Genomic DNA, 56,376 nt, shown 5'->3' with positions numbered 1-56,376 from the left:
GACATGCCCAAGGGTGTGTTCAACATGATCTACGGTTCAGGCGTGGGCGAAACCCTGGTCAAACATCCGGCGATTCAGGCTGTCGGTTTCACGGGGTCACTCAAGGGTGGCCGCGCGCTGTGCGACATGGCCGCGGCACGAGCGCAGCCGATTCCCGTGTTCGCCGAAATGAGCAGCATCAATCCAGTGCTGGTATTGCCCGAAGCACTGCAACTGCGGGGCGAGAAAATTGCCAGCGAACTCGCCGCCTCCGTGGTGCTCGGCTGTGGCCAGTTCTGCACAAACCCGGGACTGGTGATCGGTATTCGCTCGCCAGCGTTCAGCGCCTTCACCCAATCGCTGAGCACCGTGATGGCGGGGCAACCGGGGCAGACCATGCTCAACTTCGGCACGCTCGACAGCTACGCCAACGGTGTGCAGGCGTTGCACGCGCACCCGAACATCACTCACCTGGCTGGTCGCGATCAACAGGGCACACAGGCGCAGCCGCAACTGTTCAAGGCTGACGTGAGTCTGTTGTTCGATGGCGACCCGCTGTTGCAAGAAGAAGTGTTCGGTCCGGCGACAGTGTTGGTGGAAGTGGCCGACAAAGCCGAACTGCAACGGGCACTTCAGCACTTGCACGGGCAACTCACGGCCACGCTGATTGCTGAAGCCGGCGACCTGCAAAATCACCCCGGGCTGTTACCGCTGCTGGAGCAAAAAGTTGGTCGGGTGTTGTTCAACGGTTACCCGACCGGCGTCGAAGTCTGCGATGCGATGGTGCATGGCGGGCCTTATCCGGCCACCTCAGATGCGCGCGGCACCTCGGTCGGCAGCCTCGCCATCGAGCGTTTCCTGCGGCCGGTGTGCTACCAGAACTGTCCCGACGCGCTTCTGCCCGACCCGCTGAAAAATGCCAACCCGCTAGGCATCGCTCGTCTGGTCGATGGCAGCAATCAACGCGCGCCCCTGTAAAAAAACGCCACCGGTTTACCGGTGGCGCACGCTCTCACTCATCCCAGCAGCGCTTTCAGATCGTTGTACAACGCCTCGGGAATCTCGACGCCCTCCACCAGGCTACGCGCTCGCGCCTCATAGCGCCGTTGCGAGGGCAACCGTGCACCTTGCCCTTCAATACTCTCAAACAAGACCTCGGCACGGGCCAGATGCTGTTCGGTGGCTTCACCGAGAAAGCGTCGTGGATCAAGGGCAATGATCAACTCGCCGTGGTACGGCGACGACTTGCTGCCGGCGTCGTAAGCCAGTGACTCGGCGCTGGTCAGGTCGCCGATCAACGGCCCGGCGATCAGTTCCACCATGGCCGCCAGCGCCGAGCCTTTGTGCCCACCGAACGTCAGCATCGCGCCCGCATCGAGCACCACGTTGGCATCGGTGCTTGGCTGCCCCTGCGCGTCCACACCCCAGCCCTCGGGCAGCGCTTTGCCGGCGCGCCGGTGCAACTCGATATCGCCACGGGCAATCGCGCTGGTGGCGAAGTCGAACACAAACGGGTCCTTGCCCGAGCGTGGCCAGCCGAACGCAATGGGATTGGTGCCAAACACTGGCTGGCTGCCGCCCGCGGGCGCCACCCAGGCATGACTGGGATTGCAGGCCAATGCCACGAGGCCGGCCGCCGTCAGTTGCTCGATCTCAACCCACAGCGCAGAGAAATGCACGCAGCGATTGATTGCCAGCGCAGCGATACCGTTTGCCCGGGCTTTCTGCGCCAACAACGGCAGCCCCGCCTGGAACGCCAATTGTGAAAAACCACCCGCCGCGTCCACGCGCACGATCGAAGGCGCTTGATCAATGACCTGCGGCTCGGCATCGGCCACCACTTTGCCTGCCCTGAGTGAGTTGACGCAGCCCAGGATCCGATACAAACCATGGGAGGCGCAGCCATCGCGCTCGCCGGCAATCACTGTGGCTGTCACCGCCTGAGCGTGGGCAAGGTTGAAACCGTTGTGCAGCAAGATCGATTCGGCCAGCTCGCGAGCTTCGGCCAGGGACAGACGGATCATAATCATCTCCTTGAACAGACCGTCCAGCCTGACCCGTTCCAGCCGTCACGGCTTGATCGCTTTAGGCCGACGCCATGACGAATTCGGCACATATGGATCATTGCGATGCGTCTTTGCATTGGTTCGCCAGCGTCGGCCATCATTCGCTGCAAAACCGCAAAAAAATCAAAAAAACCGCCCCTCAACGCGTTGTTTTACCGTAGCCTCGTCCCCCATCCTGAACGCCAATCATGAACCCTGCACACGGCCACTAACTGTTTTCCCATGCGCAAACTTCTGTACCTGACTTTCTCCATGGCATTGATTGCCGCCCTGACGACCTACGCCATGTGGGCCGCGGATCGTCCGGCGGGTCATTACCTGTCGGACTTGCGCATCGATCTCGCCATCGATCAGGGAACGCCTGCCGATCGTGGCAACCTGCTGGGTATCCAGCCCGAACTGTTTCCCACCGACTACCAAAGCACCGAACGCTTGCACCGCAAACTCGCGGCCTATTTGCAGAAAGCCCAGGAACAGGGGCTGCTGAATGAAAAAACCATCGTGGTGCTGCCCGAACATGTCGGCACCTGGCTGATGGTCAGCGGCGAGAAAGACGAGCTGTATCAAGCCACCACGCTCAAGGAAGCCATGAACTGGCTGGCGGTGAGCAACCCGTTGAAGTTCATCCGCGCGCTGATCAGCGCCAAGGGTGACAACCGCCTCGACGATGCGCACCTGCGCATGAAAGCCAAGAGTATGGCCAAGGATTACCAGGCCCTGTTTGGTGGGCTGGCAAAGGAATTTCACGTGACGCTCGTGGCGGGCTCCATCGTGCTGCCCGAGCCGAGCATCATCGACGGCACCCTGAAAATCGGTCGCGGTGCGCTGTACAACAGCAGCGTGGTGTTCGGCCGCGACGGGCTGCCGATTGGCCAGCCACAGCGCCAGATGCACCCGATCGTCGATGAAAGCGATGTGATCCAGGCCAATGGCGAACACACGCTCAACGTCGTCGACACCCCGGCCGGACGCCTGGGCGTGTTGATCGGCAGCGACAGCTGGTACCCGGACAACTACCGCCAACTCGACGATCAGGGCGCGCAGCTGGTCGCGGTCCCGGCGTTCGTCATCGGTCGCGGCGCCTGGGACAAGCCATGGCGCGGCTACAAGGGTCTGTCGACGCCCGATTCCGTCAGCCTCAAGGCTGGCGAACTGAGCGAGGGTCAAGCCTGGCACCGCCTGACGCTGACCGCACAACCGCCCGCCAGCCAGGCCATCGCCGGCATGAGCGTGTTCCTGCGCGGGCAGTTCTGGGATCAGGGCAGCGCCGGGCAAAGTTTTCTCAGCAGCAACGGGCAGCATTTCGCCGGTGGAAACTTCCGTGGCGCGCGCTTGCTGAACCTTTGGTTGTAAACCATGAAACCGTTGCCGATGCGTCTGGGCGATCTGTCGGTGGGCTTTGTTCACAGCCTGGCCGACGCGGTGCGCAGTCACGGCATCGATCCTCAGCCCCTGCTCGACCAGTATGGCCTGGACCCCGCCCGGCTTGGCGAAGCCTGCGCCCGGCTGTCGATCCCGCGCTACATGCGCCTGGGCCACGGCGCCATCCAACTGACCGCCGACCCGGCACTGGGTTTACGCATGGGCCAGCTCAGCCGCCTGAGCCAGGCCGGCCTCGCCGGGGTTACCGCCGCGCAGGCACCGACAGTACGCGAAGCGGCACGTTGCCTGATTCGCTTCGAAGCCTTGTACGGCTCCAACTATCGCGGTCAATCGAGTTTCCACGAAGATGCCCAAGGCGCGTGGCTGCGGTTCTATTCCATCAGCCCTTACAACGCCTATAACCGCTTCGTGGTGGATTCGATCATCGCCGGCTGGTTGCAACAATTGTCCAGCGTCAGCCCTGTTCCCCTGAGCGCTGAGCGCATCGAGATCGAGTTCGACGAGCCGGATTACCGGGACGCTTATGCGGTGCTGGGGGATTGCCCGATCCAGTTTGGCGCCGAGCAGAACCAACTGCGCCTGAGTCTGGCCAGCCTCGCTCAGCGCAACCCGCTGCACTGCCCGAGTACGTGGCGACACCTGCTGCAATTGTGTGAACGGGAACTGGAACAACTGACACGCACCCGCAGCCTGCGTGAACGCATCATTCAGTTACTGGGGCCGTTGCTCAATGGTGGCCGGGAACCCGACCTGGAAGAAGTGGCGGCACGCCTGAAGCTGCCTACCTGGACCTTGCGCCGCAAACTCACCGAGGAAGGCACGCAGTTTCGTGCAATTCTCAACGACACTCGTCGCGACCTGGCCATGACCTACATTCGTGACACTGAACTGGCGTTCGGTGAAATCGCCTACCTGCTGGGCTTTGCCTCAGCCGAAGCGTTTCAACGTGCTTTCAAACGCTGGAGCGGTCAAACACCCGGCGAGTTTCGCCGCAGTCACCGCCAGTCGGGCTGACGCTTACAGCTCGGTAGCGTCTTCGGCCGGTTCCAGCGGGTCCAGTTCAAAGGCCTGGAACTCGAGCAGCTCTTCTTGATAATCGTCCATTTTGAATCCCCCATCGCTCATTGAAAAAACGCTTGAATAAATGACCTGCACCTTGAGCATAAAGTGCCCGCGTGAAAGAAAAATGACGCAGGCACGACGCTTCGTCGCTACTGAATAAAACGTAGCAGGTGGTCAGGAATTTATCACAGGATTTTTCGATACAGGCCATCGGAATGTGGCCTGGGTTGACGCGGATCAAACTTGAACACGATTCCGGGATCGACAGGCTGCTAGCCGATCCCGGAGCGTCAGCCACCGATTATTGGCTGGTCACAGGCATGGCAGGAATCGGTTCGCTCGGAGGAGGCAAATTCGACTGCGCTGGTGGCGTGACATTTTCCGTCGACGGTGCCGCCGATTCAGCGTTCTCGGTCGGTGCAACCGGTGCGGGCTCAGGTGGCGGTGCAACCGGTTCCGCAGCAGGTGCCGGCGCAGGCTCGGCTGCCGGAGCAGGAGCTGGAGCTGATTGGGCGGCAGAGGCCGGCTCAGGCGCCGGAGCGGCCTTGGCTTCAGGCACGCCCAGATCGGTTTTCGGCTTTTCGACGATGTGCGCGGCTTTTTTCGCTTCCGGCGGCAGGAACAATTCGACCAGGGCGAAGAAACGCTCGTAGAACTTAGCCGACGAGACGGTTTCGCTGGCGACCTTGACCATCGAGTCGTCGGACGAGCCGATCGGCATCGATACCGAACCCAACACACCGACACCGAGGCTCGCGGAGTTGTTGGTCTTCTTCAGCGCATAGCGATCCTGCAAGGCGTTGGCGAACATGGTCGCGTGATGGCCTTCGCTGCCATCATCGGCACAGACCACACTGAAGCTGATCTCCATGTGGGTCTCGCCAGTCTGCTGGAAGCTCTTGTGACCACTGATCAGCTTCGGGTCGTTGCTGGTGATGATGTAACCCTGGCTGAGCAACGCGCGACGGGCGGCTTCGCAGGATTGCGCATCGGTAACCGGGTAATTGCGCGAAAAGGTTCCGGAGTCGTCGAAGTTCTCATGCTCATAGATCGGGGCTTTTTTCGAAGAGCAACCGGCCGCGACGGCCAGCACCAACGCCAGCCCGACAACCCGCACGGGAAATGATTTAAACATTGAACATCCTGAGAAAAACGGTCCGGGGCGTATTGTGCAACAGATCGATGCTTAGCGTCGCATCGATTAGTGTCTTGAAACAGTTACAAGTGTAATGACTGCCATTTACAGGAAAAAGTCGCCCGGAAAAAACTCAGCCGACGGACAGTCCCTGCCCGCTTTTTCTGTGCCCACAAAAAACCCCGGCGGTTTGGCCGGGGTTTTTGTGTCGCGGGAAACTCAGTCAGGCATCAGAAACGCTTGATGTCCGCTTCGGCTTCCAACTGCTTGCGGTAGGCCGCAAAGTCTTGCTGGCCAATGCGCGAGGCGAGGAAGCGACGGTATTGAGCCTTCTCTTCGTCGGTCGGCGCAGCGGCTTCGTTGACGCCGTTCAGACGCACGATCACCAGGCTACCATCGGCCAGGGTCACGCTGCTGAAGGTCGGCTTGTCTTTGGCAACCGGCTTCGGCATGCGGAACAACGCTTGCAGCACAGTCGGGTCAATCCCTTCCTGAGCGCGATTCGCCGCAGCGGTGACTTTCCAGCTCTGACCGTCAATCGCCTTGTCCAGCGGCGTCTTGCCTTCGCGCAGGTTGGCAATCAGCTCATCAGCCTTGGTCTTGGCGGCAGCACTGGCGTGCTCCTTGGCCAATTGCCCACGGATGGCGGCAGACACGCTTTCCAGCGGCAGTTGCGCAGGCTTCAGGTGTTCCTTGGCACGCAACACGATCACGGTTTCCGGATCGAGTTCGATGGCGGTGCTGTTGGCACCCTCATCCAGCACTTCAGGACTGAACGCGGCAGCGATCACCGCACGGTTGGCTGCAACGCCGTCGCCACCTTCCCGGCCGAACGGCTTGGAGGTGTGAACGGTCAGTTTCAGGTCCTGTGCCGGCTGGGCCAGATCGGAAGATTCGAACGACGAGTCTTCCAGTTGCTTGGTCGCCTCGACGAAACGCTGCTCGACCTGCTGGGTTTTCAGCTCGCGGGTCAGCTTGTCTTTCAGGCTGGCCAGGGTCGGAACTTCCGGCGCCTCGACACCCAACAGCTTGATCAGGTGGAAGCCGAAATCAGTACGAACCGGGGCCGAAACCTGGTCCTTGGCCAACGCATACAGCGCGGTTTCGAACGCTGGATCGTAGACGCCAGGGCCTGCGTAACCGAGGTCACCACCGTTGTTCGCCGAACCTGGATCCTGGGAGAATTCCTTGGCCAGGGCCTCGAACTTCTCGCCTTTGGCCAGACGGGCCTGAACTTCTTCGATCTTGGCCTTGGCTTGCGCCTCGGTCACCTTGCCGTTCACTTCGATCAGAATGTGCGCCGCCCGACGTTGCTCGGACAGGTTGGCGATTTCTTTCTGATACGCCGCTTGCAGGTCTTCGTCTTTCACCGCGACCTGATCAAAGAAGGAAGACTTCTTCAACTCGAGGTAATCGATGATCACCTGATCCGGCGTCATGAATTCCTTGGCGTGTTCGTCGTAGTAGGCCTTGACCTCATCGTCGGTCAGCTTCACAGCCGCCGGGTCAGCCTTGACGTTCAGGGTAGCGAAATCGCGGGTCTGTTTTTCCAGACGGGCGAAGGCCAGCACCTGTGCGTCGGTAACGAAACCGCTGCCAGCCAGGCCAGCGCGCAGTTGGCCGATCAGCATTTCCTGAGCCAGCATCTGGCGGAATTGCATGCGGCTGTAGCCGAGCTGACGAATAACCTGATCGAAACGCTCGGAGCTGAACTTGCCGTCCACCTGGAACTCAGGGGTTTGCAGGATCACTTGGTCCAAAGCCGCTTCGGAAAAAGCGAATTTCGAGTTTTCTGCGCCTTGCAGCAGCAGCTTGCGGTCGATCAAGCCTTTGAGGGCCGATTCGCGCAGCATTTTTTCGTCGAGCAAGGAAGCATCGAAATCCTTGCCCAGCTGTTGCATGAGTTGACGGCGTTGCATATCGACCGCCTGGCTCAGCTCGTTCTGGCTGATTTCTTCGCCGTTGACCTTGGCCGCATCGTTACGATGGGTGGTGGCCTGAAAAATGGCGTCGAAACCGGTCAAAGCCATCAGTGCAACGATGACCCCGATAATGGTCTTGGCAATCCAGCCTTGTGAATTGTCCCTGATATTCTGCAGCATGCGTCCCCCAGAAACGGTTGAACTTCAAAATTAGGCAACCGTGGAGCGTGGGTAGAATCCGGATAGAAGAAAGGCGCATCCGAGGATGCGCCTTCTCGTAACTGGCGGAGCGGACCAAGGGTTCGAACTTGCGACCCTCGGTGTCTCGGACCGGCAACTTGCCGACTGGACTACCGCTCCGCTGCCAGGTCAGGCATGACCCCGACCCGGATAGGCAAAAACCTGAATCGAACTTAGTTGACAGCTTCTTTCAGTGCTTTACCGGCTTTGAAACCTGGTTTTTTGGCTGCTGCGATTTCCAGTGTCTTACCGGTCTGTGGGTTACGACCAATGCGAGCTGGACGATCAGTCACGGAGAAAGTACCGAAACCAACCAGAACAACAGAGTCGCCAGCCTTGAGAGCGCCAGTGACGGATTCGATTACAGCGTCCAGCGCACGGCCAGCAGCAGCTTTCGGGATATCAGCGGATGCAGCGATAGCATCAATCAGTTCCGACTTGTTCACTCTAAGTCCCCTTATATCTATTTGAGTATGATTCTAAGTTTTTTGGTGAAAGCAAAAACGAGTGCTGAATGGCCTACAGACACTTAAGAGCCGCTTTATAACAAGGGCTCTAAAAAGCTGTCAACAAGCCCTCCAGGCAAATGCGTACTAATGCGTGCTAATTCTTTCCTTAGAGTCAGACTCGCGTTTTTCATCCTTTGCAACTATCTCCGGAGCTACATCGGGCAAGGGCTCCGGCGCGTATTGCAGCGCAATTTGCAGGACCTCGTCAATCCATTTAACCGGTTTAATCTGCAGATCTTGCTTGATATTGTCAGGAATTTCCTTCAGATCGCGTACGTTCTCTTCAGGAATGATCACCGTCTTGATCCCGCCACGGTGGGCAGCAAGCAGTTTTTCTTTCAGACCGCCAATCGCCAGCACTTGACCGCGCAAGGTGATTTCACCCGTCATGGCCACGTCAGCGCGCACCGGGATCCCGGTCAACGCCGACACCAGGGCCGTGCACATGCCTACACCGGCGCTAGGGCCGTCCTTCGGGGTCGCCCCTTCCGGCATGTGGATGTGCGTGTCGCGCTTCTCGTGGAAGTCCAGGGGAATGCCCAGGCTCTTCGCGCGGCTGCGGACAACGGTCAGGGCAGCGGTGATCGATTCGACCATCACGTCACCCAGCGAACCGGTCTTGATCAACTGGCCTTTGCCCGGTACGACAGCGGCTTCGATGGTCAGTAATTCGCCGCCCACCTGAGTCCATGCCAGGCCGGTCACCTGACCGATCTGATCCTGCGATTCAGCCAGGCCGTAGCGGAATTTACGCACGCCCAGGAAGTGCTCCAGCATGTCGGCAGTGACCTTCACCGAGAAGCGTTTTTCCAGTGCATGCTCTTTGACCGCCTTGCGGCAAACCTTGGCAATCTGGCGCTCCAGCCCACGTACACCGGCTTCGCGGGTGTAGTAGCGGATGATGTCGCGGATCGCTTCGGCGTCGAATTCCAGCTCGCCTTTCTTCAAACCGTTGGCAGTAATCTGCTTCGGCGAAAGGTATTTGACGGCGATGTTGATCTTCTCGTCTTCGGTGTAACCCGGCAGACGAATCACTTCCATCCGGTCGAGCAGCGCCGGTGGAATATTCATCGAGTTCGAGGTGCACAGGAACATCACATCGGACAGGTCGTAATCGACTTCCAGATAGTGATCGTTGAAGTTGTGGTTCTGCTCCGGATCGAGCACTTCCAGCAACGCCGATGCTGGATCGCCACGCATGTCGCTGCCCATTTTGTCGATTTCATCGAGCAGGAACAGCGGGTTGCGCACGCCCACTTTTGTCATCTTTTGAATCAATCTACCTGGCATCGAACCGATATAAGTCCGGCGATGACCACGAATTTCCGCTTCATCGCGCACACCACCGAGGGCCATGCGCACGAATTTACGGTTGGTGGCGTGAGCAATCGACTCCGCCAGCGAGGTTTTACCCACGCCAGGAGGACCGACCAGGCACAACACCGGGCCACGAATCTTCTTCACGCGCTTTTGCACGGCGAGGTATTCGAGGATGCGTTCTTTGACTTCTTCCAGACCGTAGTGGTCGGCGTCGAGGATGTCTTCGGCACGCGCCAGGTCCAGACGCACTTTGCTCTGAGCCTTCCACGGCACCTGAACCAGCCAGTCGATGTACGAACGCACCACGGTCGCTTCCGCGGACATTGGCGACATTTGTTTCAGCTTGTTCAGTTCAGCCTGGGCCTTGGCCAAGGCGTCTTTCGGCAGGCCGGCGGCATCGATGCGCTTTTTCAGCTCTTCGATTTCGTTATGGCCTTCGTCGCTGTCGCCGAGCTCTTTCTGAATGGCCTTCATCTGCTCATTCAGGTAGTACTCGCGCTGGCTGCGCTCCATTTGTTTTTTGACGCGACCGCGAATGCGTTTTTCGACTTGCAGCAGATCGATCTCGGCATCCAGCAACGCCAGGACGTGCTCGACCCGGGCCGACAAATCGATGATTTCGAGAATTTCCTGCTTCTGCTCGATCTTCAGGGCCATGTGCGCGGCCATGGTATCGACCAGGCGGCCTGGCTCGTCGATGCTGTTGAGCGACGACAGGACTTCAGCGGGGACTTTCTTGCCCAGCTGCACATATTGTTCGAACTGAGCCAGCAAGCTGCGGACAAACACTTCCGACTCGCGCTCAGGCGCATCGACTTCATCGATCAAGGAGACTTCGGCACGGCAATGGCCGTCCACTTCGCTGAAGCGCTCCACGGCGCCGCGCTGCTCACCTTCGACCAGAACCTTGACCGTGCCGTCAGGCAACTTGAGCAACTGCAGAACGGTAGCGATCGTGCCTACGCGATAAAGTGCTTCTTCACCGGGATCGTCGTCAGCAGGGTTTCTCTGGGCCAGCAGAAGGATCTGCTTGTCGCCCGTCATCGCTGCCTCGAGGGCTTCGATGGATTTCTCGCGCCCCACGAACAGCGGGATAACCATGTGCGGATAAACCACGACATCACGCAATGGCAGGAGAGGCAATTCGATGGTTGTCTTCATGATTTCGCCTCTACGGCGGCCATAAGGCCGTAAACAGATGGAAGTAAGCTTGAAACCAAGATGGGGGCTGCCTTGAAAAAAAACAAGCGCAAAGAGGACGTTAAAAATGCTTTAAAAGAAAAGGGGCCCGAAGGCCCCTTCTTTATTCCAGCTGCGTGACGCTTAAGCGTCTGGCGCGGCCTTGGCAGCCGGCTCACTGTTTTCGTAGATATACAGTGGCTTGGACTTGCCTTCTATAACGCTTTCATCGATCACTACTTTACTCACCTCGGACTGCGAGGGGATTTCATACATAGTGTCGAGCAATACGCCTTCGAGAATCGAGCGCAGTCCACGGGCACCGGTCTTGCGTTCCAGGGCACGTTTGGCGACCGATTTGAGTGCGTCGGCCCGGAATTCCAGGTCCACGCCTTCCATCTCGAACAGCTTGGCATACTGTTTGGTCAGAGCATTTTTCGGCTCGGTGAGGATCTGCATCAATGCAGCCTCATCAAGCTCGTCCAGCGTGGCAAGAACCGGCAGACGACCGACGAATTCCGGGATCAGACCGAACTTGACCAGATCGTCAGGCTCGACTTCACGCAGGGATTCACCGACTTTCTTGCCTTCTTCCTTGCTGCGCACTTCTGCGTTGAAACCGATGCCGCCCTTGGTGGAACGGTTTTGAATAACCTTTTCCAGACCAGAGAATGCACCGCCGCAGATGAACAGGATGTTACGGGTGTCAACCTGAAGGAATTCCTGCTGCGGATGCTTGCGACCACCTTGAGGCGGAACGGAAGCGACCGTACCTTCGATCAGCTTGAGCAGGGCCTGCTGCACGCCTTCACCGGAAACGTCCCGGGTGATCGACGGGTTGTCAGACTTGCGCGAGATCTTGTCGATCTCATCGATGTAGACAATGCCCATCTGGGCTTTTTCTACGTCGTAATCGCACTTCTGCAACAGCTTCTGAATGATGTTCTCGACATCTTCACCCACATAACCCGCCTCGGTGAGGGTGGTTGCGTCGGCGATGGTGAACGGAACGTTCAACAAGCGGGCCAGTGTTTCGGCAAGCAGGGTTTTACCCGAGCCTGTCGGGCCGATCAGCAAGATGTTGCTCTTGCCGAGTTCGACGTCGTCATTCTTTTTGTCACGCTGGTTCAGGCGTTTGTAGTGGTTGTACACCGCTACAGCCAGAACCTTTTTTGCACGCTCCTGACCAATCACGTACTGATCAAGGATGCCGCTGATTTCTTTAGGCGAAGGCAATTTATGCGCGCTGCTTTCCGCCTGGGCTTCCTGCACCTCCTCTCGGATGATGTCATTGCACAGGTCGACGCACTCGTCGCAGATAAAGACCGAGGGGCCGGCAATCAATTTGCGCACTTCATGCTGGCTTTTGCCACAGAAGGAGCAATAGAGCAGCTTGCCGTTGTCCTCGCCGTTGCGGGTGTCAGTCATTCGTTCGATCCAAATCCGATAGGCTTGCAACACAAGATGAAGGCTATTGCGGGCTTTTTCAAGCCCGCTGGTGATCGGACCAGCCGACCCGCCTTATTTTGAGCTGCTTATATTAAGCGGGGCGCTGGGTGATCACTTCATCGATCAACCCGTATTCACGCGCGGCTTCTGCACTCATGAAATTGTCGCGGTTGGTGTCGCGCTCGATCTCTTCAAGCGTGCGCCCGCTATGCTTGGCCATCAGCGTGTTGAGACGCTCACGAATGAAGAGGATTTCCTTGGCATGGATTTCGATATCCGAAGCCTGCCCCTGGAAACCGCCCAGTGGCTGGTGAATCATCACGCGTGAGTTCGGCAGGCAGTAACGCTTGCCAGGAGCACCGGCGGTCAGCAGGAATGCGCCCATGCTGCAGGCCTGACCGATACAGGTGGTCGACACGTTAGGCTTGATGAACTGCATGGTGTCGTAGATCGACATGCCCGCCGTCACCGAACCGCCCGGGGAGTTGATATAGAGATGGATGTCCTTGTCCGGGTTTTCCGCTTCAAGGAACAGCAGCTGCGCACAAATCAGGTTGGCCATGTAGTCCTCTACCGGCCCCACCAGAAAGATCACCCGCTCCTTGAGAAGACGCGAGTAAATGTCGTAGGCGCGCTCGCCACGAGCAGACTGCTCGACAACCATCGGGACCAGGCCGCCTGCGGCCTGGATATCAGAGTTCTGCTGAATATACGAATTACGGAACATGCTCTGCAGTCACTCCCAAATAGTTATGTCTTGAATACGCATAAGCCAGCACGAAGGCTGGCTTATGGTGTGTGCTTCTTACCGCAGAAAAGATCAGTCGGCTTGTGGAGCTTCTACCGGCTTGACCGCTTCTTCGTAAGAGACCGATTTGTCGGTCACGCTAGCTTTCTGCAGAACAGTATCCACAACTTGCTCTTCCAGCACAACCGAACGGACTTCGTTCAGTTGCTGCTCGTTCTTGTAGTACCAGGACACAACCTGCTCAGGCTCTTGGTAGGCCGAAGCCATTTCCTGGATCATTTCGCGAACGCGGGCTTCGTCAGGCTTGAGGTCGAATTGCTTGACCACTTCAGCCACGATCAGACCCAGAACAACGCGACGCTTGGCTTGCTCTTCGAACAGCTCGGCCGGCAGTTGGTCAGGCTTGATGTTGCCGCCGAACTGCTGAACAGCCTGCACGCGCAGACGGTCAACTTCGTTGGACAGCAGAGCCTTTGGCACTTCGATCGGGTTGGTGGCCAGCAGACCGTCCATTACCTGATTCTTGACCTTGGATTTGATTGCCTGACGCAGTTCACGCTCCATGTTCTTGCGAACTTCGGCGCGGAAGCCTTCCAGACCGGTTTCCTTGATGCCGAATTGAGCGAAGAACTCTTCGTTCAGCTCAGGCAGTTTTGGCTCGGAAACAGTGTTCACAGTCACGGTGAACTCAGCGGTTTTGCCCGCCAGGTCCAGGTTCTGATAGTCAGCTGGGAAGGTCAGGTTCAGAACGCGCTCTTCGCCGGCTTTAGCGCCAACCAGACCGTCTTCGAAACCCGGGATCATGCGGCCGGAACCCAGAACCAGCTGAGTGCCTTTGGCGGAACCGCCAGCGAACACTTCACCGTCAACCTTGCCGACGAAATCGATGTTCAGTTGGTCGTCGTTCTGAGCGGCGCGATCGGCCACTTCGAAACGGGTGTTCTGCTTGCGCAGCACGTCCAGCATTTTGTCCAGATCGGCGTCAGCCACGTCAGCGCTCAGGCGCTCAACGGTGATGCCTTCGAAACCGGCAACGGTGAACTCAGGGAACACTTCGAAAATCGCGACGTATTCCAGGTCTTTGCCAGCTTCCAGGGATTTCGGCTCGATCGAAGGAGCGCCAGCCGGGTTCAGCTTTTGCTCAACTACGGCTTCGTAGAAAGAGGACTGGATGACGTCGCCGACAGCTTCCTGACGTGCATCAGCACCAAAACGGCGCTTGATTTCGCTCATCGGCACTTTGCCTGGACGGAAACCAGCGATCTTGGCCTTTTGGGCGGTCTGCTGCAGACGCTTGTTGACCTGAGTCTCGATGCGCTCAGCCGGCACGGTGATGCTCATGCGGCGCTCAAGAGCAGAAGTATTTTCAACAGAAACTTGCATGGATATTCCTCGTTGCACAGACGTTGGCCGGCCGTTTCCGACCCCAGAATCAAGGGCATGCATTCTAGTAGGTCAAACTCAAGAAGTCACCCTACTGAAAACGGGTAACAACGCAGCAGGCAATTTATAGGTGCGAATGCATGAATGCATCTCGCCCCGGTGGCAAATACAGCCAATCATGCCAGGGCTCTGCGCCAACCCTTCTATATATAGAAGCGATTGCCAGGCATCTCCCTGACAGCCGATCTCGCGAGCAAGACCGGCGAGCAGCACGGCATCATCGAGAAACAAAAATACGACGAAACGCCCTGCGCCTGCGACCCAGAACCTGCGGTCGCGAAACACTCAAACCACTAAAACAAAAAAGGCGCCAGACTGTTAAATCTGGCGCCTTTCGGAATATGGGGTGGACGATGGGGATCGAACCCACGACAACGGGAGTCACAATCCCGTGCTCTACCAACTGAGCTACGCCCACCATATTGCGTAACAAAGAAGCCAAACAACTTCTTCGTTGAGCTCCAGCCAAGCCAGCGGCCTGAATGAAGCTTTATTTGGTGCGGATGAAGAGACTCGAACTCTTACGCCTCGCGGCGCTGGAACCTAAATCCAGTGTGTCTACCAATTCCACCACATCCGCATGTAGCCGTTAAAGCAAAGGCGCCAGACTGTTAATCTGGCGCCTTTCGAAATATGGGGTGGACGATGGGGATCGAACCCACGACAACGGGAGTCACAATCCCGTGCTCTACCAACTGAGCTACGCCCACCATATCGCGTTACTTGTGCCAAAGCTGCCTAATGGCGCACCCGGCAGGACTCGAACCTGCGACCATCCGCTTAGAAGGCGGATGCTCTATCCAGCTGAGCTACGGGCGCCTTGTTAATCTGTACCCTTGAAGGACTACAAACTAAGTGCTTTCCAGCCTTGCAGAATCGTAATTCCACTCGACCTTCTTAACCAGTGCTAGGCTGTGCCCGACAAGTGCGACGAATAGTATAGAGCCCCCCGTAGGGCGTCAAATCCTTTTTAAAAAAAATTCATTTAATTAAAGGGGTTAGAGGAATTTGCAGACCAAGCGCCTTTGCCCTCACCTCATGACATGCGAGAATGCGTTCTCTTTTTTTCCCCTCTCGATGGTTAATCACGCGCAATGACTGCACAACTAATCGACGGCAAATCGATCGCCGCCAGCCTGCGCCAGCAGATCGCCAAACGCGTCACCGAGCGTCGCCAGCAAGGCCTGCGCACTCCCGGTCTCGCGGTGATCCTGGTCGGCAGCGATCCTGCCTCTCAGGTTTATGTCTCGCACAAGCGTAAAGACTGTGAAGAGGTCGGCTTCATTTCCCAAGCCTACGACCTGCCTTCCGAAACCACTCAAGAAGCGCTGACCGCCCTGATCGATCGCCTGAACGACGACCCGGCAATCGACGGCGTTCTGCTTCAACTTCCGCTGCCTGAACACCTGGACGCGTCCAAATTGCTGGAACGCATTCGTCCGGACAAAGACGTCGACGGCTTCCATCCTTATAACGTCGGTCGTCTGGCCCAGCGCATTCCGCTGCTGCGCCCTTGCACGCCCAAAGGGATCATGACCCTGCTGGAAAGCACCGGGGCCGATCTTTACGGGATGGATGCAGTGGTCGTCGGCGCCTCCAACATTGTCGGGCGACCGATGGCGATGGAATTGCTGCTGGCCGGTTGCACCGTGACCGTCACCCACCGCTTCACCAAGGATCTGGCAGGCCACGTCGGTCGCGCCGATCTGGTGGTGGTCGCCGCCGGCAAGCCGGGCCTGGTCAAGGGTGAGTGGATCAAGGAAGGCGCGATCGTGATCGACGTCGGCATCAACCGTCAGGAAGACGGCAAACTGGTCGGCGACGTGATCTACGAAACCGCCCTGCCCCGCGCTGGCTGGATCACTCCAGTACCGGGCGGCGTCGGCCCGATGACCCGCGCCTGCCTGCTGGAAAATACGCTGTATGCAGCGGAAACGCTGCACAGCTGAGTTCACGCCTCGATCCAGGCAACGAACAAAAGAACCCCGCCAATGGCGGGGTTCTTTTTGCCCGCTGAACAGCCCCTACCACTCGCCGGAAACCTGCTGTTTTGTAGGGCTTTTCAAGGACTTTGACTTGTTGATTGAACAACCATCGACAGTTCTTCAGCCATACTCCTAAAATGCGTCGTTTTTTTAAGCAACAGCCCGTTACAAAACGGCTAATCCACACCTTATGAGTCTGCCAGCGTGAAAATCCGTCTTTCCATCCTGAGCCTATTTTTTGTATTTACAGGGACGTTCATCACGCCAACGGTCAATGCTGCTGAAACCACCGCGGCACCTCGAGATACGAAACAACTCAAGCTGGCTTCCGGCAGCTCTTTGCTGCTGGATATGCAGACCAACAAAGTCATCTATGCCAGCAACCCCGATGTGGTTGTCCCTATCGCCTCCGTCAGCAAATTGATGACTGGTCTTGTCGTGGTCGAAGCCAGGCAGAACATGGACGAGTACATCAATATCAACATCAGCGATACGCCAGAAATGAAAGGCGTGTATTCCCGGGTGAAACTCAAAAGCGAATTGCCGCGCAGGGAAATGCTGCTGATCGCGCTGATGTCCTCGGAAAACCGCGCAGCCGCGAGCCTGGCCCACCACTATCCAGGCGGCTATGTCGCATTCATTGCCGCGATGAACGCCAAGGCCAAGGCGTTGGGCATGACCAGCACCCACTTCGTCGAACCGACTGGCCTCTCCCCTCGTAACGTTTCTACCGCACGCGACCTGAGCAAATTGCTGATCGCGGCGCACAAGTACCCGTTATTGACCGAGTTGAGCACCACCAAGGAAAAAACCGTCTCGTTTCGCAAACCCAATTACAGCCTGGGTTTCCGCAACACCGACCATCTGGTCGGCAAGCCGAACTGGGACATCAAGTTGACCAAAACCGGCTTTACCAATGAAGCCGGCCACTGCCTGGTGCTGGTGACCAGCATGGGTAATCGTCCGGTGGCGCTGGTGATTCTCGATGCGTACGGCAAGTACACACACTTCGCCGATGCCAGTCGTATTCGCAACTGGGTCGAGACCGGCAAGGGCGCCAATGTTCCGTCTGAGGCCTTGCAGTACAAGTCGGAGAAGAACCTCAAGCACCGTCAGAGTGGTGTGGTTGAGGCTTCGAAGTAGTTGGGGATATATCCGTTTCTTCGGTAACGGCGGCTTATGGTTTCGCCCTTACGGCGAGTCACTTGGAAAAGCCCCAAGTAACCAAGGGCTCTTGCCCCTTTCGTTCGGTGCCTCGCCTAGGCTCGGCATGCCCTCGCTCCGGTCCTGCTCCGTGGGCCCGCCGCCATCGGCCATCCATGGCCGGGGGCGGCTAACCCGGCATCCATGCCGGGTTGCCCACTGCGCAGAACCTCCACTCGGCCTCTCGAGGGGGCGCTCAGATCAAAAGCTGAAGGCGAGCTAACGCTCGGCCTGATGAGTGGTGGAAATCAAAAGCGTATGCGATTTCCTGTAGGAGCCGGCTTGCCGGCGAAAAGCGTTTGAACAACGCGTTCATTCAGACAGCCCGCGTTATCGTTGGCGTCCATCGCTGCGATGCGGTGACCCGACAAGCCAGCTCCTACAATTTTGAATCGTGTGAACCCAATCCATTGTAGGAGCCGGCTTGCTGGCGATGGCGTCGATCCAGTTAATAAATATGTTGGATGACCCACCGCTATCGCCAGCAAGCCGGCTCCTACAGGGGGTTGGTGTGCATGTCCGGAATGAGTGAACGCATCAAAGAAGGGCAACACGGACGACTGAAGAGCCAGGTCGGCTTTCAGGCCGCCTCGGCGGCTGTGGCGGTAGTCGCCCCCTCGAGAGGCTGAGCGCAGGTTCTGCGCAGTGGGCAACCCGGCATGGATGCCGGGTTAGCCGCCCCCGGCCATGGATGGCCGATGGCGGCGGGCCCACGGAGCAGGACCGGAGCGAGGGCATGCCGAGCCTTAGCGAGGCACCGAACGAAAGGGGCAAAAGCGCTTGGTTACTTGGCGCTTCTCCAAGTGACTCGCCGTAAGGGCGAAACCAATAGCCGCCGTTACCGCAATAACGGATATACCCCCAATCCACTGAACGCCAAACCGAAAACCTCAATCATTCGGCAACGGCATCTGATCATCATCCGGAATACCATCCCCCGCACTCGGATCCCTTGGCCTCACCACCGGCCTGACCAATGGATCACGCATCGGACTGCCCGGATCCATCACCGGATCAATATCATCCTCCACAGTGGTTGGAACACTGTCCGGACGCTTGTCGTCAAAACTCGAATCAGTAGACATACGCACCTCACACAAAACGTCAGGGTTTCAAATTCGCGAGCGGGTCGTAAGGTTTGGCGGGAGCCTTGCCCGCCTCGCCCGGTTTTACATCCCTTGGCGCCCTGGCAGGTCCGATGGGGTCGACCTGAGGGTCGGCAAGGTCCGGTGAATCCGGATCGAAACCCAACTCATTGCCTGATGAATGCTCGGACGAGTGCGGGCCGGAGGGTGAAGTGGGATGTGTCATGGACGCCTCCTTGGAACGGACCCGGAAACATCCGGGCCCTTATCCTTTAGAGGCCAATCGCAAGTGGCAGTGCCGGGCAGATGACGAACGGGAAGCTTACTGCGAAGTCAGCGCCTTCTTCGCACGGGCAGCGGCCTGCTCCTGGCCGGCCTGAGCCAGGTCGCTCGCCGCTTTCAACCAACGCGACTGATCAACGTTGGCCGGAATCTGCTCCGGTTTCTGGATCAGCACCGCCCAGCCACCCGCATCCTTGAACGACGACTCAAACGAGCTGAAGCTCATCAACTCCCGACGATTCATTCCCGAGCGCAGCAACACAGTCCGCTTCTGACGGTTGTACCCGGCAAGAATGGCGTAACGCGGTTCAGCCCAGAACGCCGAGCCTTCAGTGAAGCGCACCATCACCGGGTAACCCGCCGCAACCTGGGTCAGCAGCGCAGGCAAATGGCTGTCGAGTGGGTAAACGACCATCCCGTACTCGCGGGCGAGGTTCTGCATGTTCTGCTGCAATTGCGCTTCGGCGCCCGGCAGGTGCAAAGGTTTTTCGAGCAACCCCGGAGTAATCACGATGCCCTGCTGGGCCAACAGACTGGCCAGCACCTGGGGCCCGCTTTGAAAGCTTTGCCCACGGTAGAACGTCCCGCTGAGTTCCACGCGTTCCGGCAGACGCTTGACCTCCGGCGCCACACTGCCCGCGCAGCCAGCCAGACCTGTAACACAGCCAGCAATCAGGGCTGCCGTTCGAATTCGCGAAAATACCCGCACCATCATCACTCTCTTGTTCAGACGCCAGGTGTCCGTGCTCCCGGCTTGGCCGTTGATCATAGGACGCCGCGCGACAGCGGTATAGCCTTAACCGGCAGTTGATTGCGTTCGATAGAGCGAACTGATTGGTCGGCACCGACCTTTGGTCAATAGCCTGCAACATGGCAGCGACTAGACTGTCACTTGCAAAGCGTGTGTGCCCGAAGCAGGGCGAAGAGGAGGCACTGATGAGCCTGACAATGACCATAGTGATGTTGATTTTCAGTTGGCTGGCTGTTGCCGCCGCCATGTTGTGGGGAGTCCTGCGAATTGCCCGCCGACACCATCACCACCCCGCCCAGCCGGCTCGGGTAACGAAAACCGAAAAACCAGGTGCACGTCACGCCACCGCGCACTGACGGGCACTTTTTACTACCCCGAATACAAACAGCCGCCTGGACTCTTGCGAGTGCAGGCGGCCGTTTTCGTTTCAGCCCAGGTTACGCTTCAGCGGCAATTCGCTTCTGCTTGGCCCGTCGCGACATCATGTTCAAGCCTTCAATCGTTGCCGAGAACGCCATGGCTGCGTAGACGTAGCCTTTCGGTACGTGGGCGCCGAAGCCTTCGGCGATCAGCGTCATGCCGATCATGATCAGGAAGCCCAGCGCCAGCATCACCACCGTCGGGTTGTCGTTGATGAACTTGGCCAATGGGTCAGCCGCCAACAACATCACCAGCACCGACACCACCACCGCGATGATCATGATCGGCAAATGCTCGGTCATGCCGACAGCGGTAATGATGCTGTCGATGGAGAACACCATGTCCAGCATCAGGATCTGACCGATCGCGGCGGCAAAGCCCAGGGTCACGGTCGAGGTCGCCGACTTCGGATCTTCCGGCGCCGGGTCCATGCTGTGATGGATCTCGGTGGTCGCCTTCCACAACAGGAACAGGCCGCCGGCGATCAGGATCATGTCCTTCCAGGAGAACGCGTGGCCGAGGATCTCGATCACCGGCTCAGTCAACTGGACGATGAACGCGATGGTGCTCAGCAGTGCCAGTCGCAGGATCAGCGCCATGCCGATACCGATGCGCCGCGCCTTCTGCCGATGCTGTTCCGGCAGTTTGTTGGTCAGGATCGAGATGAAGATCAGGTTATCGATGCCAAGCACGATTTCCATCACCACCAGCGTGGCCAGGGCGACCCAGGCGGTGGGGCTTGCAGCAAGTTCTAAAAGGTATTCCATGGGTCAGTCCTGACTCGTTTTAAGACGGTTTAGATTTCCTGGGACGACGATTCGGTTTTCTCTTTGTCGTCGCCCGATGATTCTTTCTTGCTGATCAACCCGCTGGTGGCATCGCTGAGCGCTTGCTCGGCGGCTTTGTGGGTGTCGTCAATCGCTTGCTTGGCGGATTCGGCAGCCTTGCCCATCAGTTGCTGAGCGCTTTTTTCGGCCTGGTCGCAACCGGCCAGCACCAGTAAAGACGCAATCAACAGTGCCGTGGTTTTAAGCTTCATGATGCTTTCCTCGATAGAACAAAACGGGCCGAAACGATGGCCCGTTGATAGCGAGGCATTCTAGGGAGGCAAACACTTCAGGAAAATTCGTATTTTTAGCGGTTATACTTCGGTTTTCACGAACTGTAGGTCGCCATGCTCAACTATCGACAACTGCATTACTTCTGGGTCGTGGCCAAGACCGGCAGCATCGTGCGCGCCTGCGAACAGCTGAACCTGACGCCGCAAACCATCAGCGGGCAGATTTCCTTGCTCGAACAAACGTATGGCATCGAGTTGTTTCGTCGGGTTGGCCGACAGCTGGAACTCACCGAAGCCGGCCGCCAGACCCTGCCCTACGCCGAGCAGATGTTTCAGCTCGGCGGTGAATTGGAGCTGATGCTGCGGGCGCAACCCAATGAGCAACAGATTCTGTTTCGGGTTGGCGTGGCTGATGTGGTGCCCAAATCCATCGTCTACCGCCTGATCGCGCCGACCATGGAGCTGAGCGAACCGCTGCGCATTACCTGTCGCGAAGACAAACTCGAACGCTTGCTCGCCGACCTGGCGATTCAGCGCCTCGATCTGGTGATTTCCGACAGCCCGATGCCATCGCACCTGGACATCAAGGGCTACAGCCAGAAACTCGGGGAATGCGGGATCAGCTTCTTCGCCACCGCCGAACTGGCGGCGCAGTACGGCCAGGATTTCCCGCGCAGCCTGCACGGCGCACCGCTACTGATTCCGGGGCCGGAAACCGTGGTGCGCAGTCGCTTGCAACGCTGGTTTGCCGAGCAGCAGATTCAGCCGCGCATCGTCGGTGAGTTCGACGACAGCGCGTTGATGCAGGCCTTCGGTCAGTCTGGCAGCGGGATTTTCATTGGCCCGAGCGTGATTGCCGATGAAGTGAAGCGTCAGTGCGGCGTGGAATTGATTGGCCAGACCGACGCCGTGACCGAGTCGTTCTACGCCATTTCGGTGGAGCGCAAGGTCAAGCACCCCGGCATCGTTGCGATTACCGAAGGTGCCCGACGCGAGCTGTTCACCGCGATGTGAGGGTCAGGCGCAGACTTCGCGGGGCTTGAAGGTCATCAGCGCCATGGCCAACAGGATCGAGATCAGAATAAAACCGGCCGCCGCAAAGCCCAGCCCACCCAGGCCAACGCTGTCGATCACCCGGCCACCGACCATCGCGCCCAGACCGATACCGAGGTTGGCGCCGGCAATGTTCAGCGACGCGGCAAAGGCCGGCGCTTCGGGCGCGGCTTTCATCAAACGCACATGGCTGACCAGGAACAACGCCGCTTGTGTCACGCCCCAAATGCCCATTGCCGCCGCCAGCCCCAGCGGCGAATGGATATTCGGCACCAGCGTCACCATGCCGGCGATCATGAACGCGCAGAACGTCACGGAAGCAATCAGCGGATGACGATCCACCGCGCGACCGCCCAACGAGTTGCCGATCAGGCCCACCGCGCCGAAGCCCATCAGGCACCAACCCACCACGGTGCCGTTGAAACCGGCCAGCCGCTCAAGAATGTCCGCCAGATAGGTGTAAGCGGTAAACATGCCGCTGAACACCAGGATCGACAGCAACACATGCCCGATCATCAACGGGCTGCGCAGGATCTTGAACTGTGAACGGAAGCTCACCTGGTGTTGATGCAGGCTGGTTTTCGGCAAGTAGATAAACAGCAGCAACGCCTTGGCAAACGCGATCACCGCCAGAATGCCGAAGGCACTGCGCCAGCCGAACGCATCGGAAATCAACGTACCCACCGGAATCCCGAACACGGTCGCGCAAACGATGCCGAAACCGATCTTGGCAATGGCGCGTCCGGCGTAATCCGGCCCAACGATGTCCACCGCCGTTTCACTGGCCAGGGCCCAGAACACCGGCAGCCCGAGCGCGGGGATCAACCGCGCAACGGCCATCACCCAGATGTTCGGCGCAAACGCCGCGAGGGTGTTGGCCAGGCCGAACATGATCAACACCGAGATGAACAGCTTGCGCCGTTCGAACCGGGCGAAGTACGCGGTCAGGAACGGCCCGAACGCGGCGACAGTGAAGGCGAACAACGTCACCAGCAAACCGGCCTGAGGGATGGTCACTTCAAGATCCCGGGCGATTGCCGGCAACAGGCCGACGATGATGAATTCCGTGGTCAGCACCGTGAAACCGGCGGCGGACAACAGAAGGATGGGCAACAGCATGCAGAACTCCAGAAAACGACAACACCAGCGATAGCCCGAAGGCTCACTGGCAGACATGAAAATGAGGATGCGCAATCTTAACAGAGTGTTTCCAAAGGCGGTTGCACGAACCTGCACATCGCGTTTAACAGGCGGGCGGCAGATCGTCACAGGTCTGAGGGATGCGGACGACGCTGTGATAAAGTCCGCGCCCTGCGATTCGTACACCCTGTTCATCCGCCCTTTAATGGCCGCGATGTCGCGACACCCCGCACCTAATAAAATCAGAGATGCCGTTTTATGACCGCTTCATCCCCTTCGCTATTGCAACGCTTGAAACGCTTGAGCCTAGTTACGCAAATCATCATCGGCCTGCTCGCCGGGATTGCCCTGGCGCTGGTTGCGCCGGACGTGGCGAAGTCCACCGCGTTCATTGGCAAAGTGTTCGTCTCGGCGCTGAAAGCCGTCGCGCCGATTCTGGTGTTCGTGCTGGTCATGGCGTCGATCGCCAACCACAAGCACGGCCAGGAAACCCACATTCGCCCAATTCTGTTTCTGTACTTGCTGGGCACGTTTGCGGCGGCCGTGGTCGCGGTCGTGGCCAGCATGATGTTCCCGTCGAGCCTGGTGCTGTCCACCCACGACGTCGCGGTGACGGCGCCGGGCGGTATCGGCGAAGTGCTGCAAAGTCTGCTGCTGAGCGTGGTGGATAACCCGGTCAGCGCGCTGATGAATGCCAATTTCATCGGCATTCTGGCGTGGGCCATCGGCATGGGCGTCGCCATTCGCCATGCCGGTGACACCACGCGTGAAGTGCTCGGCGACTTGTCCAACGGCGTGACCCTGATCGTGCGCCTGGTGATCCGTTTTGCGCCGCTGGGGATTTTCGGCCTGGTGGCGTCGACCCTCGCCACTTCCGGTTTCGGTGCCTTGATCGGCTACGCGCATCTGCTGGCGGTGTTGCTGGGTTGCATGCTGTTTGTGGCGCTGGTGATGAACCCGGTGATCGTGTTCTGGAAGCTGCGTCGCAACCCGTATCCGCTGGTGATCATGTGCTTGCGTGAAAGTGGCATCACGGCGTTTTTCACCCGCAGTTCGGCGGCGAATATTCCGGTCAATCTGGAACTGAGCAAGCGCCTGGGTCTGCATGAGGACACTTATTCGGTTTCGATTCCGCTGGGTGCGACGATCAACATGGCGGGGGCTGCGATCACCATTACTGTGCTGACCCTGGCGGCTGTGCATACGCTGGGTATTGCCGTGGATATTCCGACTGCCATCTTGCTGAGTGTCGTTGCGGCGATTTGTGCCTGTGGCGCTTCGGGTGTGGCGGGCGGTTCGTTGTTGCTGATTCCACTGGCGTGCAGTCTGTTCGGCATTCCGAGCGAGATCGCGATGCAGGTGGTGGCGGTTGGTTTCATTATTGGTGTGTTGCAGGATTCGGCGGAGACTGCGCTGAATTCTTCGACTGATGTGCTGTTTACGGCGGCGGCTTGTTTGGGTGAGGACGAGAAGGCTCAGCGTTTGGCGTGACGCGTGGTTTGGTTTGGTTTGGGGCATATCCGTTGCTGCGGTAACGGCCTCTATTGGTTTCGCCCTTACGGCGAGTCACTTGGAAAAGCCCCAAGTAACCAAGGGCTCTTGCCCCTTTCGTTCGGTGCCTCGCCTAGGCTCGGCATGCCCTCGCTCCGGTCCTGCTCCGTGGGCCCGCCGCCATCGGCCATCCATGGCCGGGGGCGGCTAACCCGGCATCCATGCCGGGTTGCCCACTACGCAGAACCTCCACTCGGCCTCTCGAGGGGGCGCTCAGATCAAAAGCGGAAGGCGAGCTAACGCTCGGCCTGATGAGTGGTGGAAATCAAAAGCGCACATCGCCCCCTGTAGGAGCCGGCTTGCCGGCGAAAAACATCGGGGCAACGCGTTCATTCAGACAGCCCGCGTTATCGTTGACGTCCATCGCTGGCAAGCCAGCTCCTACAATTTCAAACCGTGTGAACCCAATCCCGTGTAGGAGCCGGCTTGCTGGCGATAGCGGTGGGTCAGTCAACGCATTTATTGAATGAACGGACGCCATCGCCAGCAAGCCGGCTCCTACAGGGGATCGGTGTACATATCCGGAATGAGGGAACACGCGCACCAAAGAGCCAGGTCGGCTTTCAGGCCGCCTCGGCGGCTGTGGCGGTGGTCGCCCCCTCGAGAGGCCGAGTGGAGGTCCTGCGCAGTGGGCAACCCGGCATGGATGCCGGGTTAGCCGCCCCCGGCCATGGATGGCCGATGGCGGCGGGCCCACGGAGCAGGACCGGAGCGAGGGCATGCCGAGCCTTAGCGAGGCACCGAACGAAAGGGGCAAAAGCCCTTTGGTTACTTTGGGGCTTTTCCAAAGTGACTCGCCGTAAGGGCGAAACCAATAGCCGCCGCAACCGAAAAAACGGATATGTCCCCAGACAAAAAACCATAACCCCACTCCCCCAAGAACAATAAAAAGCCCGCCAAGGCGCAAACCTTGGCGGGCTTTTTTGTACCCGGGCGGTTTAGAACGCGCCCATGTAATCGCGCTTGCCCACTTCCACACCGTTATGACGCAGCAACGCGTAAGCGGTAGTGACGTGGAAGAAGAACTGCGGCAGACCGTAGCTCAGCAAGTAAGCCTGGCCACTGAAGCGCTTCTCTTTCGGCGTGCCCTGACGGGTGATGATCTCGATGCCTTCCTTGCCATTGATCTGCTCAGGCTTGATCTCGCCGATGTAGGCCAGAACCTTGGTCAGCAACGCTTGCAGCTCCGCGAAGGTGGTTTCAGTGTCGTCGTACTTCGGCACTTCGATCTCGGCCAGACGCGAAGAAACACCCTTGGCGAAATCAACGGCGATCTGCACCTGACGCACCAGCGGGAACATGTCCGGGTACAGACGGGCTTGCAGGAAAGCGTTCGGATCAATGTTCTTGGCGGTGGCGTGGGCTTCAGCCTTGTTCAGAACGTCGCTCAGGGCGTTGAGCATTTGTTTGAAAACCGGAACGGAAGCGTCGTACAGGGAAATGGTCATGGCAGTCTCGTGTGGTGACAGGAGTAAAACGTGGGGTCGATTATAGCGATGCACGGTCCCAGGTGAAGCGATAGATATGGGCCGGCGGACCAGGATGGCAATTGCCGTTGTCGGCGTCGGCACCGACGATCGACCATTGCGCCCGGGAGGTCTCGCCCAACTCGCGGGCAGCCTGCGGATTGAAGCACTGACCGAGCTGTTCATCCGGCACCAACGCGTACGCCTGCGGATGTTCACGCAACCACTGCGCCGCCTGCTCGACCGTTGAACCGATCATGCCGAAATGCACGATCGGCTGCCTTGCGAACAACCAATGGCCCTCGCGCCAGTGGACCAACACCAGGTCTGCGCCCCGAGTCATGGTCGCCGCCTGCACCATCAACGCCTCGTGGGGATTGGCGCCGTCCTTGACCGGCTCGATGAACCCTCGGGCGAACCACAGCGTGAACCAGACCACCGCCACCCCCTGAAAAATCCGCCACCCCAGTTGGCGTTGACGGAACCAGCGCCTGAACATCCACGGCATCAGCGGCGCGGCAACCAACACCAATCCCGGCAGCGCCGGATAAATGTACAACTTGCGCTTGCCGCTGCTCAGGCAGAAAAACAGCACCACCAGCACCACCCACCCCAGCAGCACCAACACGCGACCATCATGCTTGCGTAATTGCCGGCGCCAGGCGGGGATCAGCCACGGCAGCGCGAGCACCAGCGGCAACCAATATTGCGGAATGACGCTGACGAAGAAGTACCAGAACGGCTCCCGGTGATCCCAGGCGGCCGCATAACGCCCCGCCGTCTGGCGCAGCAGGATTTCCCGCACGTAGGCAATTTCCTCAGCACCGCCATTGAGCACGATCGACAGCGCCAAGGGCAGCAGCCAGATGCCCACGGCACCGAGCAGCACCACAACACCCAGGCACCATTTGCGCGCTTCGCCCGGCATCGCCACCACGCCGGACCAACCTTTGCGCACCGCGTAGGCATACGGGATCAGCATCAACGCCGGCACAAAGCCGACCCCTTTGGTGATCACGCCGATCCCCATCGCCGCACAGCCCACGTAAAACCAGCGCCAGGCCGGCCCCAGCAGCAGGTGTCGGGCCAGACCGTACAGGCCCAGCGAGGTGAACAGAATCAGAAAACTGTCGATCTGGCCGGTGCGCAAAATGCTGTAGGTCTGATAAGTCGCCAGGTACAGCAGCGCGGCCGTCCGACCGGCTCGTTGGTTCCAAAGCCTGCGACCCAAGTCGTAGAGCATCGCCGTGACCGAGGTGGCAGACAGCAGCCCCGGCACGTAAAGGGCAATGGCGGGCATCCCGGTGATCCAGGTGAAAAACGCCACGGTCCACATGAATATCGGTGGTTTATCGCCGTAAATCTCGGCGGCGCGATGGGGAATCAACCACGACCCGTTGTGCAGCATTTCCAGCGCCACGCCGAGGAACCGCTCCTCGTCCACATTCTGCGGCTGACGCAACCCTAGCCCCGCGCCGACCAGCAACAGAGCAAGCAGCATCAGCCCCAGGCATTCGACGCCGGGTGAAAGGGTTCGGCGCATGGGTCAGTCCTTCAAGGTTTTGCTGCGGGCAATCAATTGCAGGTTGCGCAAATAGACGATGGAACCGAACGCCTGGCCGATGATGAACACCGGGTCCTGTCGATAGATGGCGTACGCGAACAACAGCGCGCTGCCGATAATGCTCAGGTACCAGAAGCTCACCGGTATCACGCTGCGTTTTTTGTATTCGCTGTACAGCCACTGCAGGACAAAGCGCCCGGTGAAGGCGATCTGGCCGCTGAAACCGACCACCAGCCACAGGGTTTCGCGGGACAGATTCATCCTTCGATCTCCTGCGGCCGGGTGTTCAGGCGTGTGCGCCGGATCAGCCACCAGACGCCGATCAGGTCGAGAATCCCCACCAGCGCGCGGTCGATGTTGCCGTATTTGGAGACGCCGGCCGTGCGCGGTCGATGATTGACCGGGTGGGTGAGCATGCGGCCGTTGTGGCGCTGGATCAGCGCGGGGATGAAGCGGTGCATATGGTCGAAGTACGGCAAACGCAGGAACGCCGCACGCTGGATCAGTTTCAACCCGCAGCCGGTGTCCGGCGTCTGATCCTTGAGCATGCGTCGGCGCAACCCGTTGGCAAACCGCGAAGCCCAGCGTTTGCTGGCGGTGTCGCGACGGTTGACCCGGTGCCCGGCGACCAATTGCAGGTCGGCGGCTGCCGGCTCACGACGCACCAGCGCCAGCATGCCGGGGATGTCCGCAGGGTCGTTTTGCCCGTCACCATCGAGGGTTGCCAGCCATTGGCCACGGGCGGCGAGCGCGGCGTGATAGAGCGACGTGCTCTGCCCCAGCGAACGTTCATGTTGCAGGATGCGCAGCGTGTTCAGCCCGTTATGCCGGGTCTGTCGCAACGCCTGCAACGTGGTGTCAGTGCTGCCATCGTCGACGACGATGACTTCATACGCTTCATCCGCCAGCGCGACGCGGATTTCTTCCAGCAGCGCGGTGAGATTGCTCGCTTCGTTCTTTGCCGGAATCAGCACGGATACAAATAAGTCCTGGCTCATGGAGGCCCCTGTTTTCCTGAATTTTTATGTTCGAAGATCAACGCTTCAGCGCTGATAAAAGTGGCGATACCACTTCACGAATTGCCCGACGCCGGCCTCGACCGTCACGTGCGGACGAAAATCGACCCACTGCGCCAATGCCGACACATCCGCCCAGGTCCTGTGCACATCGCCCGCCTGCATCGGCATCAAGTTGCGCCGGGCAGGCCGGCCCAGCGCCGCCTCCAGGCATTCGACGAAATCCAGCAGCGCCACCGGCGTGCCGCGCCCGATGTTGAAAATCCGGTTGACGCCCTCCCCGGCGTTCTCCGGCAACGGCGGACGTGGACGCAGGCGGACGATGCTTTCGACGATGTCGTCGATGTAGGTGAAATCCCGCGACATCAAGCCCTGGTTGTAGAGGTCGATGGGGCGATCGTTGAGGATCGCCTCGGTGAACTTGAACAGCGCCATGTCAGGGCGGCCCCAAGGTCCGTACACGGTAAAAAACCGCAGGCCGCTGGCCCGGAGCCCGTAGAGATGGCAGTAGCTGTGGGCCATCAGCTCATTGGCGCGCTTGCTTGCCGCGTACAGCGAAACCGGGTGATCGACGGCGTCTTCGACGCTGAATGGCAACTTGCTGTTGGTGCCGTACACCGAACTGCTCGAGGCATAAATCAGATGGTCCGGGCGATGGTGTCGGCAGGCCTCCAGCACATTCAAAAACCCTGTCAGGTTCGACTGCGCGTACACGTCCGGGTTGTCCAGCGAGTAGCGAACACCCGCCTGGGCCGCCAGATGGATGACATCTGTGAAGCGGTGTTCCTTGAACAACGCCATCAAGGCAGGTTTGTCGACGATATCCAGCGTCTGGAAACGAAAGCCCGACAAGGCTCGCAGCTCCTTGAGCCGAGCGTGTTTGAGCGCCACGCTGTAGTAGTCGTTGAGGTTATCAATGCCGACCACTTCAAGGCCTTGCTCACACAGGCGCTTGACCGTGTGAAAACCGATGAAACCCGCGGCGCCGGTGACCAGTACAGTCATGGCAGGTGCGCGCCAATCAGCGCATTATTGCCAGTCGATTCCAACGTCAGCGTCATGCCTTGCTCCCGGTTGCAGTCAGTAAGGCCAGTGACGTCGTCGATACGCTCTGACGCCGCGCCCCTCAGGCGCGACCGTCATCGCGCGGCCATGCATACGGTGCCCGTCGAATTGTAAAAATCGCGTTATGGATTGATGTAGCTTTTATGACCATTGCCGGGGGACGCGACGAATTCAGTTGCCATTGGCGCCCGCCCATCTAAAGTGCATGCCAGCTGAAGAAGAATATGAATCAGGTAAGGACGCAGCATCATGAGCATTGAGCAAGAAACAACCTTCGACGAGCCACGGCTCAACAGCACGGAAATCCGCATTCTGGGTTCGCTGATCGAGAAACAGGCCACCAGCCCGGAAACCTATCCGCTGACCCTCAATGCCCTGGTGATTGCCTGCAACCAGAAAACCAGCCGTGAACCGGTGATGAACCTCACCCAGGGCCAGGTCGGCCAGAGCCTGCGCGCCCTCGAAGGTCGCGGCTTCGCCAAACTGGTGATGGGCAGTCGTGCCGACCGCTGGGAGCACAAGGTCGACAAGGCACTGGAACTGGTGCCGGCACAGGTGATTCTGACGGGACTGCTGTTTCTGCGTGGTCCGCAGACGGTCAACGAACTGCTGACCCGCAGCGGCCGCATGCATGAGTTCGAAGATGCCGAACAGGTTGTGCATCAGCTTGAACGGTTGATTGCGCGCGGTCTGGCGCTGCTGATTCCGCGCCAGGCGGGGCAGCGTGAAGACCGCTACATGCATGCGCTGGGTGATCCGGCGGACATCGAAGCGATCCTCGCGGCACGGCAGAATCCGGTGGAGCGTGGTGGTGGCAGCGGCGTGTCGGTAGAACGCATCGAAGAGCTTGAAGCGCGGATTGCTGCGCTGGAAGAGCGCCTGGCACGCCTCGAGTAACCGCCACGATCTCCCGTAGGAGCGAGGCTTGCCCGCGAAGGCGATTCAACGGCCAACATAATCGTCGAATCGGAAATCGCTTTCGCGAGCAAGTCGGATCGCCGCATCGCTCGCTCCCACAAAGGAAGTGCTACTCGCCGTCCCAGTAATCCACGCCGTCAGCCTGTCTGGCGATGGCAACGAAGCCCGAGGCATTGCCTTCGGCATCGACCTTGAAGTCGTCCATCACCGCGTACTTGCCGGAGTCCGGGTATTCGCAGATTTCCGGCGATTGCTGGGTGCTGACCGCCAAATAGCGCAGTTCAGCCTTGCTGGTGTTGATGATCTGGTGCGCCGCTTCCGGACCGCCCGGCGGGCAGGCGATCACGTCACCGGCGCGGATCGGAAAACGCTCGGCACCGAGCCGAATCTCCCCTTCCCCCGCGACGACGTAGAACATCTCCTCGTTGACCCGATGACTGTGAAACGGGCTGCCGCGCATGCCCGGTTCCAGCACGTACAAGCGATAACCGAGCTTTTGCGCACCCAGTTGCTGACCGACGCGAGCCATCCGCTGTTGATAACGGCCGGCGGTTTCACCGGTGGGCGCGAGGGCTTCGGGCAGCGGTTCGAGTTCGACCTGATGCAGGTTAAGGATGGGGGGATGCATGGGAAACCTCGGGCACGGTTTATGGGGTGGCAAGTCATTGCTTGATCGCGGGCAGTATAGTTATTCGTTGGCTGTGCCGGCCCTTTCGCGAGCAAGCCCGCTCCCACAGGGATCGGTATCGAACACGAGCTTTGTGATCGACGCAAAATCCTGTGGGAGCGGGCTTGCCCGCGAAAGGGCCAGCACAAGCACCGCACAATGCAACCTCAACTGCGGGCGAATTCCACCGCCTTCTGAAACTGCTCCTGCGTCGGACGCACGCCGGTGTACAACACGAACTGCTCCAGCGCCTGGATCGCGATCACTTCCAGTCCGGTGATCACCCGCTTGCCTTCGGCACGTCCCTGCACGATCAGCGGTGTTTCCGAGGGGATCGCCACCACATCGAAGACAGTCTCCGCTGCTGCGATCGTTTGCGCATCGAACGCCAGGTGATCGGCCTCAGGCCCGCCGGTCATGCCGATCGGTGTCACGTTGATCAACATTTGCGGGCGCTGGCTGCCCAGTTCGGCTTGCCATTCATAGCCCAGCGATTCAGCCAGGGCACGTCCGGCGTGCTCGTTGCGCGCCACAATCAGGCCGTTCTGGTAGCCACCATCGCGCAATGCACTGGCCACAGCCTTGGCCATGCCGCCGCTGCCGCGCAGGGCAAAAGTCGACGCCTTGGGCACCTGGTGGGTTTCCAGCAACTGAGCGATGGCGATGTAATCGGTGTTGTAAGCCTTGAGGTGGCCGTCGGTATTGACGATGGTGTTGATCGATTGAATCGCGGCAGCCGACGCGTCCAGTTCATCGACCAGCGCAATGCTGGCTTCCTTGAACGGCATCGACACGCCGCAGCCGCGAATCCCCAGGGCGCGGATGCCTGCGACGGCACCGGTCAGATCCTGGCTGCGGAACGCCTTGTAGTAGAAATTCAGGCCAAGTTGCTCGTACAGATGATTGTGAAATCGCAGGCCAAAGTTCCCGGGGCGGCCCGACAGGGACATGCACAGCTGGGTGTCTTTGTTGGGGTTCATCTGCATGAAAAATCTCCTTCAATTGCACTTTCAGATGGACGGGATTAGCCATGCCATCGCGTTCTGATCGATCATATCCGCGTACCTGCTCGTGGCAGCGAAGTTGGTAAGGAAGCCGGTACAGACCTTACACAAAATTTACCCAACGGCTGTGCTGATTTTCAGAAATACGCTGTCTTAGAAGTATCCCCGCGACAATCCTTGGGTCTATTGCAGACGCAAGCGCCGGGTCGATGAACCGAGGAACTATCATGATCCGTAAAATCCCCACAGTTGCCTTGCTGATCGGTGCTCTTGCTATCGCAGGGCAGGCAGAAGCGCATGGCGGTGGCGGGTGGCAAGGTCCAGCGGTATTTGGTGCGATCGTTGGCTCGGCCATCGTCGGTTCGGCCATCATCAATAGCGGCCGGCCGGTTTATGTGCAGCAACCGGTTTACGTGCAGCCACAGCCGGTTTACGTACAGCAGCCGCCACCGGTTTATTACCAGCCGGCACCGGTTTATGTGCAACAACCGGGTTATTACGGCCCGCCGCCGGTCTACTACGGTCCTCCCCGTGGTTATTACGGCCCGCCGCGCGGGTATTATGGGCCTGCGCATGGTTATGGCCGCTGGTAACAGGCTCGGGCGCTAACCGCAGGTTTTGACTGCGTGTATATCCATTATTTGGGTGATGGCTGATATTGGTTTCGCCCTTACGGCGAGTCACTTTCGAAAAGCGCGAAAGTAACCAAAGCGCTCTTGCCCCTTTCGTTCGGTGCCTCGCTGTGGCTCGGCATGCCCTCGCTCCGGTCCTGCTCCGTGGGCCCGCCGCCATCGGCCATCCATGGCCGGGGGCGGCTACCGCGGCATCCTTGCCGCGGTGCCCACTGCGCAGAACCTCCACTCGGCCTCTCGAGGGGGCGTGTACCTCAAGATCAAAAGCTGAAGGCGAGCTAACGCTCGGCCTGATGAGTGGTGGAAATCAAAAGCTAACGCGATTCTCTGTAGGAGCGAGGCTTGCCCGCGAAAAACGGCCGGACAACGCGTTCACTCAGACAGCCCGCGTTATCGTTGACGTCCATCGCCAGCAGGCTGGCTCCTACAAGGGAAATGCATATGTATTTGGATAAATACGATCAACTGTAGGAGCCGGCTTGCTGGCGATAGCGGTGAATCAGTCAACGTATGTATTGGCTGGACGGACGCCATCGCCAGCAAGCCGGCTCCTACAGGGGAATGTGCAAACATCCAACACTGGTGCGGTCACCACAGTGCAGGAGTGTGTACACGACCAAAGAGCCAGGTCGGCTTTCAGGCCGCCTCGGCTGCTGTGGCGGTAGTCGCCCCCTCGAGAGGCCGAGTGGAGGTTCTGCGCAGTGGGCAACCCGGCATGGATGCCGGGTTAGCCGCCCCCGGCCAGGGATGGCCGATGGCGGCGGGCCCACGGAGCAGGACCGGAGCGAGGGTATGCCGAGCATTAGCGAGGCACCGAACGAAAGGGGCAAGAGCCCTTTGGTTACTTTGGGGCTTTTCCAAAGTGACTCGCCGTAAGGGCGAAACCAATAGCCGCCGTTACCGCAGAAACGGATATGCCCCCCACCCAATCCCAAAAACCCCCTCAACATCACACTCGAACAGCAGTTTTAAGGCCCCACCCGTCGGCAAAAGTCTGGATAAATCGCATCAAGGTCGCTATCGGGACAGTGCTGACCGTTTAAGTTGGCAAGATTGACTCACCCACCCTCACCCCCACCTTGGGGGAACACGGTCATATTTATGTCATGTCAGGTCCGCAAGCTCGGACCTGTCCGCCAACAACAGGTTGATAACAACAAGGACGACCACATGCCCACACAAAATCCGCACCGCAACCTCGGTTTGTGCACCTCCAGCAAGGTCTACAACGCCCTGACCGAACTCAAGCACCTGGAAGGTCATCGCTGCGCCAAGTTTCTTTCGCTGCTGGCCGAAAACCTTGTGCGAAAAGGCCTGCTCAACGAACAGGAAGTGGTCCATATGCTGGACCTGGTGGTCGACTGACCGACAGACGGTCGTTTGCACCCGCTGCCGTCAATGTCGACTATCGAAAGCGATGATTGTTCGTTCGCGCAGCAGACCCGTAAGGTAGCTCCATAGATTGATGGAGGTACTTATGTCCCAGGTTCAAATCATGTCCGTTATTGGCAGCGCCGTTCCCGCCTCGCTCAGAGAGCTAGGATTGCTCGCCTGTTGGTATCTGGTCCAGGACGGTGAACAAATCAGCGGTCCACTCCCATCGCTGACCGCCGCCAAGGCACTGTCACAGAGCTTCGACGCCGGCCGACTCAGCGCTTAAGGCAACTGCACCCGCGGTTTGGTTTCCATGAAAATCGCCCAGCTCGACATAAACAGCGCGGCGATCAACGGTCCGATGACAAAGCCATTGAGCCCGAAAATCGCCAGGCCGCCGAGGGTCGAGATGAGGATCAGATAGTCCGGCATCTTCGTGTCCTTGCCCACCAGGATCGGGCGCAGCACGTTGTCCACCAGGCCAATCACGAACACCCCGAACAGCCCCAGCACCACGCCCTGCCAGATCGCCCCGCTGAACAGGAAAAACGCGGCCACCGGCGCCCAGACAATCCCTGCGCCAACCGCCGGCAACAGCGACAGAAACGCCATCAACACCGCCCAGAGCAACGAGCTCGGGATGTCCAGAAACCAGAAAATAAAACCGCCCAATGCGCCTTGAGTGATCGCCACAAAAAGGTTGCCCTTCACCGTGGCACGCACCACGCGGTTGAACTTGAGCTGCAAACGGCGTTTCTGGTGTTCTTCCAGCGGCACGGCGGCGCGCACTTTGCGCGCCAGTTCTGCACCGTCGCGCAAAAAGAAGAACAACAGGTACAGCATGATGAAAAACCCCACCACGAAATCAAACGTACCCTGACCGAAACTGAAGGCTTTGTTGGCGATGAACTCATTGCCCGTCACCGCACTCTTGATGATTTTCTCCCGCAGCCCCTCCAGCTCACCGATCCCGGCGCGATCGAGCAAGTGCTGGAAGTACGGAGGCAGGCTGTGTTTGAAATGCGTGATGTACCCCGCGATGTCCAGCTCGCCGCTTTCGATGCTCTTGTAAAGCGCCGCCCCTTCCTGGACCAGCAGAATACTGAGGATGATCACCGGCAGGATCGCAATGACCATGCAGATGCTCAACGTCAGCATTGACGTCAGGTTGCGCTCCCAGCCGAACTTCAGTTGCAGTCGCCGCTGCAACGGCGCGAAGAGAATGCCGAGGATCACCGCCCAGAACACCGCGCCGTAGAACGGCAGCAAAATCCAGATAAACGCGGCGGTCACCACCCCCAGCAAAATCACCAGTGATTTGTCTTGTACCTTCTCTTCGTTCATGTCCGATCCATGTCAGTCCGCAGGGCACAGGCCCTTGTAGCAAGAGCCGTCCTGATGCTTAGTCCGCCACGGTTCGCGCGAGTGCCATCCGTTTGTTCATCAAGCATAGATCCAGATCAATGAATGCCGCGGGCATGCCGATTATCCTCGCCGGCTTTTGCGATCGACCCGCCCATGACCCTTTTCACACCTGAGCTGCTCGCCCCCGCCGGCACCCTGAAAAACATGCGTTATGCCTTCGCCTATGGCGCCGACGCGGTGTACGCCGGCCAGCCTCGCTACAGCCTGCGGGTGCGCAACAACGAGTTCGATCACGCCAACTTGGCGCTTGGCATTCGCGAGGCCCAGGCCCAGGGCAAGCGCTTTTACGTGGTGGTGAACATCGCCCCGCACAACGCCAAACTCAAAACCTTCCTCAAGGACCTGGAGCCGGTGATTGCCATGGCACCGGACGCGCTGATCATGTCCGACCCGGGCCTGATCATGCTGGTGCGTCGGCACTTCCCGCAGATGCCGATCCACCTGTCGGTGCAAGCCAACACGGTCAACTGGGCGAGTGTCGAGTTCTGGCAACAACAAGGCTTGAGCCGGATCATCCTGTCGCGGGAACTGTCCCTGGAAGAAATCGCCGAAATCCGCCAGCAAGTGCCCGCCATGGAGCTGGAAGTGTTCGTCCACGGCGCGTTGTGCATGGCCTATTCCGGCCGCTGCCTGCTGTCGGGCTACATGAACAAACGCGATGCCAATCAGGGCAGTTGCACCAATGCCTGTCGCTGGAAGTACTCGGCGCAAGAAGCCACGGAAAATCTGCTCGGCGACATCGTGCAGACCTTCCAGCCCGAACCGACGCTAGGAATTGGCGCGCCCACCGATCAGGTATTCCTGTTGCAGGAAGCCAACCGCCCCGACGAACTGATGCCGGCCTTCGAAGACGAACACGGCACCTACATCATGAACGCCAAGGACCTGCGCGCCGTGCAGCACGTCGAGCGCCTGACGCAGATGGGGGTGCATTCGCTGAAAATCGAAGGGCGGACCAAATCTCACTTTTACTGCGCGCGCACCACTCAGGTTTACCGTCGGGCGATCGACGATGCGGTGGCCGGTCGCGACTTCGACCGGGGCCTGATGACCGATCTGGAATCCCTCGCCCAGCGCGGTTACACCGAAGGTTTTCTGCGTCGTCACGTGCATGACGAATATCAGAATTATCAAAACGGCAGCTCAGTGTCGGAGCGACAGCAATTTGTCGGCGAATTGACCGGCGAGCGGCGTGACCGGCTGGCGGAAGTCAAAGTGAAGAACCGCTTTGGCCTGGGCGATCACATGGAACTGATGACGCCCAAGGGCAACTTCCACTTCGATTTGCATCAGTTGCAGAACGTCAAAGGCCAACCCATCGATGTGGCGCCGGGGGATGGGCACACCGTGTACCTGCCGATTCCGGATGCGGTGGATTTGCGCTTCGGGTTGTTGATGCGGGATGTGCGCGAGATGTGATCTTCCAACCAATCCGCGAATCACCGCTATCTCGGGAAACGCCGCGCCCTCTGTAGGAGCCGGCTTGCTGGCGATCCAGGCGACGCGGTCTGTCAAATGAACGCGTCGCACGCATCGCCAGCAAGCCGGCTCCTACAGGGGGGCGCGGTGTTCTTACGTGAACTCCTCGCGCAACATCGCCACAAACGCTTCTCGCGCCGGGTGAACCCCGGCGTTTTCATGCCAGTAAAACAGGTTGTCGATGGCGGTCAGTTCAGGGAACTCATACCCCGCGCACCCCGCGCCTTTGGCGTACTGATCGAACACCCCTTTGGGCACCAGCGCGACCCCCGCCCCCGCACTGACGCACCCGACAATCGCGCCGTAACTCGCCAGGCTGACAATCGGCAGCGCCTGCCCCTGGCGCAACAACCAATGTTCCAGCGCCGCACGGTAAGGACACCCCTGGGGCCACATGAACACGGTCTTGTCCTGCAAATCGGCGATCTCGCGCACCGGCCCCAGCGACGTCGAGGCAATCAGCAGCAGCTCCTCGCGGTACATCGGCGTGCGCTTGAGTTGTGAGCGCTCGACATCCACCGCGACGATTGCGCCGTCGAGCCGGTGGTTGGCGGTGTCATCGAGCAATTGGCCCCAGGTGCCGGTGGTCAGCTCCAGCGCCACCGCCGGATAGCGCTTGTGGAACTTGGCGAGCAAACGCGGCAAGCGACCGGTGGCCGACGATTCGATGGCGCCGATGCGCAACGGGCCGGACGGCTCGGCGGCGGGGTCGACCGCCCGCTTGGCCTCAGCCGTCATGGCGAGAATCTTCGAGGCGTAGGCCAGAAAAGTCTGCCCCGACGGACTGATGCGCAACCCTCTGCCTTCGCGGATAAACAACGCGACGCCCAACTCCGCTTCCAGCGACTTGATCCGTGCCGTGATGTTCGACGGCACGCAATGCAACAGCTCGGCCGCCCGGGCGATGCTGCCGACGTCGGCCACGGTTTTGAACATGCGAATCTGTGCCAGCTCCATACATCACCCAAAGTGAATGGTCAGCGCAGTATAAGTCAGTTGTGGCGAACGGTCTGCGTTCTGATACTCGAAGCATCTGCCCACAGGTGCCCGACCATGCAAGCGCTCTCAACCGCCACCCCTCCCCTAAAAATCATCCTGGCCATGGCCTTCGTCGTCGCGTGCTGGGGCTATTCCCCGACCGGTATTCACATCGGCTTGCAAGCCTATGATCCCGGGCATCTGGCATTGCTGCGGTTTCTGCTGGCGTCGGTGTTCATGGCGCTGGTCGCGGTGTTCAAAGGCATCAGCCTGCCGACCCTTCGCGATTTGCCAATGCTGTTCGGCCTCGGCTTTTTTGCGGTGAGCCTGCATCACGTGGCGATCAATTTTGGTCAGCAAGGGGTCAGCGCCGGTGCGTCCAGCGTGCTCGCGCAATCGACGCCCTTGTTCAGCACGCTGCTGGCGCGCTTCGTGTTCAAAGACCAGGTGAGCGCGTGGCGCTGGGGCTGTGTTTTTCTGGGTTTGATCGGTGTGGTGATTGTGGTCGCGGGCGATCGTGGACTGGGCAGCATCGACGCCCATGGCCTGTTGATTCTGCTGGCGGCGGTGTCCTGGAGTTTCTACTTCGCGTTGCAGAAACATCACTCCGGGCGTTACGACGGGCTGACACTGGTCTGCTACACGGTGTGGTCGGGGACCGCGTTGTTACTGGTTTATCTGCCGGGGTTGGCGGCGCAAGCGGTCAACGCGCCGATGCAGGTGCAACTGGCAGTGCTGGCGCTGGGCATTTTTCCGAGCGCGCTCGCCTACCTGGCCTGGGCATTTGTGTTGACTCACGTTGATTTGAGCCGGGCGACGATGACGCTGTATCTGGTGCCGCCGACGGCCATGGCGATTGCCTCGTTTGGCTTGGGGGAACGGCCGACGGTGATGATCGTTGTCGGGGGGACGGTGGTGTTGGTCAGTGTGTTGGCGTTGAATCTGGAGCGGCGGTTTGTGGCGATTCGGGTGGCGGGTGTTTGATGGGTGTTTTGTGGTGATGGGGCTGGCGCCTTCGCCGGCAAGCCGGCTCCTACAGGGGATCGCGGTTCGGCTCTGCGCCAGCCGGATCCCGCGAAGGCGGTTAATCGCGATCCGCCAGAAACCGGTCCCGGCTGTTGGTCAGGTGCAGCCACATTGCCGCCCGCGCCGCGTCCGCATCCTGACGCTTGATCGCGTTGAGAATCGCCTCGTGTTCCAGATTGGCCAACTGCCCCAGCTTGCTCAAATCCGCCGCGCCACGTTCAGCCGCATTGACGCGGGTGCGGGGGATCATCGCGCTGCCCAGGTGCTGCATGATTTCCGTGAAGCAGACGTTGCCGGTGGCCTCGGCGATCAGCAGATGGAAACGCCTGTCGGCTTCGACGCAGCTGTCGTTGTTGGCGAGCAGGCTTTGATAATCGTCCAGCGCTTCGCGCATCTGTGCCAATTGCGGGTCCGTGCGCCGAATCGCCGCCAGCGCAGCGGCCTGGGTTTCGAGGCCCAGGCGCAATTCAAGAATGCTGCGCACGCCCAGCGCGGTATCGACATTCAGTCGTAGCCCCTGCTCCGGTGCGCGCTCGATAACAAACGTGCCGATGCCGTGCCGGGTTTCCACCAGCCCCGACGCCTGCAACTTCGAGATCGCCTCGCGCACCACGGTGCGACTGACCCCGTGCTCCTGAACGATGCTGTTCTCCGACGGCAGCTTGTCCCCCGGCAGCATCTGGCCGAGCAGGATGCTCTGGGTCAGTTTCGCGACCAGGTCATGGGCCAGGTTGTGAGTGCGCTTGCGGGCAGGCGCGTCGAGGTCATCTTGCATGGCAATCATCCGAAAGCAGGGCTAAGCGGATCGTAGCACTGCGGTCGAACGGTTTCTCAAGAAAACCGCCTCCAACTTGTATGACAACACTCAACAAAATAGACATCCAAGACAAAAACAAAGCATACAAGCGCCCCTAAACCGAATAAAAAATGACCTTAACCATACTATTTTGTTGAGCATTACCTCTTGCAGGATAAAAAAATGTAGTTGTATGATGTCTAGCAACAACGCCACACCTGCAACACCCCGCATAAAAATAATCAGTGGGAGAAAACCAAGTGAATACATCCGTATCCGGGATGCACGACGGTGCCGATTCGGTCCTGAAGTCCGCCATCTCGAAAGTGAAACGCCACGTTCTGCCGCTGTTCGTCATCATGTTCATCGTCAACTACATCGACCGCGTGAACATCGGCTTCGTCCGAGCCCACATGGAACATGACCTGGGCATTGGCGCTGCCGCCTACGGCCTCGGTGCCGGCCTGTTCTTCATCGGCTACGCGCTGTTCGAAGTCCCCTCCAACATCCTCCTGCAAAAAGTCGGCGCACGAATCTGGCTGACCCGCATCATGCTGACCTGGGGCCTGGTGGCCGCCTGCATGGCGTTCATCCAGAACGAAACCCACTTCTACATCCTGCGATTCCTGCTGGGCGTGGCTGAGGCCGGCTTCTTCCCCGGGGTGATTTATTACTTCACGCGCTGGCTGCCCGGAGTAGAACGCGGCAAGGCCATCGCGATCTTCCTCAGCGGCTCGGCCATTGCCTCGCTGATCTCCGGCCCGTTGTCCGGCCTGCTCCTGCAAATCAGCGGGTTCGGCATGCACGGCTGGCAATGGATGTATTTCATTGAAGGCATGTTCTCCGTCGGGCTGTGCGTATTCGTCTGGTTCTGGCTCGACTCCAAACCCCACGACGCCAAATGGCTGAGCCGCGATGAGCAAGACGCGCTGGTCAAAGCCATCGATGACGAGCAACTGGCCCGCGAAGCCGCGACGCCGATCAAACCGTCGCTGGGCACGCTGCTCAAGGATCGCCAGATCATCCTGTTCTGCCTGATCTACTTCTTCATCCAGCTGACCATTTATGCCGCGACCTTCTGGCTGCCGAGCATCATCAAGAAGATGGGCGACCTCAGCGACGTTCAGGTCGGGCTGTTCAACTCGATCCCGTGGTTGCTGTCGATTGTCGGCATGTACGCCTTCGCATCGCTCTCGACGAAATGGAAACACCAGCAAGCCTGGGTCGCCGCTGCCCTGCTGATCGCTGCGGCGGGGATGTTCATGTCCACCACCGGCGGGCCGGTCTTCGCTTTCGTGGCGATCTGCTTCGCGGCACTGGGGTTCAAATCGGCTTCTTCACTGTTCTGGCCAATTCCCCAGGCGTACCTGGATGCACGGATCGCCGCGGGTGTGATCGCGCTGATCAACTCGGTGGGCAACCTCGGCGGCTTCGTCGCGCCGACCACTTTCGGCCTGCTGGAACAACACACCGGCTCGATTCAAGGCGGGCTGTACGGCCTCGCCGCGACCTCGATCATCGCCGCGATCATCGTCTTCGCTGCACGCAACACACCGAAAACCGCACCGGCCGTTGCGCTGGGCAAACCAACGCCCAACCACGCCTGATCGCTGCTATTTAAGGACAAGAACATGAACCAACAAGACACCGCAAAAGCCCCGATCATCACCAGCATGCAAGTGGTTCCGGTGGCCGGTCACGATGGCATGCTGCTCAACCTGAGCGGCGCCCATGGCCCGTTTTTCACCCGCAACATCGTGATCCTCAAGGACAACGCCGGGCACACCGGCGTCGGCGAAGTGCCGGGCGGCGAGCGCATTCGCCAGACTCTGGAAGATGCGCGCAGCCTGGTGGTCGGCAGCCCGATCGGCACCTATCAGAGAATTCTCAACCAGGTGCGCCAGACCTTCGCCGACCGCGATGCCGGTGGCCGCGGCTTGCAGACGTTCGACCTGCGCATCACCATTCACGCGGTGACTGGCCTGGAAGCGGCGCTGCTCGATTTGCTCGGCCAACACCTGGACGTGCCCGTCGCAGCACTGCTCGGCGAAGGCCAGCAACGCGACGAAGTGAAGATGCTCGGTTATCTGTTTTATGTCGGTGATCGCAACGCTACCGATCTGGCTTACCGCAGCGAACCGGACGCCGACAACGACTGGTTCCGCGTACGCCACGAGAAAGCCATGACCGCCGATTCCGTGGTGCGCCTGGCGGAAGCCGCCCACGCCCGTTACGGGTTCAAGGACTTCAAGCTCAAGGGCGGCGTGCTCAGTGGCGACGAAGAAATCGAAGCGGTCACCGCGCTGGCCGAACGTTTTCCCGACGCACGCATCACCCTTGATCCGAATGGCGCCTGGTCGCTGAAAGAAGCGATCCGCTTGTGCCGCGATCAGCATCACGTCCTCGCTTATGCCGAAGACCCGTGCGGTGCAGAAAACGGTTATTCAGGCCGGGAAGTCATGGCCGAATTCCGCCGTGCCACCGGCCTGAAAACCGCGACCAACATGATCGCCACCGACTGGCGGGAAATGGGCCACGCGATCCAGTTGCAATCGGTGGACATCCCGCTGGCCGACCCGCATTTCTGGACGATGCAGGGTTCGGTTCGCGTGGCGCAGATGTGCCACGAATGGGGCCTGACCTGGGGCTCGCACTCCAACAACCACTTCGATATTTCCCTGGCGATGTTCACCCACGTCGCAGCCGCTGCACCGGGTGAAATCACCGCCATCGACACCCACTGGATCTGGCAGGACGGCCAGCGCCTGACCAAAGCGCCGCTGCAGATCGTCGACGGTTGCGTGCAAGTGCCGAAGAAACCGGGGCTCGGGGTTGAGCTGGACATGGATCAACTGGCCAAGGCCCATGAGCTGTACAAAGGCATGGGGCTGGGCGCGCGGGATGACAGCGTGGCGATGCAGTTTCTGATTCCGGGTTGGAAATTCGATAACAAGCGGCCAAGCCTGGTGCGTTAAAACCCTGGAGAACACCGCAACCCTTGTAGGAGCAGAGCTTGCTCGCGAAGGCGGCGGCAGATCTTGCATCGACGTGACTGAGAGACCGCCTTCGCGAGCAAGCTCTGCTCCTACAGGGGTTGCGGTGTTCAATCGTTCATCTGCGCGGCCTGTAACAACCACCCCTTGAACGCCGCCATCGCCGACGTTTCGGGCCGTGACTGCAAGCGGGTCAGCCAGTAGCTGCCGGTGGTGATGCCGATGGCGAACGGTTGCTCGATGACTCCCGCCGCCAGTTGCCGGGCGAACATCAACGGCGGCGCCAAGGCCACACCCGCACCTTGCAGTGCCGCCTCCATCATCGCCAGCGAAGAATCAAAGACGATGCTGCGAGGCGGCGCGACATGGGCAGGCAGGCCGGTAGCCTGAAACCACTCAGGCCACTCATCCGTGCGATAGGAGCGCAACAGCGTTTGCTGCAACAGATCGTCCGGCGTGTGCAGTTGCCGGGCAATCTCGGGCACGCACAACACCGACAACGGCGCCTCGATCAACCTGACCGCCTCAATCCCGTGCCACGCTCCCGCGCCAAAGCGAATCGCGTAATCCAGCCCTTCAGCCGCAACGTCCACTCGATTGTTGTGGGTCGACAGGCGCAAATCTATGAACGGATGTTTCGCCTGAAAGTCCGCCAGTCTCGGCAACAGCCAACCGACCGCAAACGTCCCCACTGCGCCCACCGTCAACACCTCACGAAAATGCCCGCCTTCGAAACGCTCCAGGGTTTCGGCGATTCGATCGAAGGACTCGCGCAACACCGGCAACAAGGTCTCCCCTTCACTGGTCAGCATCAGCCCGCGTGGCAGGCGTTTGAACAGGGTGACGTTGAGTTGGGCTTCCAGGCTTTTGACCTGATGACTCACCGCGGCTTGCGTGACGCACAACTCCACCGCCGCCCGTGTAAAACTCAGATGACGCGCCGAGGCCTCGAAGGCGCGCAGTGCGTTGAGCGGTAATTGCGGGCGGATCATGCCAACTCCCAAATTTTTCTAATGGCTAAGCCGAGATATTGTCGTTTGTCGAAGCACGGCATACTGAATAGATTTGGCACGCCCGGCGACGGCCCGATTCATAAACCGCTCGGAGTGTAGCGGGTTTAATCATCAAATCTCATGGACAGCAGCTCAATCATGCACAACTCAACATTCGGCAAGGTCTTATCCTGCAGCGCTTTCGGACTGCTCCTCAGTGCAGGTTACTGCATTGCCGGGAATCAGACTGACGCGCAGATCGAAGCGGCGGTGAATGCCGCGGTTGCCCCGGTCATGCAGCAACAGAACATTCCCGGCATGGCCGTCGCGATCACCGTAGATGGCAAGCAGCATTACTTTAACTACGGCGTGGCCTCGAAGGAAACCGGCACGCCTGTCACCGAAAGCACCCTGTTCGAGATCGGTTCGGTGAGCAAAACCTTCACCGCCACCCTCTCCGCCTACGCCCAGGCCAGCGGCAAACTGTCCCTGTCGGACAAGGCCAGCCATGTCCTGCCGGCATTGCGCGACAGCGCGTTCGATCACGTCAGCGTGCTGCAACTGGGCACCTACACCGCCGGCGGCCTGCCGCTGCAATTCCCCGACAATGCCGATGCAGCCGACAAGATGCTCGGCTATTTCAAACAGTGGAAACCGGCTTACACCGCCGGCAGCCATCGGCTGTATTCGAACCCGAGCCTGGGGTTGTTCGGGTATCTGGCGGCCAACAGCATGGGCCAGCCGTTTGACGAGCTGATGGAAAAGACCGTGCTGCCCAAGCTCGGCTTGAAGCACACCTTCCTCAAGGTGCCGCAGGATCAGATGGCGCTTTACGCTCAGGGTTACAACAAGGAAGACAAACCGGTGCGAGTCGAGCCGGGCGCGCTGGACTCAGAAGCGTATGGCGTAAAAACCAGCGCCTCGGACCTGCTTCGCTACGTCGAGGCGAACATCAAACCGTCTGGCCTTGAAGCGCCGATGCAGCAAGCCATCGCCACGACGCATGCCGGTTACTACACCGTCGGCGACATGACCCAGGGGCTGGGCTGGGAGTTTTACCACTACCCGATCACCCTCGATAAATTGCTCGCAGGCAACTCGTCGCAAATGACGATGGAGGCGCACAAAGTCCAGTGGCTGAACCCGCCGCAAGCTCAACCGGACAACGTGCTGATCAACAAGACCGGCTCCACCGGTGGCTTCGGCGCGTATGTGGCGTACGTGCCCTCGAAAGACATCGGCATCGTGATCCTGGCCAACAAAAACTACCCGAACCCGGAGCGAGTCAAAATCGCCCATGCAGTGTTGAGCACATTGACTCAATAACCTACGAACCAACCCCCTGTAGGAGCGAGCCTGCTCGCGATTGCGGTGTGTCAGGCGAAAGGGATTTCGAATGTTACGCCCTCATCGCGAGCAAGCTTGCTCCTACAAGGGTCGGCGCGGGCAAAAAAATGGGCGACCTGTTGAGGTCGCCCATTTTTGTTAGCGCGTGATCATCTACGCATTCAATCGTCAGGCATTTCCGGTGGCTTGGCCGGCTTCGCCGGTTTGCCCGGTTTCGTTCCCTTGGTGCCGTTAGGCGGTGCGGCCTCTGTGACGGGCGGCGGGGTGGGCACCGTGGCTTCTTTCTCGGTGGACGGCAACTGGTCGACCGTACTGAAAATCGTCTTCAGATCAACCGCGTCCGATTGCTCGAGTTTCTTTTCGCCGTCCTTGCCGACCAGAATCACCTTGGTCTTGGCCCCTGCCCCCAACTTGAGCGAACGGATCAAGGCTGCCGTGTCTTGTGGCCCGAGGTCTTTGCCTTCGCGCTGGCCCATCAGGTTGAGCACGGTGTACAGGACCATGTTCCGGTCGGTGAATTCCTTGCGATTGGCCGGCTCATCCAGTGACTTTTTCAGGCTGACCCACGCCGGGTCGACCGTGCTCGGCGCAATGACAATCAGCGGCCGGGACCTGCCCTTGTCCATGTCCAGCGGTGAGTCGCCATCGGCGGCGAGCAAGGGGCCGGCGAAAGCCAGCAGGGTTGTCAGGGTCAATGACCTGATGAGCATGCGCATCTCCTTTTGATATCCACGCTCTAATGATTGCGCATCGCGGCGTTCGTTCCGGGGGTCGCACCGCAATTGTGTTTCGCCTTGACCCAAGCTTAGGTCAGGGCGGTCATTGCGCAACAGGCTGAGCTAATCTCAAGACTCGATATACACCTGAACCGCCGTGAGGATCCCGCCATGAGCGCTCAGCTGAATCACACCATCGTCTGGTGCCGAAACAAACAGATATCCGCGTCGTTTCTGGTCGAGATTCTCGGCTTGCCCGCCCCCGAACCCTTCGGGCCGATGTTGATCGTGAAACTCGAAAACGGCGTGTCGCTGGACTACTACAACAATGACCCGCCGATTGCCTCTCAGCATTATGCGTTTCTGGTCAGCGACGACGATTTCGATGCGGCGTTCGCTCGCCTGCAAGCCAGGCAGCAAACGTGGTGGGCTGATCCCTGCAAACAGCAACCGCAACAGATCAACGATTATGGCGGTGGCAGGCGCGTGTATTTCGATGACCCGGACGGGCATCTGCTGGAGATTTTCACCCGGGAATGACAAACAATGCTGCCGGGCATCTTAAGGATCTTCTTGCACCACAAAGGACGTTAGCCGCCTTATCAGCGGCGTCGCAAGTAACACGAATGGCACAATGGTCATCCAGGCAACCAGCCAGGCTTTTAATCCATACGACAGTAACTGGCTGGCCGAAAGGCTTGAAGGACTGGCTATGGCCGTAGCAATAGCGCAGGTGATTGCGGACTGGATCACCGCAGAAGTTCGCTGGCGAAATCGCCGATGGAGCTTGGGCATTTCCGGTACTCCCAGACGGCTGCGTCGCAAGTTGCGAGCAGCCGGCTTGCATGGACCTTACTTGGCTTGGAGCAATTCAACAGTCTGCGCAGTCGTCAACAGAGCGTTGGCGATGTAACGGAAGTTGATCAGCGCGGCCAGGTAACCGTCCCCTTCCGGGGTGGTCGGGCCGGCGGTAGCGTCACGCACCACGGCCACCTCGAAACCTTGCTCCAGCAATTCACGCAGGTGCGACTCGACGCAAAGGTTGGCCGCCATACCCGCCAGAATAATTTGCGATACACCGTGCTTGCGCAGTTGCAGCGCCAAGTCATTGGTTTCCGGGCCGTAGACCTTGTGTGGCGAAGCGATGATGGTTTTGCCGTCGAGAATGTACGGCTTGAACTCGGGCATGAAGTCCGCACCGGAGTTCTCGAAACCGTCGAGGGTCAGCGGGCCCTTGCGATCGAACATGCAGATGGTGTGCATGACCTTTTCCAGCGGCCCGCCGAATTTCCACTCGTGGTCGCACGGATAGTAGTAGTGCGGGGAGACAGCGACCGTGATGCCCGCACCTTTGGCGGCAGCGAACAACTGACCGAGGTGATTGACCACATCGTGCTCGACGATGCTCTTGCCAAACACATCCCAACTCACACCCTCAGGGCTGAGGAAATCTATTTGGGGGTCGATGACGACCAGAGCAGTGCGGGAGAGGTCAATTTTCATCCCTGGATCTGGCAGCGCAGGGCTGGCTGGATCTGCATAATGTGCGAGGCGTGTTGTGTCGTTGCTCATGCCAATAGACTCCGATCGTGGGTAACAAAGTTGCTCTATGCCATGGCGCCCCTGCGGGCCGTTGCTTACCATCGGCGAGAACTTCATCCTATCCCCACCTTCTGATCCGACTTTGTCAGCACGTACAGAGTCTTTATCTGGTCGTCGCTATCATGGATATCCTGTCCGAATTCTTCGAACGCACGAACCTTCAGGGCAGGCTTTTCTTCTCTGGTCGGGTCGATGGCACTCTTGTCCTCGATAAGCCGCCAGGCATGGCGTTCATCCACGTCATCAGTCAGGGCGGTATCGACATGGTTCAGCCTGGCTTACCAAAGATTTCCATTGCCGAGCCCAGCGTGCTGTTCTGTCCGAGCAGTTGCCGGTATCAACTGCGCTCCAATACGATCGAGGGGGCAGAACTGATTTGCGCCTCATTTCAATTTGGGCGAAACACACAACACCCCTTCCCTCTCGGGCTCAAAGAAACCCTGATCTTCCCATTCAGAGAGCTGGAGAATCTCGGCCCGGTTATTGGCGCGTTACTCGCCGAGTTTCGGGATCAGGGAGCTGGAAGGACCAAAGCGCTGAATCTGCTGCTGGAATACATTTTTGTCCTGATCGTGCGACGCGCCGTTGCAGACGGACTGATATCCAGTGGATTGCTCTATGCCCTGCAGGATGGGCGCCTCGGTGCGGTGTTCAACAGCATCCATTCAGTGCCGGATGAGCTTTGGACCGTCGAGAAACTGGCGAGCCTGGCGAACATGTCCAGGTCGAAATTTTCTGCCTGCTTCGCTCAGATAATGGGGCAGTCGCCTATGGGGTACGTCACCGCATGGAGGATGAAGGTGGCTCAGGACATGCTTCGTGATGGTGTTCAGATCAAGGTGATCGCCGAGTCGGTCGGTTACAGCTCGCAGGCGTCTTTTTCGAAAAGCTTTCTGAACGTCATTGGTTGTCCTCCAGCCGAGTGGCTGAAACGCGATGCCAGTGCAGAAGCACCCTTGGTGACCGCACACGTGCAGCCTGCACAGGATTTTATGGTTTCACAGGCGTAACAGAGCAAGGATCGCCGAACCCAAATGGAGTCTTTATGACTACTCATCAAGTCATATTGACTCTTTCCAGCCGTTGTATATATGACAACACGCAATCCTATCTTGTTGATATATAACAACAAATAAAATGGCACGATTCATGAATTGGTTTTGGAAATGCCTCCAAAGCAGGAAATCATCATGTCTCGATCCATGCCCCTCAGCTTTACGCTTTGCCTGTTGCTCTCACCCGTGTGCATGGCCGATCAAGTCGTCCGTGAGGTGCCTGATACCACCGCCGGCAAGGGTGCCGGTGCCGTGACCGGATTGATGGTCGGCGCCGTGGGTGGCCCGATTGGAGCGCTGATCGGTGCCGGCGTCGGATTCTTTGCCGGCAGCGCAGCTCAGGAAGCGGCCGGTCTCACGGAAACCGCTTATGAAGTGAAGGACGCCCAGGGCGAAATCAGCACTGTTCGCTCGCCCAATGCCCGCTTCGAACCAGGTCAGCAAGTGACGCGCAAAGGTCCGCGTCTGGTGCGTCAGGACAGTTAATCCAGCCATCACCACGAACTTCTTCTTGGGATCCGGCCATGGGTCGGTTCCTCTTTTTTTCTCGTTTTCGAGGGTGGACGAGCCGCATCTCGTCTGCCCTTTTTTCTTACACCGCGCTTTATCCTTAAAGGCTGCGAAACACCGTAAACAGCCTCTTGATGATAATCATTGCAATGAATACTCATCGATCTAACGATAGGTATCAGCCGCAAAAGTCGCTTCATCTAAGGCAATGCAAAAAACAGCAACTTTATAGCCGGTTGTCAGACAAATATGGATAAGCATCTAACACACAAGCACTTTTATTTACTTTCCTGACCATTCGGCCAACAAAGACAGCAAAAATTATCCTCGTCGTCACGTTTAAGCATTTCAATTCAACACTACTTTCTTATAAAATTCCCCGCCTTAATGGCCCCTGGCCAGCAACCTCGGAAAAGCGGCTCTCTCTCCCTTGAAAAGAAAAGCCCGGCGACACCTTGTTGCGACTTTTCCTGACATCATCCGGTACAGCTCCGAACACTGAATTCCTTTCGTACAATCATGAACTGCCAGCCAGGCACTTTCTGCCTGGATGCTCCCTTTACTAACGTTTCCCTATCTGTCCGAGACAGAGGAGGATTATTTGCTTCGCAAGCTTGCACTGCCTTATGGTTTGAGGACGATCCTGACGACTGCGCTGGTATTCCAGTGTGCAACTTTAGTCCTCAGCTTATGGTTAGTGAGCAGCAACCAATCGAGCATTGGAACCCTATCAAGTGTCGCTGTCGATCAAGTCGACGCAGTGGCAGAAACTGTTCAACACTTGATGGAGGCACGCCTCTCCCTGTCGCGAGCCAACACCCGCATCGTACTGTTTAATAAAATTCCGCATGAAATGGTGCAACACGCCCGCACGGAATTGACACTGGCGAATAAATCGTTTGACCGCTTCCTCACACACACAAAGGTTGATGAAGAAAACCATATCCGAGTCCAGGCTTTAAAAGACGTGTATTCACGTTATGTGGAGGTGCTCAATCAACTGGTCAAGTACACGGGCGCTGGCGACGTCCAATGGGCACTCGCTCAGCCGGTACAGGACATTCAAGAGCAACTCCTTCTGGAACAAAAAAACTTCATCAAATACGGAAACAGCATCAGCCAGACTTCTCTTCAGTCCATGGGCGATCGATTTAAAATATACATCGCCGCCGCTGCAATGATACTTCTAATGGTATTAGCAACAACATTCTTCCTGTTGTACATCATAAAGAAAGTAGAGAAGAGTCGACTTCTAAAAATTGCCGTCAATCGAACTGATAGTGCAATTATCGTCACCAACCCGGACAGCATAATTACTTATGTAAATGAGGGTTTTGTGCGCATGCTGGGTTATGAAATATCAGACCTGGTGGGGAAAAAACCGGACGAGGTATTTTATGGCCGCCATACGGATCAGGAAGCCGTCCTTTCTTTCAGAAACAGTATCCAGAAAGGACAAAGCCATACCACTGAATTACTGGTCTACAACAAATCAAAGAATCCATTATGGGTACGCGTGGTCGCCAATCCGGTGCTCGACCCACAGGGTGTTCAGCAGGACGTCGTGGCTATTGTGACTGACATCACCGAGGCCAAGATGAACGACGAGTTGCAGTTCAAGGTCCTCAGTGCCATGGCCCGCGAAGAACCACTTCCCGACATCATGAAGTTGATTTGCCTGGAGATAGGTCGTATCGCTCCTGAAATCGGCGTTTCAATAAGGCAATTTGATGAGCAGGGCTGCCTTCCACTGGTGGCGGAATTCAACCTGCCGGCCGGGTTGATTCAGTCACTGGAAAGCCTTGCCGAAAGGTCCATCCTGAAAAAAATGGACGTGAAAGAAAGCATGATGCTGAACTTCACTGACCCTGCATCGGACCAGGGCGATTGCATCGATCACAAGCTCTCGCAATCGTTCGGTTTCACGGCCGGCTGGGTTAACACCATTCGCTCCAACAACGGACGTTGTTTAGGCACATTTACCCTTTACTACCGTGAAAATCACCTCCCAGCGGTCCAACATCACAGGCTGCTTGAAACCAGCCTGAAGCTGTGCGCACTCGCCCTCGAGAGGGACAGCTTTATCAACGATATTGAACGACTGGCCTATTATGACAGCCTGACGATGTTGCCCAATCGGCGACTGTTGATGATGAAAGCAAACTCAATGATTGCCAATGCTCAGCGCTCGCAATCATCAATGGCCGTGTTGTTCATCGACATTAATAAGTTCAAGCAAATCAATGACTCACTTGGGCACGCCGCCGGGGATTTGCTTCTGTCTGAAATAGCCAGGAGGCTTCAGGGTTCTGTGAGGGGCAACGACTTTGTCAGCCGGCTTTCAGGAGATGAATTCGTCATTATTCTGTCCCCCTCCAGCGCTGAACAGGCGATTGCCTTTTCAGAAAGAATGCTCGGCAAACTATCGGAACCCATGATGTTGGCCGATGTAAAAATTGCGCCCTCGGCCAGCATTGGTATTGGTATTTATCCAGACCACGGTAACGACATTCACTCGTTGCTTTTGCATGCCGATCAGGCGATGTACAAAGCCAAGTCCGCAGGCCGCCAGGCAATTGAAGTGTTCGACCAAGTGATCAACGATTCAACCAATGACGAACTGACACTGAGCCTGGCCCTCGAGAATGCCCTGGAGTCCAATCAGCTGACGCTGCATTACCAGCCCCAGATAGCGCTCGACGACAACCAACTCTTTGGTGTCGAGGCACTTGCCCGCTGGTGTCATCCGGAGCTTGGAAATATCCCTCCAAATCGATTCATCCCTTTGGTGCGCGAGGCAGGATTGATGCCCAAGCTCAATCAATGGGTACTCACCGAAGCCTGCCGGCAGATGGCTCAATGGCGCGACTCGGGACTTGCCGTGCCTCGTATGTCGGTAAACATCTTCCCCGTCGCCTTTCGCGACAGAGCCATAATTGATCTCATCCAGTCTCTGCTGACAAAGCATGGGCTCTTACCCTCCTGCTTGACGCTGGAGGTCACGGAAGACTTCATACTGGACGCCACCGACAACGTCATATCGGTCATTACCGAGGTCCGTCAACTAGGCGTCAGCTTATCCATTGACGATTTTGGCACCGGTTACTCCAGCCTGAGCTACCTGCTGCGACTGCCCGTGGATACCATCAAGCTGGACAAGAGTTTTATCGACGATATCGAAAAAAGCGAAAGCGCCCGAACACTGGCGCAGTCGATTGCCGGGATCTGCAAGAGCTTGCAATTGAACATTGTCGCCGAAGGTGTTGAAACCGATGCGCAGCTTGAAATCCTTCGAGGCCAGGGATACCAGATAGCGCAAGGTTATTGTTTCTCGCGCCCTTTGACCCCACAGGATTTGGCTCAATGGATCCGTGAGAGATTCCTTTCCATCGATGATAGCGAACGCTACCGAATCTCGGCTCCCAAGAGCCTGCTGTGAGATTTCAAGGGATGTCGTACAGAACCTAGAACGCCAGTTTGTAGCCGATCAGCACCAGCATCGTCGCCAGGCACGGGCGCAACACCTCATCCGAGATGCGGCCGGTCAGGTGGCTGCCCAGGTAAATCCCCGGCAGCGAACCGACCAGCAAGTAGCCCAGCACATGCCAATCCATGTTGCCCATGCTCGCATGGCCGAGACCGGCGACCAGGGTCAGCGGTACGGCGTGGGCGATTTCCGTGCCGACGAGGCGGCGGGTAGGCAACAGCGGATACAGGATAAACAGCGCCACGGTGCCCAGGGCGCCCGCGCCGATGGAGGTCAGGGCGACCATGGTGCCGAGGATCAGGCCGGTGATCACGGTCAGCCCATTCAAGCGTTTGCCGCTTGGGTTGTAGGTGCCACCGGCGCGTTTGTGGGCGAAGTCGAGCAGGCGTTTCTTGAAGAAAATCGCCAGTGCCGTGGCAAACAGGACAAAGCCCAGCGCCTGTTTGATGATGGCGTTCATCGCGTCGGGGGACGTTTGCAAACTGCTCAGGAACCACAACGTCAGCGCCACGGCCGGCACGCTGCCGAGCGTCAGCCAACCGGTAATGGCCCAGTCAATGTTCTTGTTCTTGCGATGTACCAGCACACCACTGGATTTGGTAATCGCGGCGTACAGCAGGTCCGTACCCACCGCAGTCGCCGGATTAATGCCGAACCAAAGCAGGATCGGCGTCATCAGCGAGCCGCCGCCCACGCCGGTCATGCCGACAATGAACCCCACCACCAAACCTGCCACAACCAAACCGAAGTTAACGAAATCCATTAACACGCCCACAAAAACGCATGAAAAAACTGGCCCGCAGCATAGCGATTTTTCTTATAACTACTTATATCGATGCGGTCTATCGTTATTCCTGCACGCGCATTCCTTGTAGGAGCCGGCTTGCCGGCGATGGCGGAATTTCTGCAACATTGATTTGACTGACACACCGCAATCGCCGGCAAGCCGGCTCCTACAAGTCGGGGTTTACTGGACGGGGAGGAAATTGAGGAACAACAGGCTCTGTGCGTAGTTCAGGCCGATCCGCCGGTAGCGCTCGTCCAGCATCTGGGTCAACAGGTCCAGGCGCGCGACGATCTTGCCGAACTCCACGGCAAAACTCAGGTTGCTGCCCTCCTCCGAGATCTCGTTGGAAAACAGCAAGGGCTCGCCGTTTTTGTTTTGCCGCTGGCTGAGGATCCAGGTGGCTTTCTCGATGTTGCGCGCAGCGTTGCTGACGAAGACCGGGTTGATCGCATCGGTCATGTAAAACTCCAGCCGATTGCCGTGAGCGGTGACCAGCATGCTGCCGATGGCGTAGATGAAAGCGCCGACCCGGTCGCCGAGGAACTCCGGGCTCATGGCGTAATTCAGCGCTGCCAGATCCTTCTTGCCCCCCAGCGTCGGCAGCGGTTGTTGCTGTTCGATGGCCAGGCGCACCTGTTTGCCGGCGGTGCGGGCGTCGAGAAATCCGGACTTCTTCAGCTCCTGCGGGTTGCGCAGGTAGAGCTTGCCCATCAGCAGGTAAAGGCTGTCGAGGTTGTCGCGCATCGCCAGGGTGGCCATGCGGTCGACGCTGGTCTGGAGGAATTCCTGGGGCCTGCCTTCACGAAACTGGCTGACGATGTCCCGGCCCTGCTGCTGACTGCAACCGGTCGTGAAGAGCATCGACAGCACGGCGAGCAGCAGGCAATGGCGGCGGATGTGCACAGCGGTGAGGGGTAAAACTCGGGCCATGGGTGCTTGAACTTGGGCATGGGCCGGCGGAGGGGATCGCCGCAGGCTGACCAAGGGTAGAGCCGTGGATTGCGAAAAAGTGCAGAACCTGCAGTCCGCCCTTTCCCAACAAAGTGAAGGGGACAACTAATTAGTCATACTTTTTAATTGCAACGTCGCACGATTCAGCTATAAATCCTTCCATTTCGAATTAATAATCGACATTTAGTATGACTACTTTTAAAAAACAATAAAAAGGAAGGTAACCCATGCTTCACTCCAGATACCCGCACTACGCCCTTGGGCTGTCCCTGATGATCGCCACCCTCACCGCCCAGGCCAATGGTCTGTCCAGCGAACATAAAGCCTTCGGCAAAACCAATGACGGCACAGCCGTCGAACAATACGTGTTGCGTAACAGCCACGGCATGCAGGCCACCGTGATCACCTACGGAGCGACGCTGCAGTCGCTTGCCGTGCCGGACAAAAACGGCAAGCTCGAAGACGTGGTGCTCGGCTTCGACAACGTACAGGGCTATCAGAGCGGCAAGGCCTACTTCGGCGCGACCATCGGGCGCTTCGGTAATCGCCTGGCCAACGGTGCGTTCGAAATCGATGGCAAGCGCTTTCAGGTGCCGCAAAATGACGGCTCGAATTCACTGCACGGCGGCCCGCAGGGTTTTGACAAACATGTCTGGAAAGCCAAACCGGCGAAGGGCAAGGATTCAGTGGGCGTGACGCTGACATACCTGTCGGCGGACGGCGAAATGGGTTTTCCTGGCAACCTGACAACCGAGGTCACCTACAGCCTCAACGAAAACAACGAGCTGCGCATTGAGTACAAGGCCTCCACCGACAAACCGACGGTGCTGAACCTGACCAATCACAGCTACTTCAACCTGGCCGGCGCGGGTAACGGCGACGTGTTGCAACAGGTCGCAACCTTGCACGCCAGTCACTACACGCCGGTCAACGGTAAGTTGATTCCTACCGGCGAGCTGGCTCCGGTGACCGGTACGCCGATGGACTTCACCCAACCCACCGCCATTGGCAAACACATCAAGGCGGATCATCCGCAGCTGAAATTCGCTGAGCCAAAACAGGGTGGCTTCGATTTCAACTGGGTGCTGGATGCCAAGGGGGACCTCGGCAAACTGGCTGCCGATGTCAGCGACCCGCAGTCCGGGCGTCGTTTGCAGCTCTATACCACTGAGCCTGGCGTGCAGTTCTATACCAGCAACTTCCTTGATGGCTCGGTCAAGGGCAAGGCCGGCAAGACTTACGCACACTGGAGCGCGTTCACTCTGGAAACCCAGCATTACCCGGACGCGCCCAATCAGCCGAACTTCCCGTCTACGCGACTGGATCCGGGCAAGACGTATACCCAGAGTACTGTGTTGAAGTTTTCTGCTCGGTAAGACGTTGGGGGGCATCAGCGCTTGGGTGAATATCCATTATTTCGGTGATGGCTGATCGTGGTTTCGCCCTTACGGCGAGTCACTTGGAAGAGCCCCAAGTAACCAAGGGCTCTTGCCCCTTTCGTTCGGTGGCTCGCTAATGCTCGCCATGCCCTCGCTCCGGTCCTGCTCCGTGGGCCCGCCGC

52 protein-coding genes and 5 tRNA genes (1 of these 57 only partly in view) are annotated in these 56,376 nt (G+C 58.5%); 22 read left to right on the top strand and 35 right to left on the bottom strand.

Features of this window, described 5'->3' with window-relative positions; all coding sequences use genetic code 11:
• On the top strand, positions 1–957 hold the 3' portion of the coding sequence (locus IB245_RS26740) for an aldehyde dehydrogenase (NADP(+)) (RefSeq protein ID WP_192229183.1). The gene continues 624 nt to the left of window position 1, outside the view; only the last 957 of its 1,581 coding nucleotides appear in the window; the start codon falls outside the window, past its left edge; its stop codon occupies positions 955–957.
• 38 nt (positions 958–995) lie between these two features.
• Here IB245_RS26740 and IB245_RS26735 read toward each other — a convergent pair whose 3' ends face one another.
• Positions 996–2,003, bottom strand: a complete 1,008-nt coding sequence (locus tag IB245_RS26735) for an Ldh family oxidoreductase (protein WP_192229182.1) — start codon at positions 2,001–2,003, stop codon at positions 996–998.
• Positions 2,004–2,267: 264 nt separating this feature from the next.
• On the opposite strand from IB245_RS26735, the gene IB245_RS26730 reads away from it, so the two are divergent.
• Both IB245_RS26730 and IB245_RS26725 read left to right on the top strand, forming a co-directional pair.
• Positions 2,268–3,398, top strand: coding sequence for a carbon-nitrogen hydrolase family protein (locus tag IB245_RS26730; RefSeq protein ID WP_192229181.1), 1,131 nt, complete (start codon positions 2,268–2,270; stop codon positions 3,396–3,398).
• Between the two features lie 3 nt (positions 3,399–3,401).
• Positions 3,402–4,442: an AraC family transcriptional regulator gene (locus IB245_RS26725; RefSeq protein ID WP_192229180.1), complete on the top strand. Its 1,041-nt coding sequence runs from the start codon at positions 3,402–3,404 to the stop codon at positions 4,440–4,442.
• Positions 4,443–4,791: 349 nt separating this feature from the next.
• Here IB245_RS26725 and IB245_RS26720 read toward each other — a convergent pair whose 3' ends face one another.
• From IB245_RS26720 to IB245_RS26665, 12 genes are all read right to left on the bottom strand, one after another.
• Positions 4,792–5,625 (bottom strand): DUF2242 domain-containing protein, encoded by an 834-nt coding sequence (locus tag IB245_RS26720; RefSeq protein ID WP_192229179.1) that lies wholly within the window; start codon positions 5,623–5,625, stop codon positions 4,792–4,794.
• Positions 5,626–5,855: 230 nt separating this feature from the next.
• The gene (locus IB245_RS26715) at positions 5,856–7,727 is read right to left on the bottom strand and encodes a SurA N-terminal domain-containing protein (RefSeq protein WP_192229178.1); all 1,872 of its coding nucleotides are present in this window, start codon (positions 7,725–7,727) and stop codon (positions 5,856–5,858) included.
• A gap of 102 nt (positions 7,728–7,829) precedes the next feature.
• A tRNA-Leu gene (locus IB245_RS26710) sits at positions 7,830–7,907 on the bottom strand.
• A gap of 53 nt (positions 7,908–7,960) precedes the next feature.
• A complete protein-coding gene (locus IB245_RS26705; protein ID WP_002552737.1) occupies positions 7,961–8,233 on the bottom strand; it encodes an HU family DNA-binding protein in 273 nt (90 codons plus the stop codon).
• Between the two features lie 147 nt (positions 8,234–8,380).
• Entirely contained in the window at positions 8,381–10,777 is a 2,397-nt protein-coding gene (lon, locus tag IB245_RS26700) for an endopeptidase La (RefSeq protein ID WP_008034103.1), read from the bottom strand.
• A 162-nt stretch (positions 10,778–10,939) separates the two neighbouring features.
• Positions 10,940–12,223 carry an ATP-dependent Clp protease ATP-binding subunit ClpX gene (gene clpX, locus IB245_RS26695; protein ID WP_007946893.1) on the bottom strand — a complete coding sequence of 428 codons (1,284 nt, stop codon included), beginning with the start codon at positions 12,221–12,223 and terminating at the stop codon, positions 10,940–10,942.
• 112 nt (positions 12,224–12,335) lie between these two features.
• The gene (clpP, locus tag IB245_RS26690) at positions 12,336–12,971 is read right to left on the bottom strand and encodes an ATP-dependent Clp endopeptidase proteolytic subunit ClpP (protein WP_008034105.1); all 636 of its coding nucleotides are present in this window, start codon (positions 12,969–12,971) and stop codon (positions 12,336–12,338) included.
• 93 nt (positions 12,972–13,064) lie between these two features.
• Positions 13,065–14,375 (bottom strand): trigger factor, encoded by a 1,311-nt coding sequence (gene tig, locus IB245_RS26685; RefSeq protein ID WP_032832734.1) that lies wholly within the window; start codon positions 14,373–14,375, stop codon positions 13,065–13,067.
• A gap of 402 nt (positions 14,376–14,777) precedes the next feature.
• A tRNA-His gene (locus tag IB245_RS26680) sits at positions 14,778–14,853 on the bottom strand.
• Between the two features lie 77 nt (positions 14,854–14,930).
• Positions 14,931–15,015, bottom strand: a tRNA-Leu gene (locus tag IB245_RS26675).
• A 54-nt stretch (positions 15,016–15,069) separates the two neighbouring features.
• Positions 15,070–15,145, bottom strand: a tRNA-His gene (locus IB245_RS26670).
• 32 nt (positions 15,146–15,177) lie between these two features.
• Positions 15,178–15,254: transfer RNA gene (locus tag IB245_RS26665), tRNA-Arg, on the bottom strand.
• A 275-nt stretch (positions 15,255–15,529) separates the two neighbouring features.
• Between IB245_RS26665 and folD the strand changes: the two genes are divergently transcribed.
• Both folD and pbpG read left to right on the top strand, forming a co-directional pair.
• Complete coding sequence (gene folD, locus IB245_RS26660) at positions 15,530–16,384, top strand: bifunctional methylenetetrahydrofolate dehydrogenase/methenyltetrahydrofolate cyclohydrolase FolD (protein WP_008034109.1); 855 nt, start codon at positions 15,530–15,532, stop codon at positions 16,382–16,384.
• A 240-nt stretch (positions 16,385–16,624) separates the two neighbouring features.
• Complete coding sequence (gene pbpG / locus IB245_RS26655) at positions 16,625–17,563, top strand: D-alanyl-D-alanine endopeptidase (protein ID WP_192229177.1); 939 nt, start codon at positions 16,625–16,627, stop codon at positions 17,561–17,563.
• Between the two features lie 950 nt (positions 17,564–18,513).
• On the opposite strand, the gene IB245_RS26650 is transcribed toward pbpG, so the two are convergent.
• The 3 genes from IB245_RS26650 to IB245_RS26645 form a co-directional block, all read right to left on the bottom strand.
• Positions 18,514–18,708: a hypothetical protein gene (locus IB245_RS26650; RefSeq protein WP_008044165.1), complete on the bottom strand. Its 195-nt coding sequence runs from the start codon at positions 18,706–18,708 to the stop codon at positions 18,514–18,516.
• Positions 18,709–18,727: 19 nt separating this feature from the next.
• Complete coding sequence (locus tag IB245_RS29150; RefSeq protein WP_008033692.1) at positions 18,728–18,934, bottom strand: DUF6021 family protein; 207 nt, start codon at positions 18,932–18,934, stop codon at positions 18,728–18,730.
• 96 nt (positions 18,935–19,030) lie between these two features.
• On the bottom strand, positions 19,031–19,759 hold the full coding sequence (locus tag IB245_RS26645; RefSeq protein WP_192229176.1) for a peptidase C39 family protein: 729 nt from the start codon (positions 19,757–19,759) through the stop codon (positions 19,031–19,033).
• Positions 19,760–19,926: 167 nt separating this feature from the next.
• On the opposite strand from IB245_RS26645, the gene IB245_RS26640 reads away from it, so the two are divergent.
• Entirely contained in the window at positions 19,927–20,097 is a 171-nt protein-coding gene (locus tag IB245_RS26640; RefSeq protein WP_192229175.1) for a hypothetical protein, read from the top strand.
• An 81-nt stretch (positions 20,098–20,178) separates the two neighbouring features.
• Here the strand turns inward: IB245_RS26640 and IB245_RS26635 are convergent, their stop codons facing one another.
• Positions 20,179–20,928: a TerC family protein gene (locus IB245_RS26635; protein WP_008044163.1), complete on the bottom strand. Its 750-nt coding sequence runs from the start codon at positions 20,926–20,928 to the stop codon at positions 20,179–20,181.
• 29 nt (positions 20,929–20,957) lie between these two features.
• Positions 20,958–21,200 (bottom strand): hypothetical protein, encoded by a 243-nt coding sequence (locus tag IB245_RS26630; RefSeq protein WP_008044162.1) that lies wholly within the window; start codon positions 21,198–21,200, stop codon positions 20,958–20,960.
• Between the two features lie 135 nt (positions 21,201–21,335).
• Here IB245_RS26630 and nhaR point away from each other — a divergent pair, with 135 nt between their 5' ends.
• The gene (gene nhaR, locus IB245_RS26625; RefSeq protein ID WP_192229174.1) at positions 21,336–22,235 is read left to right on the top strand and encodes a transcriptional activator NhaR; all 900 of its coding nucleotides are present in this window, start codon (positions 21,336–21,338) and stop codon (positions 22,233–22,235) included.
• A 3-nt stretch (positions 22,236–22,238) separates the two neighbouring features.
• Here nhaR and IB245_RS26620 read toward each other — a convergent pair whose 3' ends face one another.
• Positions 22,239–23,393 (bottom strand): MFS transporter, encoded by a 1,155-nt coding sequence (locus tag IB245_RS26620; protein WP_008033699.1) that lies wholly within the window; start codon positions 23,391–23,393, stop codon positions 22,239–22,241.
• 279 nt (positions 23,394–23,672) lie between these two features.
• Here IB245_RS26620 and sstT point away from each other — a divergent pair, with 279 nt between their 5' ends.
• Positions 23,673–24,905 carry a serine/threonine transporter SstT gene (gene sstT / locus IB245_RS26615; protein WP_008033700.1) on the top strand — a complete coding sequence of 411 codons (1,233 nt, stop codon included), beginning with the start codon at positions 23,673–23,675 and terminating at the stop codon, positions 24,903–24,905.
• A gap of 998 nt (positions 24,906–25,903) precedes the next feature.
• Here sstT and IB245_RS26610 read toward each other — a convergent pair.
• From IB245_RS26610 to IB245_RS26590, 5 genes are read right to left on the bottom strand one after another with little or no spacing between them, the layout of a single operon-like run.
• A complete protein-coding gene (locus IB245_RS26610; RefSeq protein ID WP_008030762.1) occupies positions 25,904–26,413 on the bottom strand; it encodes a DUF1993 family protein in 510 nt (169 codons plus the stop codon).
• Between the two features lie 40 nt (positions 26,414–26,453).
• Positions 26,454–27,974: an ArnT family glycosyltransferase gene (locus IB245_RS26605; protein WP_192229173.1), complete on the bottom strand. Its 1,521-nt coding sequence runs from the start codon at positions 27,972–27,974 to the stop codon at positions 26,454–26,456.
• A gap of 3 nt (positions 27,975–27,977) precedes the next feature.
• Entirely contained in the window at positions 27,978–28,256 is a 279-nt protein-coding gene (locus IB245_RS26600; protein WP_008030764.1) for a lipid-A-disaccharide synthase N-terminal domain-containing protein, read from the bottom strand.
• The gene (locus tag IB245_RS26595; RefSeq protein ID WP_008030766.1) at positions 28,253–28,993 is read right to left on the bottom strand and encodes a glycosyltransferase family 2 protein; all 741 of its coding nucleotides are present in this window, start codon (positions 28,991–28,993) and stop codon (positions 28,253–28,255) included. Before IB245_RS26595 ends, IB245_RS26600 begins: the two co-directional genes overlap by 4 nt.
• Before the next feature lie 45 nt (positions 28,994–29,038).
• Entirely contained in the window at positions 29,039–30,016 is a 978-nt protein-coding gene (locus tag IB245_RS26590; protein ID WP_192229172.1) for an NAD-dependent epimerase, read from the bottom strand.
• 309 nt (positions 30,017–30,325) lie between these two features.
• Between IB245_RS26590 and IB245_RS26585 the strand changes: the two genes are divergently transcribed.
• Entirely contained in the window at positions 30,326–30,973 is a 648-nt protein-coding gene (locus IB245_RS26585) for a YceH family protein (RefSeq protein ID WP_008030770.1), read from the top strand.
• Positions 30,974–31,103: 130 nt separating this feature from the next.
• On the opposite strand, the gene IB245_RS26580 is transcribed toward IB245_RS26585, so the two are convergent.
• Together IB245_RS26580 and IB245_RS26575 are read right to left on the bottom strand one after the other, a co-directional pair.
• Entirely contained in the window at positions 31,104–31,622 is a 519-nt protein-coding gene (locus IB245_RS26580; RefSeq protein WP_008042813.1) for a cupin domain-containing protein, read from the bottom strand.
• A 206-nt stretch (positions 31,623–31,828) separates the two neighbouring features.
• Positions 31,829–32,647: a shikimate 5-dehydrogenase gene (locus IB245_RS26575; RefSeq protein ID WP_192229171.1), complete on the bottom strand. Its 819-nt coding sequence runs from the start codon at positions 32,645–32,647 to the stop codon at positions 31,829–31,831.
• 245 nt (positions 32,648–32,892) lie between these two features.
• On the opposite strand from IB245_RS26575, the gene IB245_RS26570 reads away from it, so the two are divergent.
• From IB245_RS26570 to IB245_RS26560, 3 genes are all read left to right on the top strand, one after another.
• On the top strand, positions 32,893–33,258 hold the full coding sequence (locus tag IB245_RS26570; RefSeq protein WP_008042817.1) for a hypothetical protein: 366 nt from the start codon (positions 32,893–32,895) through the stop codon (positions 33,256–33,258).
• Positions 33,259–34,467: 1,209 nt separating this feature from the next.
• Entirely contained in the window at positions 34,468–34,662 is a 195-nt protein-coding gene (locus IB245_RS26565; RefSeq protein WP_192229170.1) for a hypothetical protein, read from the top strand.
• 112 nt (positions 34,663–34,774) lie between these two features.
• Positions 34,775–34,957 (top strand): hypothetical protein, encoded by a 183-nt coding sequence (locus IB245_RS26560; protein ID WP_008033676.1) that lies wholly within the window; start codon positions 34,775–34,777, stop codon positions 34,955–34,957.
• On the opposite strand, the gene IB245_RS26555 is transcribed toward IB245_RS26560, so the two are convergent.
• Entirely contained in the window at positions 34,954–36,015 is a 1,062-nt protein-coding gene (locus IB245_RS26555) for an AI-2E family transporter (RefSeq protein WP_192229169.1), read from the bottom strand. The genes IB245_RS26560 and IB245_RS26555 overlap by 4 nt on opposite strands.
• 174 nt (positions 36,016–36,189) lie before the next feature.
• Between IB245_RS26555 and yegQ the strand changes: the two genes are divergently transcribed.
• The gene (yegQ, locus tag IB245_RS26550) at positions 36,190–37,515 is read left to right on the top strand and encodes a tRNA 5-hydroxyuridine modification protein YegQ (RefSeq protein WP_008033673.1); all 1,326 of its coding nucleotides are present in this window, start codon (positions 36,190–36,192) and stop codon (positions 37,513–37,515) included.
• A 153-nt stretch (positions 37,516–37,668) separates the two neighbouring features.
• Here the strand turns inward: yegQ and IB245_RS26545 are convergent, their stop codons facing one another.
• Positions 37,669–38,532: a LysR substrate-binding domain-containing protein gene (locus IB245_RS26545; protein ID WP_008033671.1), complete on the bottom strand. Its 864-nt coding sequence runs from the start codon at positions 38,530–38,532 to the stop codon at positions 37,669–37,671.
• A 96-nt stretch (positions 38,533–38,628) separates the two neighbouring features.
• Here IB245_RS26545 and IB245_RS26540 point away from each other — a divergent pair, with 96 nt between their 5' ends.
• Positions 38,629–39,537 carry a DMT family transporter gene (locus IB245_RS26540; protein WP_192229168.1) on the top strand — a complete coding sequence of 303 codons (909 nt, stop codon included), beginning with the start codon at positions 38,629–38,631 and terminating at the stop codon, positions 39,535–39,537.
• 100 nt (positions 39,538–39,637) lie between these two features.
• Here IB245_RS26540 and IB245_RS26535 read toward each other — a convergent pair whose 3' ends face one another.
• On the bottom strand, positions 39,638–40,354 hold the full coding sequence (locus IB245_RS26535; protein ID WP_008033665.1) for a FadR/GntR family transcriptional regulator: 717 nt from the start codon (positions 40,352–40,354) through the stop codon (positions 39,638–39,640).
• A 281-nt stretch (positions 40,355–40,635) separates the two neighbouring features.
• Between IB245_RS26535 and IB245_RS26530 the strand changes: the two genes are divergently transcribed.
• Complete coding sequence (locus tag IB245_RS26530) at positions 40,636–41,982, top strand: MFS transporter (RefSeq protein ID WP_192229167.1); 1,347 nt, start codon at positions 40,636–40,638, stop codon at positions 41,980–41,982.
• A 24-nt stretch (positions 41,983–42,006) separates the two neighbouring features.
• Entirely contained in the window at positions 42,007–43,350 is a 1,344-nt protein-coding gene (gene gudD, locus IB245_RS26525) for a glucarate dehydratase (RefSeq protein WP_192229166.1), read from the top strand.
• A 128-nt stretch (positions 43,351–43,478) separates the two neighbouring features.
• On the opposite strand, the gene IB245_RS26520 is transcribed toward gudD, so the two are convergent.
• Positions 43,479–44,360, bottom strand: a complete 882-nt coding sequence (locus IB245_RS26520; RefSeq protein ID WP_192229165.1) for a LysR family transcriptional regulator — start codon at positions 44,358–44,360, stop codon at positions 43,479–43,481.
• 159 nt (positions 44,361–44,519) lie between these two features.
• Here IB245_RS26520 and ampC point away from each other — a divergent pair, with 159 nt between their 5' ends.
• A complete protein-coding gene (gene ampC / locus IB245_RS26515; RefSeq protein ID WP_225610006.1) occupies positions 44,520–45,686 on the top strand; it encodes a class C beta-lactamase in 1,167 nt (388 codons plus the stop codon).
• A gap of 182 nt (positions 45,687–45,868) precedes the next feature.
• On the opposite strand, the gene IB245_RS26510 is transcribed toward ampC, so the two are convergent.
• Complete coding sequence (locus IB245_RS26510) at positions 45,869–46,417, bottom strand: DUF4174 domain-containing protein (protein WP_192229163.1); 549 nt, start codon at positions 46,415–46,417, stop codon at positions 45,869–45,871.
• A 177-nt stretch (positions 46,418–46,594) separates the two neighbouring features.
• Between IB245_RS26510 and IB245_RS26505 the strand changes: the two genes are divergently transcribed.
• Positions 46,595–46,963: a VOC family protein gene (locus IB245_RS26505; RefSeq protein ID WP_192229162.1), complete on the top strand. Its 369-nt coding sequence runs from the start codon at positions 46,595–46,597 to the stop codon at positions 46,961–46,963.
• 21 nt (positions 46,964–46,984) lie between these two features.
• Here the strand turns inward: IB245_RS26505 and IB245_RS29490 are convergent, their stop codons facing one another.
• Positions 46,985–47,218 (bottom strand): DUF2798 domain-containing protein, encoded by a 234-nt coding sequence (locus tag IB245_RS29490; RefSeq protein WP_081500232.1) that lies wholly within the window; start codon positions 47,216–47,218, stop codon positions 46,985–46,987.
• A gap of 57 nt (positions 47,219–47,275) precedes the next feature.
• Positions 47,276–47,995, bottom strand: a complete 720-nt coding sequence (locus IB245_RS26495) for a cysteine hydrolase (RefSeq protein WP_192229161.1) — start codon at positions 47,993–47,995, stop codon at positions 47,276–47,278.
• A 152-nt stretch (positions 47,996–48,147) separates the two neighbouring features.
• Between IB245_RS26495 and IB245_RS26490 the strand changes: the two genes are divergently transcribed.
• The 3 genes from IB245_RS26490 to IB245_RS26480 all read left to right on the top strand — a co-directional run bounded on the left by IB245_RS26490 (position 48,148) and on the right by IB245_RS26480 (position 53,029).
• Positions 48,148–49,035, top strand: a complete 888-nt coding sequence (locus IB245_RS26490; RefSeq protein WP_192229160.1) for a helix-turn-helix transcriptional regulator — start codon at positions 48,148–48,150, stop codon at positions 49,033–49,035.
• A 180-nt stretch (positions 49,036–49,215) separates the two neighbouring features.
• Positions 49,216–49,566: a hypothetical protein gene (locus IB245_RS26485; RefSeq protein ID WP_192229159.1), complete on the top strand. Its 351-nt coding sequence runs from the start codon at positions 49,216–49,218 to the stop codon at positions 49,564–49,566.
• A gap of 625 nt (positions 49,567–50,191) precedes the next feature.
• Positions 50,192–53,029: an EAL domain-containing protein gene (locus IB245_RS26480; RefSeq protein WP_225610005.1), complete on the top strand. Its 2,838-nt coding sequence runs from the start codon at positions 50,192–50,194 to the stop codon at positions 53,027–53,029.
• A 25-nt stretch (positions 53,030–53,054) separates the two neighbouring features.
• Here IB245_RS26480 and IB245_RS26475 read toward each other — a convergent pair whose 3' ends face one another.
• Together IB245_RS26475 and IB245_RS26470 are read right to left on the bottom strand one after the other, a co-directional pair.
• Complete coding sequence (locus IB245_RS26475) at positions 53,055–53,840, bottom strand: sulfite exporter TauE/SafE family protein (protein ID WP_008033636.1); 786 nt, start codon at positions 53,838–53,840, stop codon at positions 53,055–53,057.
• 204 nt (positions 53,841–54,044) lie between these two features.
• Positions 54,045–54,794, bottom strand: coding sequence for a hypothetical protein (locus IB245_RS26470; protein ID WP_008044104.1), 750 nt, complete (start codon positions 54,792–54,794; stop codon positions 54,045–54,047).
• A 248-nt stretch (positions 54,795–55,042) separates the two neighbouring features.
• On the opposite strand from IB245_RS26470, the gene IB245_RS26465 reads away from it, so the two are divergent.
• On the top strand, positions 55,043–56,191 hold the full coding sequence (locus IB245_RS26465) for an aldose epimerase family protein (RefSeq protein WP_008044105.1): 1,149 nt from the start codon (positions 55,043–55,045) through the stop codon (positions 56,189–56,191).
• Positions 56,192–56,376: the final 185 nt, after the last annotated feature.

This window comes from Pseudomonas sp. PDM02 (assembly GCF_014852285.1).
GTDB lineage: Bacteria > Pseudomonadota > Gammaproteobacteria > Pseudomonadales > Pseudomonadaceae > Aquipseudomonas > Aquipseudomonas migulae.
The sequence above is the reverse complement of the archived record's forward strand: the minus strand, read 5'-3'. Positions and strand labels throughout refer to the sequence as shown.

Coding starts and splice junctions, on each gene's coding strand:
- IB245_RS26475 (WP_008033636.1), bottom strand. CDS start 53,840: ATGGATTTCGTTAACTTCGGTTTGGTTGTGGCAGGTTTGGTGGTGGGG.
- IB245_RS26610 (WP_008030762.1), bottom strand. CDS start 26,413: ATGACCATTTCCCTGTACGACGCTTCCGTTCCGGTTTTCAAACAAATG.
- IB245_RS26465 (WP_008044105.1), top strand. CDS start 55,043: ATGCTTCACTCCAGATACCCGCACTACGCCCTTGGGCTGTCCCTGATG.
- folD (WP_008034109.1), top strand. CDS start 15,530: ATGACTGCACAACTAATCGACGGCAAATCGATCGCCGCCAGCCTGCGC.
- IB245_RS29150 (WP_008033692.1), bottom strand. CDS start 18,934: ATGACACATCCCACTTCACCCTCCGGCCCGCACTCGTCCGAGCATTCA.
- tig (WP_032832734.1), bottom strand. CDS start 14,375: ATGCAAGTTTCTGTTGAAAATACTTCTGCTCTTGAGCGCCGCATGAGC.
- IB245_RS26575 (WP_192229171.1), bottom strand. CDS start 32,647: ATGCAGATGAACCCCAACAAAGACACCCAGCTGTGCATGTCCCTGTCG.
- IB245_RS26720 (WP_192229179.1), bottom strand. CDS start 5,625: ATGTTTAAATCATTTCCCGTGCGGGTTGTCGGGCTGGCGTTGGTGCTG.
- IB245_RS26495 (WP_192229161.1), bottom strand. CDS start 47,995: ATGAGCAACGACACAACACGCCTCGCACATTATGCAGATCCAGCCAGC.
- IB245_RS26650 (WP_008044165.1), bottom strand. CDS start 18,708: ATGTCTACTGATTCGAGTTTTGACGACAAGCGTCCGGACAGTGTTCCA.
- IB245_RS26590 (WP_192229172.1), bottom strand. CDS start 30,016: ATGACTGTACTGGTCACCGGCGCCGCGGGTTTCATCGGTTTTCACACG.
- IB245_RS26730 (WP_192229181.1), top strand. CDS start 2,268: ATGCGCAAACTTCTGTACCTGACTTTCTCCATGGCATTGATTGCCGCC.
- IB245_RS26470 (WP_008044104.1), bottom strand. CDS start 54,794: ATGGCCCGAGTTTTACCCCTCACCGCTGTGCACATCCGCCGCCATTGC.
- nhaR (WP_192229174.1), top strand. CDS start 21,336: ATGCTCAACTATCGACAACTGCATTACTTCTGGGTCGTGGCCAAGACC.
- IB245_RS26580 (WP_008042813.1), bottom strand. CDS start 31,622: ATGCATCCCCCCATCCTTAACCTGCATCAGGTCGAACTCGAACCGCTG.
- IB245_RS26635 (WP_008044163.1), bottom strand. CDS start 20,928: ATGGAATACCTTTTAGAACTTGCTGCAAGCCCCACCGCCTGGGTCGCC.
- IB245_RS26490 (WP_192229160.1), top strand. CDS start 48,148: ATGGATATCCTGTCCGAATTCTTCGAACGCACGAACCTTCAGGGCAGG.
- IB245_RS26735 (WP_192229182.1), bottom strand. CDS start 2,003: ATGATCCGTCTGTCCCTGGCCGAAGCTCGCGAGCTGGCCGAATCGATC.
- IB245_RS29490 (WP_081500232.1), bottom strand. CDS start 47,218: ATGCCCAAGCTCCATCGGCGATTTCGCCAGCGAACTTCTGCGGTGATC.
- IB245_RS26540 (WP_192229168.1), top strand. CDS start 38,629: ATGCAAGCGCTCTCAACCGCCACCCCTCCCCTAAAAATCATCCTGGCC.
- IB245_RS26570 (WP_008042817.1), top strand. CDS start 32,893: ATGATCCGTAAAATCCCCACAGTTGCCTTGCTGATCGGTGCTCTTGCT.
- IB245_RS26605 (WP_192229173.1), bottom strand. CDS start 27,974: ATGCGCCGAACCCTTTCACCCGGCGTCGAATGCCTGGGGCTGATGCTG.
- IB245_RS26505 (WP_192229162.1), top strand. CDS start 46,595: ATGAGCGCTCAGCTGAATCACACCATCGTCTGGTGCCGAAACAAACAG.
- IB245_RS26565 (WP_192229170.1), top strand. CDS start 34,468: ATGCCCACACAAAATCCGCACCGCAACCTCGGTTTGTGCACCTCCAGC.
- lon (WP_008034103.1), bottom strand. CDS start 10,777: ATGAAGACAACCATCGAATTGCCTCTCCTGCCATTGCGTGATGTCGTG.
- IB245_RS26715 (WP_192229178.1), bottom strand. CDS start 7,727: ATGCTGCAGAATATCAGGGACAATTCACAAGGCTGGATTGCCAAGACC.
- IB245_RS26510 (WP_192229163.1), bottom strand. CDS start 46,417: ATGCTCATCAGGTCATTGACCCTGACAACCCTGCTGGCTTTCGCCGGC.
- gudD (WP_192229166.1), top strand. CDS start 42,007: ATGAACCAACAAGACACCGCAAAAGCCCCGATCATCACCAGCATGCAA.
- IB245_RS26630 (WP_008044162.1), bottom strand. CDS start 21,200: ATGAAGCTTAAAACCACGGCACTGTTGATTGCGTCTTTACTGGTGCTG.
- clpX (WP_007946893.1), bottom strand. CDS start 12,223: ATGACTGACACCCGCAACGGCGAGGACAACGGCAAGCTGCTCTATTGC.
- IB245_RS26725 (WP_192229180.1), top strand. CDS start 3,402: ATGAAACCGTTGCCGATGCGTCTGGGCGATCTGTCGGTGGGCTTTGTT.
- IB245_RS26600 (WP_008030764.1), bottom strand. CDS start 28,256: ATGAATCTGTCCCGCGAAACCCTGTGGCTGGTGGTCGGTTTCAGCGGC.
- IB245_RS26535 (WP_008033665.1), bottom strand. CDS start 40,354: ATGCAAGATGACCTCGACGCGCCTGCCCGCAAGCGCACTCACAACCTG.
- IB245_RS26560 (WP_008033676.1), top strand. CDS start 34,775: ATGTCCCAGGTTCAAATCATGTCCGTTATTGGCAGCGCCGTTCCCGCC.
- IB245_RS26640 (WP_192229175.1), top strand. CDS start 19,927: ATGAGCCTGACAATGACCATAGTGATGTTGATTTTCAGTTGGCTGGCT.
- ampC (WP_225610006.1), top strand. CDS start 44,520: ATGCACAACTCAACATTCGGCAAGGTCTTATCCTGCAGCGCTTTCGGA.
- sstT (WP_008033700.1), top strand. CDS start 23,673: ATGACCGCTTCATCCCCTTCGCTATTGCAACGCTTGAAACGCTTGAGC.
- yegQ (WP_008033673.1), top strand. CDS start 36,190: ATGACCCTTTTCACACCTGAGCTGCTCGCCCCCGCCGGCACCCTGAAA.
- IB245_RS26595 (WP_008030766.1), bottom strand. CDS start 28,993: ATGAGCCAGGACTTATTTGTATCCGTGCTGATTCCGGCAAAGAACGAA.
- clpP (WP_008034105.1), bottom strand. CDS start 12,971: ATGTTCCGTAATTCGTATATTCAGCAGAACTCTGATATCCAGGCCGCA.
- IB245_RS26520 (WP_192229165.1), bottom strand. CDS start 44,360: ATGATCCGCCCGCAATTACCGCTCAACGCACTGCGCGCCTTCGAGGCC.
- IB245_RS26585 (WP_008030770.1), top strand. CDS start 30,326: ATGAGCATTGAGCAAGAAACAACCTTCGACGAGCCACGGCTCAACAGC.
- IB245_RS26620 (WP_008033699.1), bottom strand. CDS start 23,393: ATGCTGTTGCCCATCCTTCTGTTGTCCGCCGCCGGTTTCACGGTGCTG.
- IB245_RS26545 (WP_008033671.1), bottom strand. CDS start 38,532: ATGGAGCTGGCACAGATTCGCATGTTCAAAACCGTGGCCGACGTCGGC.
- IB245_RS26485 (WP_192229159.1), top strand. CDS start 49,216: ATGTCTCGATCCATGCCCCTCAGCTTTACGCTTTGCCTGTTGCTCTCA.
- IB245_RS26645 (WP_192229176.1), bottom strand. CDS start 19,759: ATGATCAACGGCCAAGCCGGGAGCACGGACACCTGGCGTCTGAACAAG.
- IB245_RS26555 (WP_192229169.1), bottom strand. CDS start 36,015: ATGAACGAAGAGAAGGTACAAGACAAATCACTGGTGATTTTGCTGGGG.